Below are 55894 nucleotides of genomic sequence, written 5' to 3' on the forward strand. Positions count from 1 at the left end.
CTCGATGCCGTGCTCGCCGAGGCGCAGGAGGCACGGCAGCAGGCCGACCGCGCGAGGCAGCGGCTCGACCAGGACCTCACCGCCGCCGAAGCCCAGGTGAGCGCGGCAGCGGACTTCATCTCCACCCGACGCGGTGCCGTCGGCGCCGAGGCCCGCACCCGCCTCTCGGAGGCACAGCGGCACCTACAGGCCGCGAAGCAACTCGCCGGCTCGGATCCGTCTCAGGCGCTGCGGCACGCACAGTCCGCCACCGAACTGGCATCCCGGGCACTGTGGTCGGCGCAGGCGGACGTCAACCGCTACCAGGACGACCAGCGCAACCAGCGACCGCCGAGCGGTGGTGTGGCAGGCGGCGGCGGAAACGCGGCCGGCGCGATCCTCGGCGGCATCCTGATCGACAGCATGCTGCGCGGCAGTCGGGGCGGCGGCAACTGGGGCGGCCGCGGCGGGGGCGGATGGGGCGGGCCCGGACCCGGATCGTTCGGGGGTCCGAGCAGTTCGGGTCGCATCGGCCGCGGCGGCGGCGGCCGTTTCTGAACCTCACCAGAAAGGCCGAATGTCACATGCGTTCAGTTGAACTGAACGCATGTGACATTCGGCCGGGAACTCAGGCGCCGATCAGGCGCTGCGCGAGGTAGCCCTCGACCTGGTCGAGGGAGACGCGCTCCTGCGCCATGGTGTCGCGCTCACGCACGGTGACCGCGTGGTCCTCGAGCGTGTCGAAGTCGACCGTGATGCAGAACGGCGTACCGATCTCGTCCTGGCGACGGTAGCGGCGGCCGATGGCGCCGGCGTCGTCGAACTCGACGTTCCAGTGCTGACGCAGCGTGGTCGCGAGGTCCTTGGCCTTCGGGGTGAGGTCGGCGTTGCGGCTGAGCGGCAGCACCGCGGCCTTGACCGGGGCCAGGCGACGATCCAGGCGCAGCACGGTCCGGGTGTCGACGCCGCCCTTCGCGTTGGGCGCCTCGTCCTCGGTGTACGCGTCGACGAGGAACGCCATCAGTGAACGGGTCAGGCCCGCCGCCGGCTCGATGACATACGGCGTGTAGCGCTCACCGCTGGTCTGATCGAAGTAGTTCAGATCCGTGCCCGACGCCTTGGAGTGCGTCGCCAGGTCGTAGTCGGTGCGGTTGGCGATGCCCTCGAGCTCGCCCCACTCGCTGCCCTGGAAATGGAAGCGGTACTCGATGTCGACGGTCCGCTTGGAGTAGTGCGACAGCTTCTCCTGCGCGTGCTCGTACAGACGCAGGTTGTCCTTGTTGATGCCCAGGCCGGTGTACCAGTCCATGCGGTAGTCGATCCAGTACTGGTGCCACTCCTCGTCCTCACCCGGCTTGACGAAGAACTCCATCTCCATCTGCTCGAACTCTCGGGTGCGGAAGATGAAGTTGCCGGGGGTGATCTCGTTACGGAAGCTCTTGCCGATCTGGCCGATGCCGAACGGCGGCTTCTTGCGCGACGTGGTGAGCACGTTCGCGAAGTTCACGAAGATGCCCTGCGCGGTCTCGGGACGCAGGTAGTGCAGGCCCGTCTCGCTGTCGACCGGGCCGAGGTAGGTCTTGAGCAGACCGGAGAAGGCCTTGGGCTCGGTCCACTGCCCCTTGGTGCCGCAGTCCGGGCACACGATGTCGGTCATCGGCACGGCGTCCGGGTCGTCGAGCTTGTTCTTCTCCGCGTACGCCTCCTGCAGGTGGTCCTGACGGTGACGCTTGTGGCAGTTGAGGCACTCGACGAGCGGGTCGGTGAACACGTCGACGTGGCCGGAGGCCTCCCACACCTGGCGGGGCAGGATCACCGACGAGTCGAGGCCGACGACGTCCTCGCGGCTGGTGACCATGTTCCGCCACCACTGCTTCTTGATGTTCTCCTTGAGTTCGACGCCGAGCGGACCGTAGTCCCAGGCCGACTTGGTGCCGCCGTAGATCTCACCACACGGGTAGACGAGCCCACGGCGCTTGGCGAGGTTGGCGACGGTATCGATCTTGGACTTGGGTGCCACTTGGGTGCTCTCCATCTGGGTAATAGATGCGTGGTTCACGTGCGGTTTTCGCCTGTCCAGCCTATCGGTACCCGCGCCGACGTCCACGCACCCCGGTTGACATGCACATTCGTGCATATCAAAATGGATATGATTTGCAATAAGGTGTCGAGTTCGACCCTGCCCGACCGAGACGAGGAGCTGCACCGTGAGCGTTGCCGACGCGGGCGACCTGCGAGCCGACGCGCACGACCATGGACCCTGCGCCGAGACCCCGGCAGCCCCGATGCCGTCCAAGGAGGTACTCGTCTCGGCGGGCGAGATCCTGCGAGCTCTCGCGGCCCCGGTCCGCATCGCGATCGTGCTCCAACTGCGCGAATCGCAGCGATGCGTCCACGAACTGGTCGGCGCACTGGGCGTCACGCAACCCCTGATCAGCCAGCACCTCCGAGTCCTCAAGGCGGCCGGCGTCGTGCACGGCGAACGCAACGGACGTGAAGTTATGTACCGATTGGTGGACGACCACCTCGCCCACATCGTCGTCGACGCCGTGGCCCACGCAGAGGAAGAAGGATGACCGACAACGTGACGGACGGAACCGACCGACGCCGACAGCCCGCCGTCGGCGTGCGCTCGACCAAGCAGCGCAGCGCGATCTCCGCACTGCTCGACGAGATCACCGAGTTCCGCTCCGCCCAGGAACTGCACGACGAACTCCGCAAGCGCGGCGAGGGCATCGGCCTCACCACGGTCTACCGGACACTGCAGACCCTCGCCGAGGCCGGCACCGTCGACGTCCTCCGCACCGATTCCGGCGAGTCGGTGTACCGCCGGTGCTCGAGTGGCCATCACCACCACCTCGTCTGCCGCGGGTGCGGATTCACCGTCGAGGTCGACGGACCCGCCGTCGAGCAGTGGTCGCAGACCATCGCCGACAGCAACGGTTTCACCGACGTCAGTCACACCGTCGAGATCTTCGGGACCTGCCGGGACTGCGCCCGCGCCTCGTAGCGCCACCCGGTTACGCCAGCAGCCCCTTCCGGGCATCCTCGACCCCGGACAACACGAGCAGCAGCATCGTGGTGAGGGGTGCGTCCGCCAAGCCCGTCGCCGGGAACGTGTAGCGCAGCACGACATCCGCGAGACGGCCGCGGGTGATCACGTTGATCGACCCGAACTGCAGCTGCGCGTTCCGCTCGGCCACCCGCTTGTGGAGTGCCGGCTTCAGGGTCCGGTCCCACGCCAGCACCCCCGTCAACGACAATACGTCGAGCCCGTCCGCGAGCGTGACCGCGCGCAGCGAACACAGCGCGCCGCCGTACTCGAACCGCAACGAGCCGTCGTCGTCCGCGTCGACGGCAACGAAGCCGCCGAGCGCCTCGCGCACCCGGGCCTGCAGAGCGTCCGCGGAATCCATCGACGTCACTGGTACTTCACGCCCCCACTGTGCTGGATCATTTGACTCCGCCGAAGCGGCGGTCGCGGGAGGCGTACTCGACGCACGCTGCCCACAGGTCGCGGCGGTCGAAATCGGGAAACAGCTTCTCCTGGAACACCATTTCCGCGTAGGCGGCCTGCCAGATCAGGAAGTTCGATGTCCGCTGCTCGCCCGACGGCCGCAGGAACAGGTCGACATCGGGCATGTCCGGCTCGTCGAGGTACTTCGCGAACGTGGCCTCGGTGATCTTCTCCGGGTCGATATCACCGGCAGCGGCCCGGCGGGCGATTTCCCGTGCAGCGTCGGCGATCTCGGCGCGGCCACCGTAGTTGACGCACATCGTCAGCGTCATGACGGTGTTGTCCCTGGTGAGTTCCTCGGCTATCTCGAGTTCCTTGATCACGCTGCGCCACAGGCGCGGTCGACGGCCGGCCCAACGCACGCGCACACCCAAATCGTGCATCTCGTCGCGGCGGCGCCGGATGACGTCCCGGTTGAAACCCATGAGGAACTTCACCTCGTCCGGGCTGCGCTTCCAGTTCTCGGTGGAGAACGCGTACGCGGACAGCCACTTCACACCGATCTCGATGCATCCCTCGAGCGTGTCCATCAGGACCGCCTCGCCACGCTCGTGACCCGCGGTCCGCGGCAGGCCGCGATCCTGCGCCCAGCGGCCGTTGCCGTCCATCACGAGCGCCACATGATTGGGGATCAGCTCGGGCTGCAGAATCGGCGGACGAGCACCCGAGGGGTGCGGGGAGGGAGGGCGGATCACCCGGTCACGCTGAGCTTGCGGTTCGCGTCGTCGAATCACGCTCCCCATCCTGCCTGACCGCCTCCGGGTCACCGACCGCCGCATGCGGACGCGACCGTTCGATCAGGGGCAGTGTGCGCAACTGTCGTTCCAGATGCCACTGGAGGTGCGCGGCGACGAGCCCGCTGGCCTGGCTGCGCATCGACGACGTCGCGGTCTCGGTGTCCTGCCACTGTCCGTGCACCAGCGCGTCCATGAAGTCGAGGACCCCCGGAGACGGTGTGGCCGCACCGGGCGGACGACAGTGCACACACACCGCGCCACCGGCCGCGACATGGAAGGCACGGTGCGGACCCGGGGCCGCACACCGCGCGCACTCGTTCAGGGCCGGCGCCCACCCTGCGTAGCCCATCGCACGCAGCAGATAGGCGTCGAGGATCAGCTCGACGGGCCGCGCCTGCTCCCCGATCGCCCGCAACGCACCGACGGTGAGACTGTGCAGTCGCGGGGCCGGCGCCCGCTCCTCACCGGCCAGTCGTTCAGCGGTCTCGAGAATCGCGCAGGCCGTGGTGTAGCGGCCGTAGTCGTCGACGATGTCCGCGCCGAACGCGTCGACCGTGTGGACCTGGGTGACGACGTCCAGACTGCGGCCCGGATACAGCTGCACGTCGATGTGCGCGAACGGCTCGAGCCGGGCGCCGAACTTGGACTTGGTGCGACGCACGCCCTTGGCGACCGCGCGGACCAGTCCGTGCTGCCGGGTCAGCAGGGTCACGATACGGTCGGCCTCGCCCAGCTTGTGCTGGCGCAACACCACCGCATAGTCCCGGTACAACCTCACGCTGCCAGTCTCCCACGCCGCACCGACGAGTCTCGACAGGCGCGGGCGGCAAAACCCCACGCCGAAAACTGCAACGCGTTACTGTTCGTTCGAACGAACGGACGGTACGACGGGGCGGGAATGAGTACTGAAGTGCACGAACACGACGTCGAACAGCACGCTCCGGGGCTCGGCGAGCAGTCCGCGGCACTGGCCGCCGGACGCACCTCGTCCGTCGCGGCCGTCACCGCCGCCCTCGATCGGATCGCGGCCACCCAGCCCACGCTCAACGCGTTCCGCATCGTGCGCCGGGCCGCCGCGCTGGTGGAGGCTGCCGACGCCGACCGTCGCCTCGCCGCCGGGGAGCGACTGCCGCTGCTCGGTGTCCCGATCGCGGTCAAGGACGACGTCGACGTCACCGGCGAACCCACCGCGTTCGGCTGTCCGGGCCGGTTCCCCGCCAAGACCGCCGATTCCGAGGTGGTCCGCCGACTGCGCGCTGCCGGGGCCGTGATCGTCGGCAAGACCAACAGCCCCGAACTCGGCCAGTGGCCGTTCACCGGGGGCAGCGCGTTCGGCTACACACGCAACCCGTGGTCCCGCGGACACACGCCCGGCGGGTCCTCGGGCGGCAGCGCCGCGGCGGTCGCGGCGGGCCTGGTGCCCGCCGCGATCGGCTCCGACGGCGCCGGCTCCGTCCGCATCCCGGCCGCGTGGACCCACCTGGTCGGGATAAAGCCGCAACGCGGGCGGATCTCGACGTGGCCCGAACCCGAGGCGTTCCACGGCATCACCGTCAACGGGCCGCTCGCCCGCACCGTCGCCGACGCCGCGCTGCTGTTCGACGTCGTCGCAGGCAACCACGACGGCGATCTGCACAAGCCGCCGCCTGTGACGGTCCGCGATGCCGTAGGCCGCGATCCGGGACGCCTGAAGATCGCACTGTCGCTGCGCATTCCGTTCACCGCGACGCCCTCCGCGCTCCACCCCGAGATCCGGGCCGCGGTCGGTCGCACCGCGCATGCGCTGCGCCGACTCGGGCACGACGTCACCGTCGACGACCCGGAGTACGGAATCCTGCTGGGCCTCAACTTCCTTCCACGGTCTCTCGCGGGAGTCGACGCGTGGCTGGGCCAGCTCCCGGATCCGTCGCTGGTCGACCCGCGCACCCGTACCAACGCCCGCACCGGGCGCCTGCTGTCCGGGCTGCCGCTGCGTGCGGCCCGGGCCGCCGAACCCCGGATGCGGCGTCGGATCGGCGAGATCTTCGACGACTACGACGTGATTCTCGCGCCCACCACCGCCACCCCACCGCCGAGGGTGGAGGGGCTGGACGCGATCGGCGGCGTCGAGACCGACAAGGTGATCACCGCGGCGTGCCCGTACACGTGGCCGTGGAACATCCTGGGCTGGCCCAGCGTGAACGTCCCCGCCGGCTTCACCACCGCCGGGCTCCCGATCGGCGTCCAGCTGATGGGACACGACAACACCGAGTCGCTGTTGGTTTCGCTTGCCGCGCAACTCGAGTCGGTCCAGCGCTGGCAGGACCACCGACCCGTCCGGTGGTGGTGAGAGGTGAGCTCGACGGAGGTTCGTGACCGGATCCTCGCGGCGGCGCTGCGCATCGTCGGCACCGACGGCGTGCCCGCCGTCACGAACCGGCGGATCGCCGCCGAGGCCGGCGTCTCACTCGGATCGATCACCTACCACTTCCCCACGCAGTCCGACCTGCTGCGGGCGGCACTGACCGGGTTCGTGGCCGAGGAGACCACTCGACTGCGCGACCTCGCCGAAACCTACCGCGACAAGGGACTGAGCCTCGAGGACGCCGCAGCACTCGCCGAGCAGGTCGCGCGGGATCTGGACTTCTCGGCCGAGCGGATCGCCCCGTTCGAGATCTACATCCAGGCCGGCCGGGATCCCGAACTCCGCGAGGCGTCGGCCGAGTGCTTCGCGGCATACGACGACCTGACGGAGACGATCCTGACCGCGCTCGGCGTCCCACAGCCGGAGTTGCTGGCCCCCACCCTGGTGGCGACCATCGCCGGCCTGCAGCTGCGACGGCTCGCCACCGGCGATGCGGGGCAGGACATCTCGACGGCCGTGATCCAGCTCGTCCGCCGGGCATCACTGCCGCGCCCTGACTGCGGGGCAATCCCCAGCGTCATTCGACTCGTCGAAGCGCCTCGATGACGGCCTCGACATCGGATTCACTGTTGAAGTAGTGAAAGCCGACACGCAATCGATTGTCGGTAACCGTAGCGACCACGCGATGCCTGCGCAGCGCCTCCGCGACCCGGATCCCATTGGGTGTCTCCACCACGACGACGTGTGACGGTGCACCGCTGTTGACGTCGACGCAACCGAGCGCGGACGCATCGTGTGCAAACTGCTGCGCCAGGCGAAGGCAGTGCGTCTGGGTTCGGCGGCGGTCGAGGCCGGACAGAACCGAGAGTGCAGCTCTGGCACCGATCCAAGACATCCAGGCAGGGGAGGTATCGCAGCGGGAAGCGTCGGTGGCCTCACGGTAGTCGCCGCCGAAGTATCCCTGCGGGGACCCTGTGGTCTTCCAGCTCGCAGCGAGCGGACGCAGCTCTGCGACCCTGTCCGGCCGGACCGCGAGCCAGGCCGTCCCGCGGGGACAGAGCATCCACTTGTAGCCGTGTACCGCAACATAGTCGGCGTCGAGCAACTCGAGCCCACTGTCGAGAACCCCCAGCGTCTGAGTGAGATTGACGAACAGCCGGGCACCGACGACGTCGGTCGCCCGTCTCAGTTCCGCAAGGTCGACTCTTTCACCGTCAAGGGTGATGACCTCACTTGCGACGACAAGCGCGGTGTCCGCGCCGATCGCTTCGAGGAGAGACTCCGTGCGGGATCGCCCGGGGATGCGCGGCACCACGTCAACTCGTACCCGACTGTCGGCGCGCCGCATCCAGGGGAAGAGGGTACTGCGGAACTCGTCCTCGGAAACCACGATGGTGCCCTCGGTGATCGACTGAGCAACCGTCGCGGCTGCCTCGGACAACGAGCCCAGGGTTGCCACGGTTGCGGACGGAACCCCCAGGTACAACGCGAATTCTTCACGGGCATGATGGGCCGCGCGATCCCACTCGAGCCAATCGAACGATCCAGCGGACCAGTCCGACAGTGCCCGCGACAGGACCTCGGTGACCGGGAGCGCCGCCGGCGGCGCTCCCGGTGTGTCGAGCCATACCCGATCGTTCAACGCGGGGAAGAGCGACCGGAACTGTTCGTGGTTCATTCCGGGATCGCCACCACTGCTTCGATTTCGACCGCCAGCTCCGGGGCAGCGAGCCCGGCGACGATGGCCGCCGAGTGCGCCGGGTACTCCCGGTCCGGATACCACCGGTCGAACACCTCGTCACGGGCGATTGCGAACTCTCGGAACGAGCCCTCCCCGACGAGCACCGTGAGCATCTTCACGATCTTGTCGGGGCCGACCCCTAGCTCGTCGAGGATCGCTTCGATGTTTGCGAACGTCTGTGCCGTCTGGTTGCGACAACCGCCGGGCACGATTGCACCGGTGGAATCCGCGCCGACCTGACCGGAGACGAACGCCAACCGGTGGCCGGCGGGGGCGATCGCGACGTGGCTGAACTTGCCCATGGGGGCCGCTATGGCTCCCGGGTTGATGTACCTCACAACTGGTGGTTCCTTTCGATGGAGAAGACGATCTTGCCGAATCCACCGGCTCGCGCCATGTCGGCGAACACCGTCGGCGCTCCGCTGAGGGGATGGACCGAATCGACCACGGGTCGTATTCCGTGGCATGTCACGAAGTCGAGCATCGCCGAGAACTCCTCTTCACTGCCCATCGACGTACCGACAACCTCGATCTGGCGGAAGAAGATCTGCCGCAATGACATCGACACGTCGGGGCCCGTGGTTGCTCCGAAGGCGACGAGACGACCGCCCGGCCGCAGAGCTCGCACCGCCGCCGGAAAAGCGGCCTGCCCGACGCTGTCCAGGACCACGTCGGCCGGTCGCGTCAGCGCCGAATCGAAGTCGTCAGTGCCGACGACGGCATGAGAGGCTCCCAGCGCAATCGCATGGTCCGCAGAAGACCGGCTGCGACTGGTGACGGTCACCTCGGCACCGGCTGCCACGGCCATCGCCAGTGCAATGGGCGCGACTCCCCCACTGATGCCGGTGATCACTACGTGTTCACCCGCCCGGAGTCGGGCCCGGGTGAACAGGGCCCGATACGCGGTGAGACCGGCGAGGCCGAGAGCGGCCGCTTCGTACGTGGACAAGTGAGCGGGAACGGGGTGGATGTTTCGCTCGGGCACACAGACGAACTCAGCGAAGGTACCCGGGCGCGGTCCGCCGAGGATCTCCGGGAGTTCGGGGATATCGGCGGTGGTGGGCCAGCCGAAGCACGGGTTGATCAAAACCTCGCGGCCACGGAGTTCGCCGTCGACTCCGGCGCCGACGGCATCGACAATCCCCACGCCGTCGGCACCGATGACGAGGGGTGGCGCTCCGTGATCGCGCCCGTCGATCAGGAACAGCTCGTGTCGGTTCAGCCCAGCGGCGGTCAGCGACACCCGCACCTCGCCGGGAGCAGGCGTCGGGTCGGGTAGCACGGTGATGGAAACTCCCGCAGCCCCGGGCGTTTCGGAGTGTGTTGCCGCGATCATGACGACGTCTCCTCGGGAGCCTTGCCGGTGCGCAGCGAGACACCGAGCGTCTCTGGTGTGAACGTCGCCGCGAGAAGGCTGATGAGGGCGCCTGCTGCGAGATAGGCGGCCGGCGCATAGGAGGATTCGGTGTAGCGGACCAGGGCGGTCGCGACCAGCGGACCGGCGCCGCCGAAGAGAACGACGCCGAGGTTGTAGCCGATGGCCAAGCCGCTGTATCGACGCGAGGTCGGGAACAGCTCGGAGAACAGGGCCGGCTGTGGAGCGAGCATCATGGCATCACCGATCAGGATGATCACGATGCCCACGAGCACGGTCAGGAACGATCGCTGGTGGATCAGCAAGAAGCCGATCGGGGTAGTGACGACGACCCACGCCGCGCCCCAGATCAGGAACGGCTTGCGCCCGACTCGGTCACAGATGCGCGCGAAGGCAACGACCATCACGACGAGGAACAGCATGGCAACCAGACCCGCGCCGCGCGCCGCGGAAGGTTCGATGTCGAGCTCGGCGATGAAGAACGTGGGGCCGTAGACCAGCAACACATAGGTGCACATGGTCGGTGCGCAGACGAGTCCGACGACCAACAGGATCGATCGCCAGTTCTCTCGGACGGCGTTCAGGAGCGGGGACTTCTCCCGCTTGCCTCCCGCCGCCATCTCGGCGAACTCTTCGGACTCTTCGAGCTTGAGCCGCATGTAGAGACCGATCATGCCGAGCGGCAGCGCGAGCAGGAACGGGATCCGCCAGCCCCAGGATTGGAGGGCGTCTGCGCTGAGGGTCGAGGTGAGGATCAACGAGCTCAGGGCGGCGGTGAACATGCCCAGCGAGATGGTGATGGTCTGCCAGCTCCCGTAATAGGCACGCCGGTGCGCGGGAGCCGATTCGACGACGTACGCCGCGGCCCCCATCCATTCGCCGCCCGCCGAGATTCCTTGCACACATCGCAGGATGAGGATGAGCAGCGGCGCCGCTATCCCGATGCTCGCGTACGACGGGACCGCTGCCATCAGTGCGGTCGCTACCGAGATCATCAGAATGATCGCGGACAGAGTCACCTTGCGGCCGTACCGGTCTCCGATGTATCCGAAGAAGATTCCGCCGAGGGGGCGCACGACGAAACTGATCCCGAAGACGAGGAATGTCAGCATCAGGGAGACAGCCGGGTCGCCCTTGTCGAAGAACAGGACGGAGAACGTCGCGGCGAAGTAGCCGTAGAGGACGAACTCGTACCACTCGAGGAAGTTACCGATGCAGGCGGCGATGATGGCCTTGCGCTTGGCCGGGCTCAGGACGTCGGAACCGGGCGGTGCGACGGAGGGGGCGAGTTGGGACATAGGTCACTCCTGGGTCGGGGAAGACACGGGGTGGGAACGGGGTTTGGGTGCGCCCCGCGTGTGCATGGGGCAGGACGACTCTGCGCAGGCGCGACACGGCGAGAGATCCGCCACCCTGTCACCAGGTGGGAGATCCGAAGGTCGGGATGTCGGTGACGTCGTCGAGGTAGGTGCCGTACGCGATGTCGAGCCGTCCGACGCCGTAGTGGGCGCGGACGTCGCTGGTGACGGCAAGTAGGTGCAGTGGGTCGCTGACGGAGACTTGGTGACGGAGGGTGGCGGAGCCTGTTCGCGGCCGGCGATCGGCCTCGAATGCGAAAGGTATTCGGACCAGGCGACTGATGTCGAAGCCGTTTCCTTCCGCACTCGGAATGAGCTTGAGCGTGTAGTGGGAGGAGAACCAGGGCGGTGCGAGTTCGGTTGCCGTGCCACAGGGGTCGAGGGTGACAGCGCCCGAGACCAGGTCGACGCCGGCGGCGCTGGTGATCGCGTACGTGAGTCCACTGGGGGTTTCGTCGAGTCGCACGCTTCGGGCTTGCTTCTTGGGAAGCCCGAACAGTTCGCGGCCGAGCATGCCGTGATTGAGCCCTTCGACGTATGTTCCGATGGCATAGGCACCCTCGTCGCTACCGCGCCGACAGCGGACAGAGATGCCGCCCTGCATGTATGCGGGCCGGATCTCCGTCGTGCCGTCAGCGCCGGAGAACTCGGCGTCGATGAACTCGGCTATCCACACCGCGACCTGCGACCGTGCCCCAGCTTCGAGCGGCGCGGGCAGGATCGCGTCGACGATATCGCCGTCCGTTTCGTAGACCAGAGACAGCCAACGAACCTGCACCGATTCCGTGCCCGCCGCGAACAGCGGCGCGAAGGCCGGCATCGCCGTCGCGGCGGTCACGCGGTGTGGTGGCCGCGCGCGCTCCCGCGAGGTCATGCCGGCACCCCCGCAGTATCGGCCACGAGGGCAGCCTCGATCTCGGCCACGATACGTTCCGTGCTCGGAATCAGTGCCTCGGCGAGGCTGGGAGCGGCGGGAATTCGTGCAGGCGGTGTGCCGATTCGCAGTGGTGGTCGTCGGAGGTCGACACCGGAGCAGACCACGTCGGCCACGACCTCGGCGCCGAGGCCGGCGAAGGTGTGTGCCTCGTGAACGACGGCGAGACGGCCGGTCCGTTGCGCCGACCTGCGGATCGCCGTCGTATCCAGAGGGCGGAGCCACCTGGCGTCGATCACCTCGAGATCAATCCCCTTGGCCGCCAGCACTTCCGCAGCATCGAGGACCCGGAACTGCATAGAACCCCAGGTGACCACCGTCATCGTCGATCCCTTTCGTCTGGTGACAGCGCCACCGACGGGCAGAATCGGCCCGCCCAGAGCGACCGGGACCTTCGGCCCGTGGTAGAGGGTGCGGTTCTCGATGACGATCGTCGGATCGTCGGACCTGATCGAGGTGAGTAGAAGATCGTGGGCATCCTGCACAGTGGCCGGCATACACACCTGGAGGCCGGGAACGTGCGCGAACAGAGCCTCCAGGCTTTGCGAGTGCTGCGCGCACGCACCGGGCGCACTGCCTTGCTGGGTCCGCACGGTGATGGGAGCAGTCAGGGCGCCCCGAGAGACGTACCGGACGTTTGCAGCTTGGTTGACGAGTTGATCGAGGGCGACCAGCGAGAAGTCCGCCCACATGATTTCGACGATCGGTCGCCGGCCGAACATCGCGGAGCCGATCGCCCCGCCGAGGATGGCCGACTCGGAGATCGGCGTGTCGAAAACCCTGTCTCCAAATGCCTTCCGTAGCCCCTTGGTCACCCCGAAGACGCCACCGGGTGCCGCCACATCCTCTCCGAAGACCAGTGTGGCGGGATCCTCGGTTAGTGCTCGACGCAGGGCTTCGTTCACTGCACCGGCGTAGGTCAAGTTCTTGATGTCAGGCATAGAGGTGCTCCAGAGCTGTGTCGGGGTCGGCAATCGGGTCGCGGAGCGCTTGGTCGGAGGCAGCGGCGACCTCACGGTCGACGTCGACGATCAGGGCGTCGAGTTCGGTCTGCGGCACTCCGTCCGCGAGCAGGGTCCGAGCGGCCCGGACCAGTGGTTCGTCGGGTGCGATCGCGTCCAGTTCGCCGTCGGGTCGGTACTGCTGCGCATCTCCGATGTAGTGGCCGACCAGACGATGGGTCATCGCTTCGAGGAGAATCGGGCCCTTGCCCTCACGTGCGAAGGCAGCCGATTGGGTGACCGCCTCCGCAACCTTGACCGGGTCGTTGCCGTCGATCCGCGCGCCGGTGAACCCGTAGATCGCGGCCCGTTTGAACAGAACCTCGTTCTTGACCATGTCACCGATCGGCGTCATCTCCGAGTAGTGGTTGTTCTCCACGATGAAGATCACCGGAAGATTGCGGATGGCAGCGAAGTTCATCGCTTCGTGGACTGCACCCTGGTTCAGGGCGCCATCACCGAAGGACGCGACTGCGACCCGGCCCGATCCGTCGAATGTCGCCGCAAGCGCGGCGCCCGCAGCGATCGGCGCTCCAGCGCCGACGATGGAATTCTCGCCGTACATTGCGTGCTCCGGAGTGGAGAAGTAGGCGGAGCCGCCACGTCCACCGTTTGCGCCGGTGCTGCGGCCGAGTAGCTCCGCCAGCACCTCGTGGGCCGAGGCTCCGAGTGCGAGCGCCCATCCATGCCCCCGGTAGGTTGGGAACACGGCGTCTCGCGAAAGATCCAGTCCTGCAGCACCTCCGACGTATATCGCCTCTTGGCCGTTGCACAGGTGGACCGAGCCCACGATGTCGCCGGCCTTGCGTAGGCGGAGGATCTCGTTCTCTACCGCGCGGATTCTGTGCATCTCGCGGAAGTGCCGAAGCAGAAGTTGTGACATGTGTCCTCCACAGTCAGGTGAGAGTGAGTCGAGAATGCGACGCCGCGAAGCGGCGTCTATCGTGCGATCTGTTGGCTGTCGACCGCGTACACCGTTGCCGACGAGGCAATCTCGGTACGAACGTAGGCCGTGGCACGGTGAGCGACATCGCGGACGTGCGTACTGAGGGATCCCAGATCTCGGGTGAACCGGCTCGTGGGAGCTGATACGGCATAGGCCCCCAAGGGCCTTCCGTCGGCGCCGAAGAACGGTGCAGCCACACAGGACACACCCAGTTCGTATTCCTCGGCGTCGAGCGCGTACCCCCGCTGCAGAACCAGCCGCAGATCCGTCGCCAGTGTCTCGTGATCGGGAACGGTGTTCGGAGTGAGTCTGGTGAAACTGCTCTCGGGGAGCATCGCCTCGACCTGATGCTCGGGCAAATGCGCGAGTATGGCTTTGCAGGACGCTCGAGCATGCATGTTGCCCGTGTATCCGACATCCAGGTTGCCCACATTCAGCATGTGCAGTCCGGCGATCCACTCCTGGAGGGTGACGGTACCGTGGTACCAGCCGGAGATGTACACGGTCTCACGAGTCAGCCGGTGCAGCCGGGAGAGCAACGCCGACAGCGTCGGATCGGGACGGGTGTGGTCGGCGACTGTCTTGCTCAGTCGCGCTGCCCGACTGCCCACGACGTAGGTCCCTTTGGGCAGCCGGGTAATGAAGCCGTCGTCCTGCAGGGTGCGCAAGATGTGGTAGCACGTGCTGCGGTTGAGGTCGAGCAATCGTGCCAGACTCTTCGCGGACGCAGTGCCGTCGGCAGCTGCAATTGCCTCGAGTACCTCCAGCCCCCTCGACAGGGTACGAAGTGTCGTCCCCGAGCTCGGAGTGGTCACGCCGTCATCCGGCGCGCGAGCGACAGCACGGTCAACGCGAGAACCTGGGAAGAGGCGACGACGTCATCCTCGACGATCGACTCGTCCGGGCTGTGCGCCAGCGCGGTATCACCGGGACCGTAGATCACTGTGGGGATTCCACGAGGCCCGTACTGCGCCGCATCGGTGGCGGCCGTGAGACCTACCAGGGGAGTCGGTACGCCGGCGACGGCATCGACGCTGTCCCGGATGGCTTGGACGAGCGGATCGGCGGAGCCCGTCGCCCAGCCCGGGAGTTCGTGTTGCCACACGACCCGGGTCGGCCGCGAGCTCCAGCCGGCGTCCGCGTCGATCTTCGCGATGAGGGATTCGATCTGGCCGCGCATCGCGTCGAGGTCTTCACCGGCGGCGACGCCCCAGCGTCCCGCCATCTCGGCGGTGTCCGGGACCGCTGCCCGCCACGTCCCGGCTCGCACTGTTCCCATCACGAACGGAACTGCGGTCGGAACGTTCGAGAAGAACTCGTTCCGATGCTGTCCGGCCCGTACGTCGGCGAGATCGCTGAGCGCGTGGTGGATTCGCACCAGGTGCAGGAAGGCATCGTGACCGCGCCAGGGTGCCGAGGTGTGGGCCGAGACTCCGTCGATCTCCACACGGAAGAAGAGCAGGCCGGTTCCGGCGGGTGCCGCGATTCCTCCGGTGGGTTCGAGCACGATTGCCGCTGCCGGAGACTCGATGCGCTCGAAGGCTGCGCGAGTACCGATTCCGGTCGTCTCCTCGGCGACCACCAGCTGCATCGCGACGTCGAAAGGCAGTTCCACTGCCAGGTTCCGCAGGGCGTGCAGAGCGAAGACTCCGGATGCCACGGGGCCCTTGGTGTCGACCGACCCGCGCCCATAGATGCGACCGTCACGTCGCGCGCCGCTGAAGGGCGGCAGAGTCCATGCCTCGGGATCCCCCGGTGGAACGACATCGATGTGGCCGTTGAGCACCACTGTGGGGAAGCCCTCCCGAGGCGGCCGGGGCCACGCGACGATGTTGGACCGGTGCTCGAGACGCGGCTCCGTCGCGGGGTCGGCCGCACGCCCGGCCTCAGTCCGATCGAGCTGCTGCGTCTCGTACGTCCAGCCATTGGCGTCGAACCACGCGGTCAGAAACGTGTGGATCTCGTCCTCGTTGCCACTGACGCTGGGGCAACGCACGCTACCGGAGAGGAAATCGAGCATCGGCTCCCGCAGGTCCACGATCTCGCGCAGGAGATGGCGCTCGGTGGGGCCGGTCGTCTCGGTTGTGGGAGTCATCTCAATACCTCGTTCGGTCGTCCGCTCGTTCGGTGGACCCACGATGGACTCCGGGGGAAGGTTGAGCAACGACGAGGCCGGTCGAGTTTCACTATATGAACTTTCCGCTATCTGAACTACTCCGACACCCGGCTTTCGGCCGATACGCACTGCACCGGTCCCAGCCGGTGCCCGAACGGCCGGGGAACGGCAGGCTCAGAATTTCACATATCAGGACAAGCCGAGCGGGGGCTCGATCGCGGCGCGGTCGGGGACCTACAGTGGCCGCTCGACGCGACCCGAGCTTGTGGTGCGGGTGGGACGGAACCAATGACAGGAGCTTTCGATGAACGAGACGACACTCTTCGACCGGCACCGATCCGTCATGCCGGAGTGGATGGCGCTGTACTACGACGAACCGCTCGAACTGGTGTCGGGCGAGGGGCGCAGAGTGACCGGTGGAGACGGGCGTACGTATCTCGACTTCTTCGGCGGACTGCTGGCAACCATGATCGGCCACAACATCCCGGAAATCAGCGAAGCCGTGCGCGCACAGGCCGGCCGCATCATGCACTCGTCCACGCTGTATCTGATTCGTTCCCAGGTCGAACTCGCCGAAAAGATCGCGGCGCGTTCGCCGATCGACAATCCACGGGTGTTCTTCGTGAACTCGGGCTCGGAGGCCGTAGAGACCGCCTTCCTCCTCGCCAGCTGTGCCAGGGCATCGAACCAGGTCATTGCTCTGCGCGGCAGCTATCACGGGCGCTCGTTCGGCACCGTGGCCGCCACCGGGATTCGCGGATGGTCGGCGACCTCACTCAGCCCACTGCAAGTGACCTACGCTCACAACGGCTACAAGTATCGGAGTCCGTTCGGCCACCTCGACGACGCGGACTTCACGTCGGCATGTGCGGACGAGTTGCGCACCATCATCGAGACCTCCACGTCGGGGAACGTCGCGTGCTTCATCGCGGAACCGGTGCAGGGCGCCGGAGGCTTCGCGACTCCGCCGGACGGATTCTTCGCCGCAATGCAGGAGGTGTTGCGCGACTATGAGATTCCCTTCATCTCGGACGAGGTGCAGTCCGCGTGGGGACGAACCGGCAGATCATTCTTCGGTATCGAGCACTACGGCATCCGCCCTGACGCAATCACCTTCGCCAAGGGCCTGGCCAACGGAATGAGTATCGGTGGCGTGGTTGCCGAGGAATCGTTGATGAACTCCCTCACAGCGAACTCGATCTCCACGGCCGGCGGCAATCCGATGGCGATGGCGGCAGCGAACGCGGTCCTCGACTACATCGTCGACCACGACTTGCAGGACAATGCAGATCGCCTAGGAGCCCTACTCTCGAGTGGATTGAACAGGATCGCCGCGCAGTGTCCACTCGTCGGCGAGGTTCGCGGTGTCGGTCTGATGATCGGGGTCGAATTGGTGGTGCCCGGCACGAAGACACCTGGAACGTCCGCCACGACTGTGGTTCTCGAGGAGGCACGGGCGGCCGGACTTCTCATCGGGCGCGGCGGTCTTCACGGCAACGTCCTGCGCGTGACTCCCCCGATGACGGTTACCGAAGCTGAAGTGAGCGAGGCACTCGGGATCCTCGAGTCGGTCCTGATGAAGGTATCGGCGTCGATGTCGCTCGCCATGACTGGATCGAGCCCTCAGTAGCGCCCGATCCAGTCATGATGTGCGGGTGAATGATCCGACGACAGGCTCTCCGAGCAGCGTTGTCATCTCAGCGGATCGAACGGAGCGAGCTCAGCGGGGGTTCGTCCAGTGGTGATCATCTCGGCGAGCAGACGCCCCGTCGCCGGCCCGAGGGTGATTCCCCACATGCCGTGGCCACCGGCAGCGAACACCCGCGGTGAACGGGTCGCGCCGATCACTGGCAGACCGTCCGGCGTGCACGGGCGCGAGCCGACCCATTCGTCGTGACGGTCGTCCAGATCGGCGCCGCGCAGCAGCGGCCGCGCAGCCTCCACGATCGCCGCGATCCGCCGCCGGTCCAGTGCGGCATCGGGCGCACGGAACTCCATCATTCCGGCGACCCGCAGACGGTCTCCGAGTGGGGTGCACGCTACCCGCTGTGCCGGGAAGTAGACCGGTCCCGCGGGAACGTGATCGATCTCGACGCTGAAGCTGTATCCACGACCCGCTTGCACCGGGATGCGGACGCCGAAGCTACGGGCGATGTCGCCGAGCCAGGTTCCGGTCGCGAGCACAACCGCATCGAACCGTCCCACGTCACCCTTCGGACTCGAGATCCGAACGGCATCAACCTCGTCGACGATGCCGGTCACCTCGACGTCCTCCCGGACCGTCCCGCCACGGTCACGCACGGCGTCCGCGAGACGGTGCACGAAATCTCCCGGGTTCACGAACCGTTGCCCGTGGAGCCGGAGTGCCGCACCGATCTCGTCGGACAGGGACGGCTCGACTCCCCGCGCGGCGTCACCGGAGAGAACGTCGAAGTCGATTCGCTGACCGGCCGCACGAATGTGCTCGATCTCTTCGAGCAGGACGGTCCGCTCCGCCGGCGTCCGGTACGCGACCAGAAAGGACTTCGCTTCATCGGTCCGCCCGGTCACGCCGCCGTCCGCGAGTTCGTCGAACGCAGGCAGCGCGCACCCGTTGATCCCCACCAGGGACTCCATCGCCGTCCGCCACCGAGCAGCCGTACTGTTCCGGGCGAACGATGCCAGGAACCTCATCAACCGCGGATTGATCGTCGGTGGCACGTACACCGGCGATGACGGGCTGAGCAGAGCACGAATGCCGTAGCGCAGTACCGCCGGCTCGGGCAGCGGAGTACTGATGCCGGGCGTGATCCAGCCGGCGTTCCCCCAGGACGCTCCGGCCGCAATCCCCTTGCGGTCGAGAACCGTAACTTCGACCCCACGATCCCGCAGGAACCATGCCGTCGACAACCCGACCATTCCCGCACCGACAACCGCGACTCGCTGCGGGACGCTGTGACGTAGATTCATGACGCACCTCTTCTCGATGTGTTCGTTGCCACTCGATCATCTCTGTGACCGAGACCCGCAGTCATCGTGCCGTCGCACCAATCCCACGCGCGAAGCCGGTGCGCACAGCACAATCGAAAGCCGAACGCACCGAACGAGAATCGGTCCGACCACATCGCACCGTCGCCGAGGAGAACCGATGATCAGCGTCAGCTCTCTGATCGACTCACTGGGCGGAGCGCTGCTCCACCCGGTTGTTCCAGGTCGCCGCGATCGAATCAGCGATGTCACGCTCGCCGAAGCCGACGACCCGTTCCTCGAGTACCCCGACAATCTCGTCCTCGGCTTCGGAATCGACAGCACCGAAGCGGCTCTCGACCTTGTTCGCCGCTCCGCCACCACCGGTGCCTGCGCTGTTGTCCTCAAAGCACCGTTCACCGCGGACTCCACCGTCGCCGAGCTCGCCGCCGAGATTGGTATGGGGCTGATCGAACTACAGCCGCAAGCATCGTGGACGCACTTGGTGTGGCTGACACGCAGCATCCTCGATCACTCCGCGATGCTCTCCGGCACGGAGGTGAATCACGAACCCAGCGACTACGGCGAACTGTTCGCCTTCGCGGACGCCGCCGCGGCCATCGTCGGCGCGCCGGTCACAATCGAGGACGCACAATCGCGGGTGCTCGCCTACTCCGAACTCCAGGACACAGCCGACTCCGCCCGTATCTCCACCATCGTCGGTCGACGCGTCCCGGAAACGATCGTGCGACGCTTTCGCTCCCGCGGCACCTTCCGACGACTGCACAGATCCGACGAGCCGATCTGGGTCGAGGCAGGACCCGACGGCGTACTGCCACGTCTGATCATCCCGATCCGCGCAGGCGGAGAGCTGCTCGGTTCGATCTGGGCCGTGGACCCCGGTCCACTCCCCGACGACCACCTCCGCGAACTGACCCGAACTGCGTCGGTCGTCGCCCTGCATCTGCTGCGACTGCGTTCGCAATCCGGGGCAGCCCGGCGCATGACGATCGAACGCGTGCGCGCAACTCTCCTCTCGGCCTCCGCGCCCACGCCGGACGGGTGGTTGCCGGCCGGACCGTGGCGAGTCGTCGCTCTCGGCGGCGTGTCTGCAGGGGACGGAGCGAGTCACGGCCTCGAGCTCTGGGAATCGATCATGCGACGCCATGGGTGGCCGCGACCGCTGCTGACCGAGATCGACGACGTTCCCGTTGCCATTGTCACGATCGACGGGTCTGCGCGCACCGCCGGCAGTTGGCGATGGTTGCGGGCGGTGTCGGCGGAAGCACACGCCCACGGCGAGGGAGTCGTCGTGGTGACGGGCGGCCCAGCACAGGTTGCGAGCGAGCTTCCCCGATCGCGCTCAGAGGCAATGGAACTGATCCGCCTCACACGTACCGGCCGTGTCCCCGCACTCTCGGCGACATTCGAGGACTTCTGGCACGAAATTGTCATCGCACGTGCCCGGACTGCGCTACTGGAAGGATCACAGCTCGGCGGTGGGCCTGTCCCGGTTCTGGTCGGCCACGACGCAGATCGCGGAACCGAGTACGTCACCACTCTGGCATCGTTCCTCACCCACTACGGCGAACCGAAACGGGCCGCCGAGTCGCTGTACATTCATGCGAACACGTTGCGGTACAGGATGAAACAGATCGTCGACCTCACGGGAATCGATCTGGCGGACGGTCGCATTCGACTTGCGATCATGCTCCAGCTGACCGCCGTCATGGACATCCGTGCCGGCTCACGGGCGACCTGAGGCACAGCGACGGCAGGCAACGCCGCTCCGAAAACACTCGTGCCGCTCCCCCGATCGGTGGAGCGGCACGACGAGCACCGGAGCGGCAGCTCGTTAGAAGCCGAGGCGGCCCAGCTGCTTGGGGTCGCGCTGCCAGTCCTTGGCGACCTTCACGTGCAGTTCCAGGAAGATCTTGGTGCCGAGCAACTTCTCGATCTGCTTGCGGGCGGTGGTACCGACCTCGCGCAGGCGGGCGCCGCCCTTGCCGATCACGATGCCCTTCTGGCTGGGCCGCTCGACGTACAGCAGCGCGTGCACGTCCAGCAGTTCGCCCTGCTTCTCGGTGCGACCCTCGCGCGGGATGACCTCTTCGATGACGACCGCCAGCGAGTGGGGCAGTTCGTCGCCGAGGCCCTCGAGCGCCGCCTCGCGGATCAGCTCCGCCATGAGGGTTTCCTCGGGCTCGTCGGTGATCTCGCCGTCCGGGTAGAACGCGGGGCCCGGCTCCATCTGCTCGGCGAGGACCTTGACGAGCAGTTCCACCTGCTCACCGGACTGCGCCGACACCGGGATCACCTCGGTCTGCGGTCCGAGAAGCTTCGACAGCGCCATCAACTGCTCGGCGACGGCGTCCTTGCTGACCTTGTCGATCTTGGTGACGATGCCGACCAGCTTGGTCTTGGGCGCCATCTGCCGGACCTGGTCGAGGATCCACCGGTCACCGGGGCCGATCTTCTCGTCCGCCGGGATGCACAGGCAGATGACGTCGACCTCGGAGTACGTGTCACGCACCAGGTCGTTGAGGCGCTGGCCCAGCAGCGTGCGCGGACGGTGCAGACCCGGCGTGTCGACCAGGATCAACTGGGCGAAGTCGCGGTGCACGATGCCGCGGATCGTGTGCCGGGTGGTCTGCGGCCGCGACGACGTGATCGCGATCTTGCTGCCCACCAGCGCATTCGTCAGCGTCGACTTGCCCGTGTTGGGCCGTCCGACGAAACAGACGAAGCCGGAACGGAATTCGTTATCGGTCATGGTCACTCCTGGCTCACGTTTCCGTCTTCGTCCACATGGTCGTTCTCGGTATGTTCTTCGGTCGCGACGCGCTCGACGTAGACGGTGCTGATCCGTACCCGTCCGCGCACGTCGGCGCCGCCCTCGCCGCGCAGTCGCAGGCCCGCAGTCTCGACCTGGGAACTCGGCAGGGGCACCCGGCCGAGTTCGTAGCCGAGCAGTCCGCCGACCGTCTCGACCTCGTCGTTGTCGATCTCGATGTCGAACAGCTCACCCAGGTCCTCGACGGGCAGCCGCGCCGACACCCGGTAGGTGCCATCGCCGAGGTCCTCGACGGGCGGGGTCTCGTCGGTGTCGTACTCGTCGGCGATCTCACCGACGATCTCCTCGATCACGTCCTCGATGGTGACAAGGCCCGCGATGCCGCCGTACTCGTCGACCAGGACCGCCATATGGTTGCGGTCGCGCTGCATCTCGGCGAGCAGACTGTCCAGCGGCTTCGAATCGGGCACGAACACGGCGGGACGCATCACCTGCGCCACCGTGACACTGCGGCCACCGTCCGACGAGTAGTAGGTCTGCTGCACCAGGTCCTTGAGGTAGACCACGCCCAGCACGTCGTCGACGTTCTCGCCGATGACGGGGATCCGCGAGTGGCCGGAGCGCACCGCGAGTGACGTGGCCTGGCCGGCACTCTTGTCCGCCTCGATCCACACCATCTCGGTCCTCGGCACCATCACCTCGCGGGCAGAGGTGTCGCCGAGTTCGAACACCGACTGGATCATCCGGCGTTCCTCGTCTGCCACCACACCGCGTTCCTGAGCCAGGTCGACCAGCTCGCGCAGTTCGATCTCCGACGCGAAGGGACCCGCGCGGAATCCCTTACCGGGGGTGAGCGCGTTGCCGACCAGGATCAGCAACCTGCTGACCGGGCTGAGCAGTGCCCCCAGGGCGACCAACGGAACCGCCGACGCCAGGGCCAGCGGATACGCGCGCTGCCGGCCCAGGGTGCGGGGACCGACACCGATCGCCACGTAGTCGACGAGCACCATCACCACGATCGTGACGACCATGCCCCACACCGCGCCGAGGATATCGATCAGCGCGCCCGCGAGCAGGACCGCGGCCGCGATCTCGCACAGGATCCGCAGCAGGACCATGAGATTGACGTAGCGGGGGCGGTCGGCGACGATTCGCACCAGCCGCGCCGCGCCCGGGCGGTCGTCCTTGGCCAACTCGTCGACCCGTGCCGGGGAGAGCGTGTTCAGCGCCGAATCGACGGCCGCGAACAGACCACCGAGCGGGACCAGGACGACTGCGAGAACGATAAGGACGACGGCGTCACTCACCGGCAGATCACCATCCGCCGACTATCACTGCTCGGGACCATCGAAGAACCCGGCCTTGCCCAGCAACCGCTGGTCGCGGGCGGCGAGTTCGGCCTCACGTTCGGCCCGGCGCAGATCCTCGTACCATTCGGCCAGCAGCTGGTTCTGCAGCCCGAACATCTCCTTCTCCTCCTCCGGCTCGGCATGGTCGTAACCGAGGAGGTGGAGGACTCCGTGGACGGTGAGCAGCGCCAGCTCGTGATCGAGCGAATGGCCCGCCTTCTGTGCCTGGTCCGCGGCGAACGACGGACACAGCACGATGTCACCGAGCATCGACGGACCAGGCTCCGGCGCGTCGGGGCGACCGCCGGGCTCGAGCTCGTCCATCGGGAACGACATGACGTCGGTGGGGCCGGGCAGGTCCATCCAGCGCATGTGCAGATCGGCCATCGTGTCCGAGTCCACGAGCACCATCGACAACTCCGCCGCGGGATGCACGTCCATCCGGGCGATCACGAAGCGTGCGACGCTGATCAGGTCCTCGTCGGAGACTTCCATCCCCGATTCGTTGGAGATCTCGATACTCATTTACGTCGCTCTTTCGTCGTCCGCGGGCGCGCGGTAGCCGTGCTGGGGCGGAAACAACCCTACCGCCGCTGCGAGCGCGACTGGACCGCTCGTCGGTGCGCGCGGTTACCCAGTGGCACGTCTTCCGCACGAGTCGACTCGAATCGGTCGTACGCGTCGACGATGTCGGAGACCAGGCGGTGCCGGACCACGTCGCTGCTGTCGAGGATCGCGAAATGGATGCCGTCGATGTCGTCGAGGATCTCGGTGGCTGCCCGCAGACCCGAACGCGCCCCACCGGGCAGGTCGACCTGCGTGACGTCGCCGGTGACGACGATCTTGGAGCCGAATCCGAGCCGGGTGAGGAACATCTTCATCTGCTCGGCGGTGGTGTTCTGCGCCTCGTCGAGGATGATGAACGCGTCGTTGAGGGTGCGGCCACGCATGTACGCGAGCGGGGCCACCTCGATGACCCCGGCCTGCATCAGCTTCGGGATCGCCTCGGGATCCATCATGTCGTGCAGTGCGTCGTGCAACGGACGCAGGTACGGGTCGATCTTCTCGTGCAGTGTGCCCGGCAGGAAGCCCAGCCGCTCGCCGGCCTCGACGGCCGGACGGGTCAGGATGATCCGCGTCACCTGCTTGCTCTGCAGCGCCTGCACGGCCTTCGCCATCGCGAGGTACGTCTTGCCGGTACCGGCCGGGCCGACACCGAACACGATGGTGTTCTCGTCGATCGCATCGACGTAGCGCTTCTGGTTGAGCGTCTTGGGCCGGATCGTCTTGCCGCGCCGCGACAGGATGTCCAGGCTCAGCACGTCGGCCGGCGACTCCGACAGCCCCTGCGTGAGCATGCCGACGGTCCGGCGGACCGCGTCGGGCGTGATGGGCTGCTTGCGACGGACCAGGGCCGCGAGCTGCTCGAGCACCCGCTCCGCGAGGGCGACGTCGGCAGGGCTGCCGGTGAGGGTGACCGCATTGCCGCGGACGTGGATATCGGCGTCGAGGACCTGCTCGAGAGCGGTCAGATTCTCGTCGGAAGACCCGAGCAGAGGCGGCACCACCTCGGGCGGGAGTTCCATGCTCGAGCGCACGGTGCGCTCGGCCGGCTGCGTGGGATCCTGCGGGGAGTCGCTGTAACGCGACCTGCCGTTCTCGACTTGTTCACTCACGTGAGGGCTATGGCCTACTTCCAGGTCCGATCCGTCCACGACGGGCTGTCTTGTGTGCCCAAAGTCTAGCGCCCGACGGTGGTCACGCCCACCGAGTTACCCCTCCGCCGTACCGCCCGGTTCGCCGGGATCCCGCAACCAGCGCGCCGCCTCCTCGACGACACCGGCCGCGCGCTCGGGCGGCAGACCCAGCAGCACCAGGGTCGCCGTCGCGAACGTCTCGCCCCGATCGTTGATCACACCCTGATTGGCGCGCTCGAGCAGGGTCAACGTCATGCCTTCGTCCATGGACACCAACAGCTCCGCAGGCAGATAGGACGAGAACACCCCGTCACGCTGGCCACGCTCGACCGCACCGACCGTGGTTGCGCGCAGCGGCTCGAGAAGATCGTGGATCCGCTCCTCACCCAGTTCTCGACGAGCGAACGAGAGCAGCACCCGGAAGCGGTCGCCGATCGGCCACGTCCGCAGCGCCAGCACCGAGAGCGCCAGGTCGGGTCGTTCGGGCAGGGGCGGGCCGGAGACGAGGCTGACCGCGATCGCGGCGGACGCCTCGGCGACCAGCCCCTCGATCAGCGCTTCCCGATTCGGGAAGTGGGAGTACACGGTCCTGCGGACCACACCTGCCGCGCGGGCCACGTCGTCCATGCTGGAGTCCGGATCCGCAGCGAACGCCGTGATCGCCGCCTCGAGAATGCGGGCGCGGTTCGCCCGCGCCTGCGGCCGCTGCCGCAAGGGGGGCGTCGGGAAAGTCGGGGGCTCGGAACTCACGTCGCCATCCTCCCCCACTCTCCCCGCCTGACGATCGAACGCCGGATACCGGCAGGCGTTTCGCCTCGACTGGCAGTGCATGCCCACACCCTCAGGGTGCGTGTCCTCCGTCACACCCTTCTTGCACACCGGTGTGCAGATAACTAACTTGCACATCAGTGTGCAATATTCTCGGCGCAGAGGGCGCCCGGGGTTGGGAGGGAACGACGATGACCGTGACACTGCCGCGTCTGCCGGGACTGGCCACCGTCCCGGTGGACCGCATGACGGAGCCTTATCGGCGACGGTGGGCGGCCCTCGCAGTTCTCTGTCTGAGCCTGCTGATCGTGGTGATGGCGAACACCGCGCTGATCGTGGCGGCACCGGACATGACCCGCGACCTGCAGCTGACGAGTTCGGACCTGCAGTGGGTCATCGACGGGTACACCGTCCCCTACGCGGCGCTGATGCTGCTGTTCGGCGTGATCGGCGACAAGTACAGCCGGCGCGGGGCACTGTTCGCCGGCCTGCTCGTCTTCGGCGGCGGCGCCGTGTTCGGCAGCCTGGCCGACAGCACCACCTCGGTGATCGCGGCCCGGATGATCATGGGCGTGGGTGCCGCGATCATCATGCCGGCCACCCTGTCCCTGCTGGTCGCAACCTTCCCGGCCGCGGAACGCGCCCGGGCGATCGCCGCGTGGGCGGCGACGTCGGGGCTGGCGATCGCGCTCGGCCCACTGCTCGCGGGCTGGCTGCTCGAAAGCCGATCGTGGCACTCGACCTTCCTGATCAACGTGCCGATCGCCGCCTTCGCGATCGTGGCCGCGCTCGTGCTGGTGCCGCCGTCGAAGGCCCACGGCCTGGGCCGCATCGACTGGATCGGCGGGCTGCTGTCGGTGGTGACCATCGGCACGCTCGTGTTCGCCATCATCGACGGTTTCCACTTCGGCTGGACGTCGCGCGCAGTCGCCGCCGCAGTCGCCTCCGCGGTCGGGCTCGCCGCGTTCGTGGCCTGGGAGCTACGGCACGAACAGCCACTCCTCAACGTGCGCAAGCTCACCGAACGCACGGTCGGTGGGGCGGCACTCGCCGTGATGCTGGTGTTCCTCGCCGCGTTCGGTGCGATGTTCTTCGTCGCCCAGCAGTTCCAGTTCGTCCTGGGCTTCGGTCCGCTCGCGACCGGCGTCCGGCTGCTGCCGCTCGCGGTAGCGGTCTCGGTCGGCGCCGCGGCCAGCGCCCGCCTGGTCCCCCGGATCGGTACCCGCACCGCTGTCGCCGGCGGGATGGCGGTGGCCGCGCTCGGCGTGCTCCTGCTCGTTCGCGTCGACGCCGCCTCCGGGTACGCCGACTTCGTCCCGACACTGGTGCTGCTCGGAATCGGCATCGGGCTGTCGGTCTCGCCCGCCACCGACGCGCTCATGGGCAGCTTCCCCGACAACGACCTCGGTGCGGCCGGCGGACTGAACGACACCGCGATCGAACTCGGCGGCTCACTCGGCATCGCTATCCTCGGCTCGGTTCTCGCGTCCGCCTACAAGGACGGCATCTCCGGATTCCTTTCGGCGCTGCCGATCCCGAAACTCACAGGGCCACAGGCGGATCTGGTGGCTCAAGGGTTGGCGGCATCCGGCGAATCGGTGGGCGGAGCCGCGATCGTCGCCGAGGAGATGTCGCAGAACATGCTCGCACAGGCACAGGCCCAACCGCTGATGGACGCCGCGACCGCGGCGTTCGCCGAGGCGATCTCCCGGGCCAGCCTCGTCGGCGGGCTCGCGCTCGCGGTCGGCGCGGTGGTGGTCGCGGCCGTCCTGCCCGGTCGACGCCCGGACGCTCAGGCCTGAGCGGCGGCCAGCAGCACGTCGCGGGACAGCTTCCAGCACCGCGTGTTCGGATCGAGGAACGCGAAGTGGTCCTCGCCCTCGATCAGGTGCAGTTCCACCGGATCACCGGCCGCGCGCGCCGCGTCGTGGTAGCGGGCGGCGATCTTCGCCGGCACCTGCGCGTCCTCGGTGCCGTGGATGCACACCACCGGCACCCCGGTCGGCACCCGGTGCTGCGGCGACGCCGATCGATACAGGTCGGGGTCGTCCTCGAACGGGACACCGAACAGGTCCTCGATGTAGCTGACCCGACGGCCCCGCTCCGCTGCGGACGCCAAATCGAGCGCTCCCGCCTGCGACACCACCAGTTCCGGACGGGCACGCGTATCACGTTGTCCGGCAAGCCATACCGCCAGCTGCCCGCCGGCCGAGTGCCCGACGATGCGAATCCGGTTCAGGTCCAGCGGCACCGGTGACGCCTCTGCGACCGGACCGGCGATCGCCTCGAGGGCCGCGACCACGTCGGCCGACATCTCCGGCCAGCGTCCACCGGCGCCGATCCGCCGGTACTCGATGTTCCAGACAGCGACGCCGCTGCGCGCCAACTCGACCGAGAACGACGTCCCCAGGTTGAGCTGGTACTTGGCGCTCCAGTAGCCGCCGTGAATCACCATGATCACCGGAACCGATTCTCCGGCAGCACCTTCCGGGGCGTAAAAGTGCCCGAACTGCTGCGACTCCGGGCCGTACGCGATGCGCGTCCTGGGCATGTCCGTCACTCCTGCGGGGCTGAGTCGGTGTGCTCGTCGAGCGGGGCGTCGCCCCAACGATCCGTCAGCACACCGATCGCGCCCAGCGCGACGGCCGCAGCCGTCGACGTCCGCAGCACCGTCGGCCCGAGCAGGACCGCGGTCGCGCCGGCCTCGGCAAGTGCGGCGACCTCGTCGTCGGACAGCCCACCCTCGGGGCCGACGACGAGCATCACCTCGGGGGCGTCGCGCAACGGGAGCGACGCGAGCGGCGACTGCGCCGACTCGTGCAGCACGGCGACGATGCCACCGCGGCCGACGACACCCCGCACCCGCTCGAGCACCTGCGGGGTGTGCTGGAGTTCGGCGACCTCGGGGACGAACGCGCGCCGCGCCTGCTTGGCCGCGGCCACCGCAGCGTTCCGCCAGCGTGTGACGCCCTTCTGCGTCTTCGCGCCCTCCCAGCGGGCCACGCAGCGCGACGACTGCCACGGCACCACCGCGTCGATCCCGGCCTCGGTGGCCAGCTCGACGGCCAGCTCGGAGCGCTCCGCCTTGGGCAGCGCCTGCACCAGCGTCACCGCCGGCGACGGCGGCCGCTGGTCGCGGCGCGCGGTCACCTCGAGGTCGAGCCGGTCCTTCGCGGCGGCCGTGACCGTCGCGTCGGCGATCCCCCCGCGACCGTCCGCGAGGAGCAGCCGCTCACCCGGCTTGATGCGCCGCACCGTCGCGGCGTGACGGCCCTCGGGGCCGTCGAGCACGGCCGGCTGCCCGACGTCGGGCAGCGGATCGAGATAGAAGACGGTGGCAGCCATCAGCGGACCCGGCGTCGGTCAGCGTCCACTGAACGCGTCACGCAGGCGGGAGAACAGGCCCCCGCTGTTCTGCGATCCGCTGGACACGACCTCGGCGTGGTCACGGTCGCGATGGTTCTTGAATTCCTGCAGCAGCTTGCTCTGCTTGCCGTCGAGGCGCGACGGGATCACCACCTCGAGGTGGGCGTGCACGTCGCCGCGGACACCCGAGCGCAGCTTCGGCATGCCGTGACCGCGCAGGACCGACACCGATCCGGGCTGCGTGCCGGGGTCGACGGTGATCTCGGTGGGTCCGTCGATGATGGTGTCGAGCGTGACCGTGGTGCCGAGGGCGGCGTCGACCATGGGGACGCGGATGGTGCAGTGCAGGTCGTCGCCGTCGCGGACGAACACGTCGTGCGGCTGCTCGATCACCTCGACGTAGAGGTCGCCGGGATGGCCGCCGCCGGGGCCCACCTCACCCTGCGCAGCGAGCCGGATGCGCATGCCGTTGCTGACACCCGCGGGCACCTTGACGGAGATGTCGCGGCGGGCGCGCACGCGGCCGTCGCCGCCGCACTTGTGGCAGGGGTCCGGGATGGTCTCGCCGGCGCCACGGCACGTCGGACACGGACGCGACGTCATGACCTGACCGAGGAACGAGCGCTGCACGGACTGGACCTCGCCCGCGCCGCCACACGTCTCGCAGCGGATCGGCTGCGAGTCGCCGTGCGTGCCCGAGCCGGTGCAGCTGTCGCACAGGATCGCGGTGTCGACGGTGATGTGCTTGGTGACACCGGTGGCGCACTCGTCGAGCGTCAGCTTGGTGCGCAGCAACGAATCGGCGCCCGGCTGCACGCGCCCCTTGGGCCCGCGACCGCCGCCGCCACCGCCGCCGAAGAACGCCTCGAAGACGTCACCGAGACCACCGAAGCCGGCTCCGCCGAAGCCACCGGCACCTGCACCACCGCCGGACTCCATCGGATCGCCGCCGAGATCGACGATGCGCCGCTTCTCCGGATCCGTGAGCACCTCGTATGCGGTGGAGACCTCACGGAACCGTGCCTGCGCCGACTCGTCGGGATTGACGTCCGGGTGCAGCTCGCGGGCGAGCTTGCGGTATGCGCGCTTGATCTCCTGGTCGGTCGCGTTCGGCCCGACGCCGAGCGTGCCGTAGTAATCCCGTGCCACTTTGGGTATCTCGTCCTTCTCTACTTCGTTCGCATCACGCGGTGGGCAGCTCCGGCGCCGGACGATCCGGCACCGACGCGGGCGCTCGGCCGCACTGCTATCGCTCGGCGAGTACCTCGCCGATGTACCTGGCAACGGCAGCCACCGAGGCAATTGTTCCCGGATAGTCCATCCGGGTGGGTCCGAGGACCCCCACACCGCCGAGGACGGTACCGGCGGCGCCGTAGCCGGTGGAGACCACCGACGTGCCGCGCATCTCCGCGACCTGGGTCTCCTCGCCGATCCGCACGGTCACGCGACCGGCGTCCTGGGTGGCGGCCAACAGCTTGAGAACCACCACCTGCTCTTCGAGTGCCTCGAGCACGGACCGCAGCGACCCCGGTAATCCTGCCTGCATCGTGAAATCGGCCGCATTGCGGGTGAGGTTCGCGGTGCCACCGAGCACCAGTCTGTCCTCGGGATGTTCGACCAGCGTCTCCACCAGCACCGTCGCCGACCGGACCACGGCGTCACGCAGATTCTCGGGTGCATCCTCCGCGAGTTCGGACACCGCGATGGACGCCGCCGCGAGCCGCTTGCCCTCGAGCGCCCCACCGAGCAGCGCCCGCAGCCGCGACAGATCCTCCTCGTCGATCACGTCGCCGAGTTCGACGATCCGCTGGTCGACGCGCCCGGAGTCGGTGATCAGCACCAACAGCAGGCGGGCCGGCGTGAGTGCCACCACCTCGAGGTGCCGCACCGACGACGCCGACAGGGTCGGGTACTGCACGACGGCGACCTGCCGGGTGAGCTGCGCGAGCAGGCGGACGCCGCGACGCAGGACGTCGTCGAGGTCCACGCCGGACTCGAGAAACTCGAGGATGGCGCGTCGCTCGGCCGACGACAGCGGCTTGACCTGGGAGATGCGGTCGACGAACTGCCGGTACCCCTTGTCGGTGGGCACCCGGCCCGAACTGGTGTGCGGCTGGGTGATGTAGCCCTCGGCCTCGAGCACCGCCATGTCGTTGCGGATCGTGGCGCTGGAAACGCCGAGGTTGTGGCGCTCCACCAGTGCCTTCGATCCGATCGGCTCCTGGGTGGCGACATAGTCGGCGACGATCGCCCGGAGTACCTCGAATCTCCGCTCATCCGTACTCGACACCGCTGTCCACCTCCATTTCGCCCATTTCGCCACGAGAACGGGGCCCGGCGTGGTGGCCCCCGATCTGCGGGCACCGCCTTGCTTCGTGCCCACCTCGATACCCAGTCTAATGGCCGGGTCGATTCCGAATGCCGCAGGCCGCGCCGGGCATTCGGTACGAACCGAACAGCCGGCGCAGGCCGTAGGGTGACCGTCGGGGTGACCGGCGCTGGTGATCCGGTCCACACGAGGAACTCAGGCGGCTAGAGCGATGATCTTCAAGGGTGTCAGGGACGGCAAGCCGTATCCGGAGCACGGGTTGACGCTGCGGGACTGGGCGCAGATCCCCCCACGCCAGGTGCGGTTGGACGAGATCGTCACCACCACGAGAGTCCTGGAACTGGATCGACTGCTGTCGGAGGATTCCACGTTCTACGGCGATCTGTTCCCGCACGCGGTGCTGTGGGAAGGCAACATCTACCTCGAGGACGGCGTCCACCACGCGGTCCGGTCCGCCCTGCGCAATCGCGTCGTCCTGCACGCCCGGGTGTACGACTACGACGCCGCGCTCGCCGACGACTGACCCGCACCGATCGCCCGGCCCGTCCGTTCAGTCGAGGATGTCGCGGACAACGGCGTCGGCGAGCAACCGGCCGCGGTCGGTGAGGATCAGGTGGTCGCGCTCGAGCGTCGCGAGTCCGTCCGCGACGACCCGCTCGGCCGCCACCCGCTCGCGCTCGGACAGGTCCGCCAACGGCAGCCCGGTCCGCAACCGCACCGTGAGCATCACCCGCTCGACGTGCACGTCCTCGGCGCTGAGCGCCTCGCTGCCGCCGACCGGCAACTCGCCCGCCGACAGGCGGTCCGCGTACCGCGCGGGATGCTTCACGTTCCACCACCGGACCCCGCCGATGTGACTGTGCGCTCCGGGCCCGGCGCCCCACCAGTCGCCGCCGTCCCAGTAGCCCACGTTGTGGAAACAGCGTGCGTCGTCGTCGGACGCCCAGTTCGACACCTCGTACCAGTGCAGACCCGCCTCGGCCAGCCGCGCATCGATGCGCTCGTAGCGGGATGCGAGGACGTCGTCGTCGGGGGCGGGCAGTTCGCCGCGCCGGATCTTGCGGGCCAGCGCGGTGCCGTCCTCGACGATCAGTGCGTACGCGGACACGTGATCGACGCCCGCACCGAGCACCGCGTCGAGCGAGGCGTCCAGGTCGGCATCCGTCTCGCCGGGGGTGCCGTAGATGAGGTCCAGATTGACGTGCCCGAATCCGGCCGCGCGCGCCTCGAGGGCGGCCGCGACGGCCCGGCCCGGTGTGTGGGTGCGGTCGAGGACCTTCAGCACGTGGGGGGCGGCGGACTGCATCCCGAGCGAGATCCGCGTGTAGCCCGCAGTGCGCAGCGCTCCGAAGAACTCGGGCGACGTGGACTCGGGATTCGACTCGGTGGTGACCTCGGCCCCCGGAGCCAGACCGAAGCTGCCGCGGACGGCACCCAGCACCTCCGTCAGCCCGTCCGCACCGAGCAGCGACGGGGTCCCCCCGCCCACGAAGACGGTGTCGACCACGGGCCCGCCGGTGATGTCGGCGGCCTGCTCCAACTCCCGCTTCAGCGCCTCGAGCCACGACTGCGGCGACGCGGACGTGCCCAACTCCCCCGCGGTGTAGGTGTTGAAATCGCAGTAGCCGCAGCGCGTGGCGCAGAACGGTACGTGGACGTAGATCCCGAACGGACGCGTCCCCACTCCCGCCAGGGCCGAGTCGGGAAGCTCGAAGGGTATCGAGTCGACGGCAGGGGTCGAGGCAGCAGATCCACTCACCTCTCCAGTGTCCCAGCCGCCTCCGTCGGTGCCACGTTCCCCCAGGAGATCGGGATATTTCCCGAGAAATCGGGGGAAATATGTCCCCAGTGGTCGGCAGACGGCAAATCCCATGGCAGAATGGCCGCCATGACAGATGCCGGGGTGCGATTGGTGGCCAGACGCCACGTCGACCTCAAGCGTGTCTGTAGCTGTTGTTGTCTGCTCTGCGGCGTGTAAAGCAGCCCGGCGTCCCCCTGCCCTGAGTGCAGTCGGCGCTCGCCTGCGTTCGTCTCCCCGTTTCAGCCCGCTAATCCCGGCCGGCCGAGGACGATCCCCGCGAGGAAACAGCCCTCCTCTCCTGTCTTCGACCGGTGCACCGTGAGATTCACGAAATTCAGGAGCACCCATGACGTCGACCACCGACGCCGAATCCGCTGCGCGCCCGCCCGCGCCGGATCGCACCGCGCGCACTGGTACCGCGCCCGCCGCCCGTCCGAAGAAGCGCGCCTCCGAGGGCCAGTGGGCCCTCGGCTACCGCGAGCCGCTCAACGCGAACGAGCAGATCAAGAAGGACGACAACCCGCTCAACGTCCGCGCCCGCATCGAGAACATCTACTCGAAGCAGGGGTTCGACAGCATCGACAAGGCCGACCTGCGGGGCCGTATGCGTTGGTGGGGCCTGTACACGCAGCGCGAAGAGGGCTACGACGGCACCTTCACCGGTGACGAGAACCTCGACCTGCTCGAGGCGAAGTACTTCATGATGCGGGTGCGCTGCGACGCCGGCGCGCTGACGGCCGAGCAGTTGCGCACGATCGGTGAACTCTCCACCGAGTTCGGCCGTGACACCGCCGACCTGTCCGACCGCGAGAACGTCCAGTACCACTGGATCGAGATCGAGAACGTCCCCGAGATCTGGAAGCGACTCGAGGCCGTCGGACTGAAGACGACCGAGGCGTGCGGCGACTGCCCCCGCGTCGTGCTCGGTTCTCCACTCGCCGGCGAATCGTTCGACGAGATCCTCGATCCCACCCCCGCGATCGACGAGATCGTGCGCCGCTACATCGGCGATCCGCAGTACTCGAACCTGCCGCGCAAGTTCAAGACTGCGATCTCCGGTCAGCAGGACGTGGTGCACGAGATCAACGACGTCGCCTTCGTGGGCGTCAACCACCCCGAGCACGGCCCGGGCCTGGACCTGTGGGTGGGCGGCGGCCTGTCGACGAATCCGATGCTGGCGCAGCGCGTCGGCGTGTGGGTGCCGCTCGACGAGGTCCCGGACGTGTGGGAGGCCGTGGTCTCGATCTTCCGTGACTACGGCTACCGCCGCCTGCGCGCGAAGGCGCGGCTGAAGTTCCTGATCAAGGACTGGGGTATCGAGAAGTTCCGCGAAGTTCTCGAAACCGAGTACCTGAAGCGGCCCTTGATCGACGGCCCCGCACCGGAGAAGCCGGAGCGCCCGATCGACCACATCGGGGTGCAGAAGCTGCGCAACGGCCTCAACGCGATCGGGTTCTCCCCCATCGCCGGTCGCGTGTCGGGCACCATCCTGACGAAGGTTGCCGCCGCCGCCGAGGCCGTCGGGTCCGATCGCATCCGCTTCACCCCATACCAGAAGCTGATCGTGCTCGACGTCGCCGACGACAAGGTCGAGGAGTTGATCGCCGGACTGCAGCCGCTGGGACTGCACGCGCGGCCGTCGCACTGGCGCCGGAACCTGCTGGCGTGCAGCGGTATCGAGTTCTGCAAGCTGTCGTTCGTCGAGACCCGCAAGCGGTCGCAGGTGCTGGCGCCCGAGCTCGAGGAGCGGCTCGCGGACATCAATGCGCAGCTCGACGTTCCGATCACGATCAACATCAACGGCTGCCCCAACTCGTGCGGCCGGTCCCAGATCGCCGACATCGGGTTCAAGGGCCAGCTGGTCGACGACGGCGAGGGCAACCAGATCGAGGGCTTCCAGGTGCACCTGGGCGGCAGCCTCGGTCTCGACAGCGCCTTCGGCCGGAAGCTGCGCCAGCACAAGGTGACCAGCGCCGAACTCGGTGACTACATCGACCGGGTCGTGCGCAACTTCGTGAAGCACCGCACCGAGGGCGAACGCTTCGCACAGTGGGCAGTTCGAGCAGACGAGGGGGATTTGCGATGACGGTTGATCTGACGACGGCGACCGAGGACGAGCTCCGCGCGCTCGCTGCACGGGGAGCTGCGGACCTGGACGGGGCCTCCGCCCGGGAACTGTTGCAGTGGACCGAGGACACCTTCGGAACCGGGGCGAGCGACGCGACGGGCAATCGCAACGGCTACATCGTGGCGTCGAACATGCAGGACGGCGTCCTGGTTCACCTTGCGGCGCAGGTCCGTCCCGGCGTAGATGTCCTCTTCCTGGAAACCGGCTACCACTTCCCGGAGACCATCGGCACCCGGGACGCGGTGGAGATGGTCTACGGCGTCAACGTCGTCAACGCGCAGGCCGAGGCCAGTGTCGTCGAACAGGATGCGGCCGAGGGCAAGGATCTGTTCGCCCGCGAGCCCAATCGCTGCTGCGCGCTGCGCAAGGTGGCCCCGCTGAAGGCCACGCTGAAGAACTACCGGGCATGGGTCACCGGCATCCGCCGGGTCGAGGCCCCCACCCGGGCGAATGCCCCGCTGATCTCGTTCGACGAGGCATTCGGACTGGTGAAGATCAACCCCATCGCCGCGTGGTCGGACGACGACATGCAGGCGTACATCGACGAGCACTCGATCCTGGTGAATCCGCTCGTCGACGAGGGATATCCGTCCATCGGGTGCGCTCCGTGCACCGTCAAACCTCTCCCCGGCGCCGATCCGCGCAGCGGTCGGTGGGCCGGTTCCGCCAAGACAGAATGCGGGTTGCACGCGTCATGACAATCGACATCTCACTCCCCGAGCCGCGGCTTCAGCTCGACGGCAACAAGTTCGACACCCTCGATGCCCTCGAGTCCGAGGCCATCCACATCTTCCGCGAGGTGGCCGGCGAGTTCGAACGCCCGGTGATCCTGTTCTCGGGCGGCAAGGACTCGACGGTGCTGCTGCACCTCGCGATCAAGGCCTTCTGGCCGGCACCGCTGCCGTTCGCGCTGCTGCACGTGGACACCGGCCACAACCTGCAGGAGGTGCTGGACTTCCGTGACCACGTGGTCGCGAAGTACAACCTGCGCCTGCACGTGGCCAAGGTCGAGGACTACCTCGCCGACGGCCGACTCACCGAGCGGCCCGACGGGATCCGCAACCCGCTGCAGACGGTGCCGCTGCTCGACGCGATCGCCGAGAACCGCTTCGACGCCGTCTTCGGTGGTGCCCGCCGCGACGAGGAGCGGGCCCGCGCCAAGGAGCGGATCTTCTCGCTGCGCAATGCCTTCGGCCAATGGGATCCCAAGAGGCAGCGCCCCGAGCTGTGGAACCTGTACAACGGTCGGCACTCCCCCGGCGAGCAGGTTCGGGTGTTCCCGCTCAGCAACTTCACCGAACTCGACATCTGGCGCTACATCGCCCGCGACAACGTGGAGCTCGCCAGCATCTACTACGCCCACCAGCGCCCGGTCTACCAGCGCGACGGCATGTGGATGACCCCCGGCGTGTGGGGTGGCCCGGCCGAGGGCGAAGAGCTGCAGACGCTCTCGGTGCGCTACCGCACCGTCGGCGACGGTTCCACCACCGGAGCGGTGCTGTCCGAGGCCGCCGACAACGAGGCGATCCTCGCCGAGGTCGCCGCGTCGCGTCTCACCGAGCGCGGCGCCACCCGAGGCGACGACCGAGTTTCCGAAGCGGCCATGGAAGACCGCAAGCGAGAGGGCTACTTCTGATCATGAGCGACTTGCTACGACTCGCTACGGCGGGCAGCGTCGACGACGGCAAGTCCACTCTCGTGGGCCGGCTACTGTACGACACCAAATCCGTTCTCGCCGATCAGATCGACGCCGTCACCCGGGCCTCGGTGGACCGCGGCCTGGACACCCCGGACCTGTCGCTGCTGGTCGACGGCCTGCGCGCCGAGCGTGAGCAGGGCATCACCATCGACGTCGCGTACCGCTACTTCGCGACGCCCAACCGCACGTTCGTCCTCGCGGACACCCCGGGCCACGTGCAGTACACCCGCAACACGGTCTCCGGCGCGTCCACCGCGCAGCTGGTGATCCTGCTGGTCGACGCGCGCAAGGGCGTCATCTCGCAGACCCGCAAGCACGCGGCCGTGCTCGCACTGCTGGGCGTCCCGCGACTGGTACTGGCGGTCAACAAGATCGACCTGGTCGGGGATCCGGCGCAGGTGTTCGCCGACATCTCGGCCGAGTTCCGGTCGCTCACCGGTTCGCTCGGCTGGTCCGACGCCGACGTCCACGCGATCCCGGTGTCGGCGCTGCACGGCGACAACGTCGCGGTGGCGTCGGAGAACACGCCGTACTACGACGGCCCGACGCTGATCGAGCACCTCGAGTCGGTGCCGGTGGACAGCGACAATGACGGCCGGCACGCGGTCGGCCTGCGCTTCCCGGTGCAGTACGTGATCCGCCCGCGCACCGCCGAGTTCCCGGACTACCGCGGCTACGCGGGTCAGGTCGCGGCCGGTTCGGTCGTCCCCGGCGACGAGGTGGTGGTCCTGCCGTCCGGCACCCGGACGACGGTGTCCCGCATCGACACCGCCGACGGCGAACTCGACGTCGCCCACGCCGGACGCAGCGTGACGCTGGTGCTCGCCGACGACGTGGACGTCTCCCGCGGTGACACGATCGCGGCGCCGTCGGGCGCTCCGGAGCCGATCGACACGTTCGACGCCACCGTGTGCTGGCTGGCCGAGAAGCCGCTGCGGCCCGGCGCCCGTCTGTTGCTCAAGCACGGCACCCGCACCACGCAGGCCATCGTCGGTGCGCTCGTCGAGCGCCTCGACGAGCAGGAGCTGACGTCCGAGCTGTCCCCGGAGACCCTCGAGCTCAACGAGATCGGCAAGATCTCGGTGCGCGTCGCGGAGCCGATCGTGGCCGACGACTACACCGTCAACCGGCACACCGGCTGCTTCCTGCTGATCGACCCGGCGGGTGGCAACACCCTCGCGGCCGGTCTCGTCGGCGATGCCATCGCCGCGGTCGAGCTCGGTGAGCGGGTCTGAGACCGTGACGCCCTTGATCGCTGTCGCGCACGGCAGCCGTGACCCCCGATCCGCTCGGGTGGTCGCGGCTGCCGTGGCGGCGGTCCGCACACGACGACCGGACCTCGACGTGCGACTGTGCTTCCTGGACCTGAACGCGCCGTCCGTGGACCAGGTGGTCGACGCTGTGGCTGCGGAGGGCCATTCCACGGCAATCGTGGTCCCACTGCTGCTCGGCAGTGCCTTCCACGCGCGGGTGGATCTGCCGGGCATTCTCGCCGGCGCCCGTGCGCGGCATCCTCGGCTGACGCTCGTCCAGTCGGACGTGCTGGGCCACGACCACCGGCTCGTCGGCGCCGTGCGGGACCGGATCGCGCAGACGGGTGTGGCTGTGGACGACACCCGCACCGGTGTCGTGCTCGCCGCGGTCGGCTCGTCCGATCCACGGGCGAACGATCGCACCCGCACTCTCGCGCCCGTCCTCGCCGCGGGCACCCGTTGGGCGGGAACGGCAGTCTGCTTCGCCACTTCTGCCGAACCGAATGTCGGACAATCAATTTCGCTGCTGCGCTCGCGCGGGGTCGAGCGCATCGTGATCGCCCCCTGGTTTCTCGCTCCCGGGCGCCTGACCGACCGACTCTCCGCCGCCGCCCTGGAGGCGGCCCCCGACGCGATCTTTGCCGACACCATCGGCGCACACCGCGGTCTCGTCGACGTCACACTCGACCGGTACCGGATCGCTCTGCCCGCCCTCGCGCGCGCAGAGCGATCCGCCTGACCCGGCGCCTTACAGCAGTTCTGCGCGCAACTGGTCCGGAGACTTCGGCGACAGCAACCCTGGGGCCACGTCGTAGACGGTGTGAGCGCCGATCCGGCCGTCCGCATTCAACCGATACACCGCCCGCGCGTACGCCACCAGGACGCTCGCGGTGAACTCGGGATTGCTGCCCAGCGCGAGGCTGTACTCGACGGTCTGCACGTTCCCGGTGCCGGTGGACCCACTGCGGATCACGAAGCCGCCGTGCGGCATCCCCGAGTGATCGCGCGCGAGGGTGTCCGCGTCGACGAAGTGGACGACGGTGTCGTACTGGTCGAAGTAGTCGGGCATCGTCACGATCGCCTCACGGACCGCATCGGCGTCGGTGCCTGTGTCGAGGACGACGAAGCACTCGCGGGTGTGCTTCTCACGGGTCGTCAGTTCGGGCCGACTGCCGCCACGCACCTTCGCCATCGCCACCTCCGACGGCAGCGTGTACTGCACAGCGGCCGCGACACCGGGCACCCGGCGCACCGCGTCGGAGTGGCCCTGGCTGACCCCACGCCCCCAGAAGGTATAGGTCTCACCCACCGGCAGGATCGCCTCGCCGTAGACACGGTTGATCGAGAACAGCCCCGGGTCCCAGCCGGTCGAGATCAGCGCCGTGCGGCCGGCGTTGCGTGCCGGGGCATCCACGGCGGCGAAGTACTCCGGGATGCGGGCATGCGTATCGAAGCTGTCGACGGTGTTGAAGCGCGCCGCCAACTCCGGGCCCTGCTGGGGCAGATCGGACTTCGAACCACCGCACAGGATCAGCACGTCGATCTCGTGCTCGTACCCGGCGAGTGCATCCCAACCGAACACCGCCGTGTCCGGCCGCTGCGGCAGGAGCGCCGCCGGGTCGCGTCGGGTGAACACCCCCACCAATGTCATGTCCGCGCTCGCCGCGACCGCGGACTCCACTCCTCGACCCAGATTTCCGTATCCGGCGATACCGATACGGATCCGACCGCTCACCACTACGCCTCCTAGCAAGGCAGACGTCCGTCGGCTGCCCAACCGCCCACCGTACCTGGACCGTGACGCCGTGGATCACTGTCGCGCACGGCAACGGTCCGCCGAGGTCGCGCTCGATCCGTACCGGACCGCCCTGGGCGCAGCAGCCGCGTGGCAACTCTCCGCCTGACCCATACAGTGGGTCCGTGACGAAGGAGAAGCGCACCACGGCGAGTGCCGCATCGCTGCGCGGCAGATGGAGCCCTGAGGACGCAGCCCTGCTCGCAAGTCAGTTCGTCGAACAGGCCCGGTTCGTCGGCCGCAGACACGAGCTCGCATCTCCACACGGGACCACCGACGAAGGTCGCGTCGACCTGCGTGGCGTGAAAGCGGCGCGCGGATACTCGCTCTCGATCAAGTACCTCACCCTGGAGCGACTCGACCTGAGCCACGCGCAGGGCGCGTTCCACATGTTCGAGACCGAGGTGAGCGACAGTCGGTTCGACAAGATCTCCGCGTCGGGCAGCATGCTCGACCGACTCTTCGTTCGGTGCAGCTTCAGATCGGCGCGCCTGACGCGGGCACGGATCGGACGGACATTGATCGACTGCGACTTCACGGATGCCTCGATGCGCAAACTGACGCTCGGAGAGAACTCCGTGTTCGAGCGGTGCACGTTCCACGGGACCGACCTGGCCGACGCAAAGCTCGTGGGTGGCCGTTTCGTCGAGTGCACATTCGTCGACACCACGTTCTCCGCGCTCACGACGTTCGACAAGTGCGACTTCAGCGGCACCCTGCCCGAGCTCGGACCCGCGCGCCGCATCCGCTGCACCCATGACGGCACTCCCCTGCCCGACAACTGGCCCGGACAGGCCGACGCCGAGGAACTCGAACGCGACTATCTCGACCGCTACGTGCGCGCGGTGCGGGCAGGGACCGCGGAGACCGCGGAGAAAATGCCACTCGACCCCGAGTCACCGCCCCGCTGAATCACCTCGACCGACTGACGTCGGATCGTTGCCCGAATCTCCCCGGAACGCGGAACCGCGCTCTGCGAGCACCTCCGCCAGCACCCGAATCGCCTTGGGGCCCACACCGTGGAGCGCGAGCAGGTCCTTCTCCGAGTGCCGGGCGACGGCGTCCAGAGTGGTGATCCCGGCCTGCTGCAGCGCCCGGGTGGCAGGCCTGCCGATCGCCGGCGGCAACTCCCCGGTGCCGGGTTCCGCGTTCTCCGCGGCCCTGGATGCGGCGACGAGGACCTTCGGTGCACGGAACAGCCACGCCCGCCGGACCAGGTCGTTGAGCCGACGACCGTCGATGTCGGCGAGTGGGACCTGGACCCCCGACGTCCGACCCTGCCGGGTGATCCGCTCGGCGGTGGGAAGTGCCCCTAGGATCTCGTCGACCGTGTCCTCGGGGAGGCGCAACTGCACGCCGGCGAGATCGGCGGTGACCGAGACGAAGACGTTCCCCCGCACCTTGTAGGCCTCGAGGCCGAGGTGAGTACCGGCGGCCACCTCCGACAGGGACGTCGCGGCCTTGCGCAACTGACGGATCGTCGTCATACGAGCGATCGTAGGTGCCCGAGGGGAGACCGTGGCGTTCGGCACAATCCCTTTACCTCGAGTTAACTTCAGGTTCTAGCGTCGTAGCCGACACCCCGACGCACCTGACGAAGGATCTCCCGTTGACGACCGCCACCCCGATCTCCCAGCTCAGCGGCGACTTTCGTCGAGCATTCCGCGGCCATCCCGCCGGTGTCGCCATCATCACCGCCGAGGGCAGCGAGGGCCCGGTCGGGCTGACGTCGTCTTCGGTGGTGTCGATCGCGGTGGACCCGCCGATCCTCGGGTTCTCACTGCAGTCCGATCGGGGCTCGGCCGCCGTCATCGGATCCGCCACCAGTTTCCTCGTACACCTCCTGACCGCCGAGAACGTCGCCCTGGCACGGCTGTTCGCCACGCCCGGGACCCGGCGCTTCGGACCCGACATGCCCTGGTCACGTCTGGAGACCGGCGAGCCCTTGATCCACGGGACCGGCCACGCGATGCGCTGCACGCCCCTGTCGAGTGTCCAGGCCGGGCCGGCGACCGTCGTGACCGCCGCCGTGGAGGACATCTACGACCCCGAGCACCTCGGGGCGCCGCTGGTCTACCAGGACCGCAGCTACCACTGCGTGAGCCCGTGGACAGCTCTCCCCTGATCACTCGTTCGTTCAGCCCACCGATAGTCGCGCGAAAACCTTTACCGCAGCCATATTCTCGTGGCCATGCAGCCACCTCTCCGCCGAGCCCGCCGACGGGCCGGCGCCACGGCGCTCACCCTCGCCGCGACGGCCTCACTCGCACTCACCGCCGCCACCGCGCCGGCATTCGCCGCAAGTCCGGTGCTCCCGAATCCGGGATCCGCGATCGGTGATCCCTGGGAACTCCGGACCGTCATCCGCGCCGCGGCCACGGTCGTCGGCCACAGCGCGCCGGGCATGTCCGTCGCGATCGTCAAGCCCGACCCGAACGAGCCGGGCGAGTCGATCACCACCACCTACCACTTCGGATCGGCGGACAAGGAGAACCAGCGCAAGGTCGGCCCGCAGACGCAGTTCGAGATCGCTTCGGAGACCAAGACTTTCACGGGCGCACTGCTCGCGAAGCGGATCCACCTCGGGCTCTCCACCCTCGACGATCCCGCCCAGGACTACGAGCAGGACGTCACGTTCCCGACGATGAGCGGATCCGTAATCACGCTCGGGGATCTCGTCACCCACCGGTCCGGACTCACTGGCGATCCGGGAAACCTGGATGCGGGCTGCCCGGGTGGCGGAACGCACGGGTGTTCGGACGCGAAGGCCCTGTACAACCGGACACTCCTGTGGGAGGGACTCGAGGCGCCGAGCGCACTCGCGAACGCCCCGGGATCGACCTGGCTCTACTCGGATTTCGGGTTCGGCACCCTCGGCACCCTCATGGCGGACGCCTTCACACCGGGTAGTCCCGAGCCGCGGTTCGCAGACGTCGTCGAACGTGAGCTGACCGGGCCCCTCGGCATGGCATCGACCGTCCTCGAGGCACGATCGCCGGACCTGGCCCAGCCGTACAGGAACGGAGCCACAGCAAACCTCTGGAACAACACCGGCGCCCTCGCGGGCGGCGGTGGACTGATCAGCACCGTGTCCGACATGGCGAAGTGGGTGGCAGCCACCCTCGGCTACGGCGACAGCCCGCTGGTGCCGGTGCTCCAGTCGATGCTCGACCCCATCGCGGGCGTGGCGCCGACGAACCAGCCGGACATGCAGATGGGCATGGCATGGCAGCTGTACCCCGCGCAGAACGGAATCAGCGGCCCCTACGCCTTCAAGAACGGCGCCTCGAACGGCAGCACCAGCGCCACCTACCTCCTCCCGTCGGAAGGGTGGGGCGTCACCGTCCTGACCAACGGCCTGCACACACTCCCCCACGACCACGACCAGGTCGATCCGGCGACCGATCAGGCAGCCTTCGCACTGATGCGGGAACTCGCTCCCCGGTTCCCGACTCCGGAAACGGGCAGCGGTTCTTCCTCCTTCGGTTCCCTCGGGTCCTGAACCGGTACCGGATATGCCGTGGCCCGGTCCCTGTGCGGGGACCGGGCCTCCGCCTGACGCGGTGTCAGGCGGTGATATCGCTCGGCCGCACGTACACGGTCTCGCCCTCACGCAGGCCGAGGGTCTCGGCGTCGCTGCGGGTGATCTGCGCCGAGAGTTCCTGCGCGCCGGTCTTGGGCTGCAGTTCCACCCGCACCTCGAACCCGAGGTGCACGACCCGGGAGACCGTCGCCGCGAACGACTGCGGGAGCTGGGTGCGTTCGAGGCGCAGATCGTGAGGGCGGACCAGCCGTCCGTTGAGCCGCGCCACGGGCCCGAGGAACGACATCACGAAGTCGTTGGCCGGGGTGTCGTAGAGCTCCTGCGGGGTGCCGACCTGCTCGATCCGCCCCTTGTTCAGCACCGCGATCCGGTCGGCGACATCGAGCGCCTCCTCTTGGTCGTGGGTGACCAGGACCGTGGTCACGTGCACCTCGTCGTGCAGGCGCCGCAGCCACGTGCGCAGGTCGTCACGCACCTTGGCGTCGAGAGCGCCGAACGGCTCGTCCAGCAGCAGCACCTGCGGATCCACGGCGAGGGCGCGGGCAAGCGCCATGCGCTGGCGCTGGCCGCCGGACAGCTGCGCCGGGTAGCGGTGCTGGAAGCCGTCGAGTCCGACGATCGCGAGCAGATCGTCTACCTTCCTGGCGATCTCGGCCTTGGGGCGCTTGCGGATCTTGAGTCCGAACGCGACGTTGTCGCGTACGGTCATGTGCTTGAACGCCGCGTAGTGCTGGAACACGAAACCGATGTCGCGCTTCTGCGGCGGCACCCCGGTGACGTCCTTCCCGGCGATCGTGATGGTGCCCGAATCCGGCTGCTCGAGGCCGGCGATCGAGCGCAACAGCGTCGACTTGCCCGAGCCACTGGGCCCGAGCAGCGCCGTGAGCGAGCCCGACGGGATGTCGAGGGTGACGTCGTCGAGCGCGGCGAAATCGCCGTAGTTCTTGCGTGCCCCGGTCACGGTGATCATGTCGTGCTCCTCTTACGGTCGAGCAGAGTCATCAGCAGGAGGGTCACCACGGCGATCGACATGAGAAGTGTCGCCGCGGCGTAGGCCCCGAAGGTGTTGTGGTCATCGATGTAGCGGGAGTGCACGAGCAGTGTCAGGGTCTGCGACTGGCCGGGAATGCCCGACGAGACCATGATGACCGCGCCGAACTCGCCGAGCGCGCGGGCGACGGTGAGCACGATGCCGTACGTCAGGCCCCAGCGGATCGCGGGAAGGGTGATCCGGGAGAACGTCTGCCACTTGGACGCCCCGAGCGTGGCCGCGGCCTGCTCCTGTTCGTCCCCGATCTCGTGCAGCACCGGTTCCACCTCGCGCACCACGAACGGCAGCGTCACGAAGATCGTGGCGATCACCATGCCGGGCAACCCGAAGATCACCTTGAAGCCCAACGATTCGACACCGCCGAACCACCCGTTGGCACCCCACAGCAGGATCAGCGAGACGCCGACGACGATGGGCGACACCGCGAACGGAAGATCCACGACCGACTGGAGCAGTCCGCGGCCGGGAAAGCGACCCCGCACCAGTGCCAGCGCGGTGACGATGCCGAAGATGACGTTGATCGGCACGACGATCGCGACGATCAGCAACGACAGGTTGAGCGCGGAGATCGCGGCCGGGGTACTGATCGCGTGATAGAACGCCACGAACCCGTGCTCGAAGGTGCGGTACAGGATCACGCCGATCGGCACGATCAGGAGCACGAACAGGTAGCCGAGGACGACGGTACGCAGGCTGATCCGCGCCCAGGGGGAGATCTTCACTGCGCCTGCTCCTCTCGACGCTGGTTCCGTGCGGCAAAGATGCGCAGCACGAACAACGTGGCGAACGCGATCGCCAGCAACGCCACCGACACCGCCGCCGCACTGACGGGGCGGTCGATCTCGATCTGCTGCTGGATGTACTGGGAGGCCACTTGCGTCTCGCGCGGGATGTTGCCACCGATCAGCACCACCGATCCGTACTCTCCGATCGCACGGGCGAAAGCGAGCCCGGCGCCACTGATGATCGCCGGCGTGAGGATGGGGAGCACCACTCGACGGAAGATCGTCCAGTTGTTCGCACCGAGCGACGCCGCAGCCTGCTCCACCTCGCGGTCGGCCTCCATCAGCACCGGCTGCACCGAACGGACGACGAACGGCAGGGTGACGAACGCGAGCGCGACGATCAGGCCCGGCTGAGTCGCATTGAGGTGCACGTCGATCGGGCTCTGCGGCCCGTACAGCGACAGCAGCACGATGCTGGCGACGATGGTCGGCAACGCGAACGGAAGATCGATGAGCGAGCCCACGATCCGCTTACCCGGGAACTCGTCCCGCACCAGCACCCACGCGATCATCGTGCCCATCGCCACGTTGACGAGCGCGACGATCACCGACACCACGATCGTCACGCGGAGCGCGGCCAGGGCGCCGGGCGCGGTGACCGCGTCCCAGAACCCGGACCATCCGTCCTCGAACGATGTCACAGTCAGCGCCGCCAGCGGCAGCAACACGATGATGCTCAGCCACAACGCTGCGACCCCGATCCCCAGCGGACCGACGGCGCCGGTGACCGAGAACCTGCGCCGGACGCGTCCTTTCGGTTTCCGTGGTGGTGGGGCCTGCACGGCGGGCTGCGGCGCCTGAGTCGTCACTGTCGTCATCACTTGGTCGCGTTCTCGTAGATAGCGGCGATCCGGCCCGAGTCCTGCTCGAACAGATCCTTGTCGACGGCGTCCCAGCCACCGAGATCGGCGACGGTCCACAGCTTCTGCGGCGTCGGGAAATCGGCCGCGTACTCGGCCATGACGGCCGGGTCGACGGGCCGGAAGCCCGCCTCGGCCCACTGCCGTTGCGCCGCCGGGGTGTACAGGAAATCACGGAACGTGACCGCGGTGGACGCGTTCCGACCGGTCGAGACCACCGCAACCGGATTCTCGACCTTGAAGGTCACCGGCGGGGTCACGTGCTCCACCGGATCACCCTTGCGTTCGGTGAACAGCGCCTCGTTCTCGTAGCTCAGCAGCACATCACCGGTGCCCTGCAGGAACATCTCGGTCGCCTCGCGCCCCGACTTCGGCTGCACCGTGACGTGTTCACCGATCAGCGCACCGAGATACTCGAGACCGGCCTGTGGATCGCGCCCGCCGTCGCTTGCGGCCGCATAGGGGGCCAACAGGTTCCACTTCGCCGACCCCGAGCTGAACGGGTTCGGGGTCACGACCTCGACGCCCGGCCGGAGCAGGTCGTCCCAGTCCCGGATGTCCTTCGGATTGCCCTCGCGGACGACGAGCGTCACGACCGAGCCGAACGGGACGCCACCGTAGGCGTTCTCGTTCCAGCTGTCGTCGACCAGACCCGCCTCGACCAGGCGTGTGATCTCCGGTTCGACGGAGAAGCTGACGAGGTCTGCCGGGACTCCGTCCCTCACCTTCCGGGACTGGTCGCCCGACGCCCCGTACGACGGGTTGAACCGCACTCCCGCGCCTTCGCCGGTCTGAGCGAACGCGGCCGTGACTTTGTCGTAGCCCGGCTTCGGAACTCCGTACGCGAACATGTCGATCGTGCCGCCGCTGCCGTCGGCCCCGACGTCGACTCCGCCCATGACATCGCTCGATCCGCCGCTACACCCGGCGAGAACGACGGCTCCGACCGCGACGAACGCGGCCAGGAACGGGCGGGACCGATACTTCATACGGATTTACCTTCCTACAATGCCTGCAGATGCAGAAGGGCTCGCGCGAAGAATGCCTGGGACCGGACGGTCGGTACGGTCGAGGCCTGAATGCGAGTGACCGGAATTCGGGAGATGTTCGCGGCGCACGTCACCGCGGAGCGGGACCCGGAGCCTACTGCGCGTTCGGACCGAACACGCGTGTCACGAGAGAGCGAACACCGAGACTGGAATCAGCAACAGTCGATGTCGGCGACTGCGAGTCGGCCGACAGCGATCAACGCCAGTTCATGGCGGACCCGGTGAGCGACGACTACAGACACGCGGCAGACTTTAGCAGAGCACGGAAGAGCACGGAACCGACGTCCGAACGGCGCGAGGCGCTGGTACGGACGGGTCAGCGGGTGAAGTACCAGGCGATGACGACCAGGACGATCAGCGCGATCAGCGCCAGGGTCACGCGTGAGCGTGGCATCAGGAACCCTCCACCTTCGTGTGTGCGTCCACGCGGACGTCGGAACCGGCCGGCTCGGCACGACCGACCGCCGCGAACAGCGCAGACAGCACGCGGTCGAGCGCCCAGGCGATCCCGAAACAGACAGGAATCATCACCGCGATCACCAGGACGACCTGGGGGATGAACGGCAGGCCGGCGACCCATAGTTCGGCGCCGTCCCACCAGTTCGCGAGTTGATCCACCCGACCACCCTAGCCGTTGGCGGAACGGTGACCGAACACGGCGCATAGGTCGCCGCATCCGGTCACCGGCGGCACGAGATTCCCGCGCGGGAGGTCCCTACTTCGTCGCGTTCTCGTAGATGACGGCGATGCTGCCCGTCCCCTGCTTGAACAGGTCCGCATCGACGGCTGACCAGCCACCGAGATCGGCGATCGTCCACAGCTGCCGAGGTGTCGGGAAGTCCGCCGCGAACTCCTTCGCAACGGCCGGATCCACCGGCCGGAAACCGGCCTCCGCCCACAGCTTCTGAGCCTCGGCGGTGTACAGGTAGTCGCGGAACGCGGTGGCCTGGGAGATGTTCGGGCTGTTCGAGATCACCGCCACCGGGTTCTCGATCTTGAAGGTGGTCGGCGGGGTCACGTGTTCGACCGGATCACCGTTCCGCTCGGTGAAGAGTGCCTCGTTCTCGTAGCTGAGCAGCACGTCGCCGGTGCCCTGCAGGAACGTCTCGGTGGCCTCGCGCCCCGACTTCGGCTGCACCTTGACGTGCTCGCCGACCAGCTTGCCGAGGTAGTCGAGACCGGCTTGCGGGTTCTTGCCGCCGTCGCTCTTCGCCGAGTAGGGAGCCAACAGGTTCCACTTCGCCGAGCCGGAACTGAACGGGTTCGGGGTCACGACCTCGATCCCGGGCGCGAGGAGGTCGTCCCAGTCCTGGATGTTCTTGGGGTTGCCCTCGCGGACGACGATCGTGACGACCGAGCCGAACGGAATCCCGTTGTAGGCGTCCTTGTTCCAGTCCTCGTCGACCAGGCCGGCATCGACGAGGCGGGTGATGTCGGGCTCGACCGAGAAGTTCACGAAGTCGGCCTGCGCACCGTCCTTGACCTTCCGCGACTGGTCGCCCGATGCCCCGTAGGACGCGTTGAACGCCACGCCCTCACCCTCCTCGGTCTCGGAGAAGGCGGCGGTGACCTTGTCGAATCCCGGCTTGGGGACCGCGTATGCGAACAGATTGATCGTGCCGCCGCTGCCGTCGGCGCCGGCAGTGGCGCCACCGGCGACATCACTCGAGCCGCCGCTGCACGCGGTCAGCGCGACTGCGCCGATCGCGGCGAGTGCGGTCAGGAACGAACGGGAACGATGCCTCATGAATTGCCTTCCTACCAGGCTCACACGTGCTGTGGATGCCGTACCAAATAGACCCGGCGCATGCCGGGCTGAGAAGAACGGAACAATGAAGTCGGAACGCGGACAGAAGTCCGGGGGTAGACGGCGTTCGGTACGAATCACGCACGGGCTGTTACCCGCGACGAGCGGGGAAACCGAAGTTACGACAGAGGTGCGGCCGAGACCGGATCCACGAGAATGCCTACGCCGGGACCCGCGTCAGCAACAGTGAATGTCCGCAACTGCGAGCCCGCCGACGGCAATCAACGCCAGTTCATGGCGGATGCGGTGAGCGGCGGCTGCAGACACGTCGCAGACGATAGCAGACGTCCGCCGATAGTCGAACAAGCCGAACGATTCCGAACAACCGAACAGCACCGCCGGAGAGGTCCGCCGAACGGTGGACGCTGGCGGACACACGGGTCGATGATGAGGGGATGACGTCGCAGGCCGAGCAGTCCGTGACCACGCAGATGGGCGATTCCGACGAGGTCGCACCGAAGCGTCGCAGCGCCTTCCCACCGATAGACGACTACGCGTTCCTCTCCGATTGCGAGACGAACTGCCTGGTTGCACGCAACGGCGCCGTCGAGTGGATGTGCGTCCCGCGACCGGACTCCCCCAGCGTGTTCGGCGCGATCCTCGACCGTAGCGCCGGGCACTTCCGGATCGGTCCGTACGGACAGAACGTGCCGTCGGCGCGTCGCTACCTGCCCGGTGGTCTGATTCTCGAGACCACGTGGCAGACGCAGACCGGCTGGCTGATCGTGCGCGACGCACTGGTGATGGGTCCGTGGCACGCCAACGAACAACGCTCGCCGACGCGCCGTCGAACCCCGTCGGACTGGGACGCCGAACACATCCTGCTGCGGACCGTCAAGTGTGTGAACGGCACCGTCGAGTTGGAGATGAGTTGCGAGCCGGCGTTCGACTACCATCGCGCCCCGGCGCACTGGGAGTACACCGGCAAGGTGTACGAAGAGGCCACCGCCACGTGTCGCACCGCCTCTCCGAGCGAGCAACCGACGCTGCGGCTGACATCGAATCTGCGACTCGGACTCGAGGGTCGCGAGGCCCGCGCCCGCACCCGCATGGTGGAGGGCGACAACGCGTTCGTGGCCTTGTCGTGGTCGGAGCAGTCGGCCCCGCAGAACTTCGACGAAGCCGCCGACAAGATGTGGCAGACCACCGAGTGCTGGAGACAATGGGTGACGATCGGGCGTTTCCCCGACCATCCGTGGCGGAGCCACCTGCAAAGCAGTGCGCTGACGCTCAAGGGCTTGACCTACGCGCCGACCGGCGCCCTGCTCGCCGCACCCACCACGTCACTGCCGGAAACCCCAGGTGGCGAGCGGAACTGGGACTATCGGTACGCCTGGGTGCGGGATTCGACATTCGCACTGTGGGGCCTCTACACCCTCGGGCTCGACCGTGAGGCCAACGACTTCTTCTCGTTCATCTTCGACTCTGCACAGTCGGACAACGGCGATCCCGCCGCACTCCAGGTGATGTACGGCGTCGGCGGCGAGCACACCCTGGTCGAAGAGGAACTCGGTCACCTGAAGGGATACGACGGGGCCCTGCCCGTGCGGATCGGCAACGATGCCTACAACCAGAACCAGCACGACATCTGGGGGACCCTGCTCGACTCGGTCTACCTGCACGTCCGGTCCCGCGACCAGGTGCCCGAGACGTTGTGGCCGCTACTCGAACGGCAGGTCCAGGAAGTCATCGAGCACTGGCGCGAGCCGGACCGCGGGATCTGGGAGGTGCGCGGCGAGCCGCAGCACTTCACGTCGTCGAAGATCATGTGCTGGGTCGCGCTCGACCGCGGTGTCAAGCTCGCCAATCTGCACGGCGAGAAGGCCTACGCGGCTCAATGGGCCGACATCGCCGACGAGGTCAAGGCTGACATCCTCGAGCACGGCGTCGACGAACGAGGGGTGTTCACGCAGCGCTACGGGCACCCGTCCCTCGACGCCTCGCTACTACTGGCTCCACTGCTGCGGTTCCTGCCCGCTGACGACCCACGGATCCGGGCGACGGTCCTGGCGATCGCCGACGAACTCACCGAGGACGGACTGGTGCTCCGCTACCGCGTCGAGTCCACCGACGACGGCCTGTCCGGCAAGGAGGGCACGTTCACGATCTGCTCGTTCCTGCTCGTATCCGCGCTCGTCGAGATCGGGGAGGTGGAGCGAGCCCGGGACCTGTGTGAACGGCTGCTCGCGTTCGCGAGTCCCCTCAAGCTCTACGGCGAGGAGATCGACCCCAAGTCCGGCCGACACCTGGGCAACTTCCCGCAGGCGTTCACCCACCTGGCGCTCATCAATGCCGTCGTGCACGTCATCCGCGCCGAGGAGTCCGGCCACACCGGGACGTTCCAGCCCGCGCACGGCCCCTCCTGACCTCGGGAAGCTCTGCGCCTGTCGGTGTCCTGTGTCACGATCTGCGCATGCTGGATCATCTGGGAATTCAATGCGCCGACATCGCGGCCGGTGCCGCGTTCTACGACGCCGTGCTCGCTCCGCTCGGCGGACAGCGGGTCATCGAACCCGCCCCCGGTGTCATCGGATACGGCGTGCCGCCGCATCCGGACTTCTGGATCAGCCCGCTGGTGCCCGCCGACGCCGGCTTCCGCGAGAACCACGTCGCGTTCGTCGCTGACACCCGCGCCGCGGTCGACTCCTTCTTCGCCGCTGCTGTCGAGATGGGCGCCGAGGTGCTGCACGCACCGCGCGAATGGCCGGAGTACCACCCCGGCTACTACGGCGCGTTCGTGCGCGATCCTGACGGCAACAACATCGAAGCGGTCTGTCACCGCCCCGAATGAGATCGGGTCAGAAGGCTCGGCGCAGCAGACGTTCGGCATCGGCGGCGATGGTACGGACGACCTCGCCCGCCGGCCGCTCCGACGTGACGAGACCCGCCACCTCGCCCGCGTAGACGACACCCTGGTTCGAATCCGCGGCATCGTATGCGGCGGAAAGTGTTTCGTTGTCGGCGCCCCGCCCGTGCCACTTGGAGGTGTAGTCGTTGGCGAGTGCCCGGCCGCCCCACCGCGCAGGCCACGGCTGGTCGCGGGCCTGATCGAAGATCGACGTGTAAACGGTGTCGGCGCTGCCGGCCTCGATCAGCTTCTGGCGCGCGTACTCCGGACCGATCGTCTCGGGGCTCGCGAGCAGGGCGGTGCCGATCATCGCGCCCTCCGCGCCGGCCGCGATCACCGCGGCCAGGCCACGGCCGGTGCCGATGCCACCGGCGGCGAGCACGGGCAGGCTCGTGGCGTCAAGCACCTCCTGCAGCAACGGCAGCGTCCCGATCCGTCCGGTGTGACCACCGGCCTCGCCGCCCTGCGCGATCACGAAGTCGACACCCGCCCGCTCCACCACACGGAGATCCTCGACGGTGTTGACCTGTGAGACCGCCAGCGCGCCGGCCGCGTGAACCCGCTCGATGTAGGGGGCCGGGTCGCCGAACGACAGCGACACCACGCGCGGCTTCTCGGCGAGCGCCGCGTCCAGCAGAGCGTCGTCGGCGTCGAGCGACCACGTCATCAGGCCGATCCCCAGGAGTCCGCCGCCGATCTCGCGGGCGATCGCGGACTCGGCGGCGATCCACTCCGGCGTCGCGTAACGCGCCGCGCCGAGCAGACCCAGGCCACCGGCCCGGGTGACCTCTCCCGCGAGACGGCCGCCCGCGCGTCCGCCCATCGGGGCGCCGAAGATCGGCACCTCCAGCCCGAGCTCACGGGTCAACCAGGTGCCGATCATCGAGTGGCCTCCTACTTGCCCTTGGGCTTGTCCGCCACCGACTCGTTCGACAGTGCCGCGACGAAGGCTTCCTGCGGGACCTCGACGCGACCGATGGTCTTCATCCGCTTCTTGCCCTCCTTCTGCTTCTCGAGCAGCTTGCGCTTACGGCTGATGTCGCCGCCGTAGCACTTGGCGAGCACGTCCTTGCGGATCGCGCGAATGTTCTCGCGCGCAATGATCTTCGATCCGATCGCGGCCTGGATCGGCACCTCGAACTGCTGACGCGGGATCAGCTCGCGCAGCTTGGTGGTCATCTTGTTGCCGTATGCGAACGCGGCGTCCTTGTGCACGATCGCGCTGAACGCATCGACGGTCTCGCCCTGCAGCAGGATGTCCACCTTCACCAGCGCGGCCTGCTGCTCACCCGACTCCTCGTAGTCGAGGCTCGCGTAGCCCTTGGTCCGCGACTTGAGGGCGTCGAAGAAGTCGAACATGATCTCGCCCATCGGCAGCGTGTAGCGCAGCTCGACGCGGGTCTCCGAGAGATAGTCCATGCCGCCGAGCTCACCGCGTCGGGACTGACACAGTTCCATGATCGCGCCGGTGTACTCGCTCGGTGCGATGACGGTGCACTTGGCCATCGGCTCGTACACCTCGCGCACCTTGCCCTCCGGCCAGTACGACGGGTTGGTCACCTCGTGCTCGGAGCCGTCCTCCATCACCACTCGGTACACCACGTTCGGCGCGGTGGAGATGAGGTCGAGGCCGAACTCGCGCTCGAGTCGGTCCCGGGTGATCTCCATGTGCAGCAGGCCGAGGAAGCCACAACGGAAGCCGAAACCGAGGGCCACCGAGGTTTCCGGCTCGTAGGCCAGCGCCGCGTCATTGAGCCGCAGCTTGTCCAGCGCGTCACGCAGCACCGGGTAGTCGGAGCCGTCCATCGGGTACAGGCCGGAGTAGACCATCGGCTTGGGGTCGCGGTAGCCGGTCAGCGGCTCGGACGCGCCGTTGCGGAAGGTGGTGACCGTGTCGCCGACCCTCGACTGCCGCACGTCCTTGACGCCGGTGATCAGATAGCCGACCTCCCCGACGCCCAGTCCGACGGTGGCCTTGGGCTCGGGCGAGATGATTCCCACCTCGAGCAGTTCGTGCGTGGTGCCGGTCGACATCATCGTGATCTTCTCGCGGGGCCGGATCTTGCCGTCCACCACGCGCACGTAGGTGACGACACCGCGGTACGCGTCGTACACGGAGTCGAAGATCATCGCGCGCGCCGGGCCGTCCGCGTCGCCGACCGGGGCGGGCACCTGCTTGACGACCTCGTCGAGCAGTTCCTTCACACCGACACCGGTCTTACCGGAGACCCGCAGCACGTCCTCGGGCTCGCAGCCGACGATGTGCGCGATCTCTGCGGCGTACCGCTCGGGGTCGGCGGCGGGCAGGTCGATCTTGTTGAGCACCGGAATGATGGTGAGGTCCTTCTCCATCGCCAGGTACAGGTTGGCCAAGGTCTGCGCCTCGATGCCCTGGGCGGCGTCGACGAGCAGCACCGCACCCTCGCAGGCCTCGAGCGCGCGGGAGACCTCGTAGGTGAAGTCGACGTGGCCGGGCGTGTCGATCAGGTGCAGGACGATCTCTTCGGTCGTGCCGTCCTCGTTCTCGACCGTCCACGGCAGCCGCACGTTCTGCGCCTTGATCGTGATGCCGCGCTCGCGCTCGATGTCCATGCGGTCCAGGTACTGCGCGCGCATGGCGCGTTCCTCGACGACACCGGTGAGCTGCAGCATCCGGTCCGCGAGCGTCGACTTGCCGTGGTCGATGTGCGCGATGATGCAGAAGTTCCGGATCTTCGACGGATCCGTGAACGTCTTCTCCGCAAAGTTGCTGCTCAAGCCCAATTCCCTCGTCTCACTCGCGCACTGACATCGGCCCGGTCCGGCATGTGCTGCCTCCCGCGCTCCTCCATCATCCCTTGGACCCGGGTCTGCATACACATCCAGGGTCCGACGGGGCCGACGCTATCGGGCGCCGATCGGGTCCGCGACGATGTCCGAGACCACCCGCTCGGCCACCGCGGACATCCCGGCGTGGGTGAAGTGCAGCCGCTGCGCGTCCGATTCCGAGAACATGCCCTCGAACCAGCGGTCCTCGGGGGCGGCGCACGCGTCGTGCCCGCCGGCGAGCGCCGGGGTCGCGATGTCGACGACACGGGCCCCGTGCCGGGCGGCCACTTCCGCGAACGCCCCGTTGTAGTCGCTGAAGTAGCTCGCGTACCAGGAGGCGTCGGCGTCCGAGAAGGGCACGTTGGGCCAGCATCCGCGGGGGCCGATGGTGCCGCCCTGCCCGATCAGGTAGATCCGCGCCTGCGGCGCACGCTCGGTCAGGGCCACGAGCACCCGGTCCAGGCCGTCGGCCGCCCGCTCGATACCCGAGCGGGCGACGTACTGGGTGAGCGGATCGTCGCGGCAGCCGCGATCGACGCCCGGCACCGGCGCCACACACAAGACTCCGAGCGGCAGGTTGTTCGAATCGTTGCCACCCACCGACAAGGTGATGAGGTCGGTATCGGGGCGCACCGAATCGAGCTGCACCGGCCAACGGGCAGGAATGATCTGTGGGGTCTCGATGATGTTCTCGACCCGGGCGGCGCTGCAGGACACGTCGGTGAACTCGGCCACCTCGAGCGCCGCGGCGATCTTGCCCGCATAGTTGACGTACGACCGCGAGCAGTCGTCCGGGTAGGACGGATGCAGCCTCGGCCCGGACGCGCGTGAGTCGCCGAGCGCGACGAACACGAGGCCCTCGCCGTGGGCCGGTGACGACACCGGCCCCGGCGTGCCCGCGTGCGCGGCGCCCCCACCGGCCAGGGAGACCGCGAGAACCGCCGCCGTCAGCCAGGCCGCCGTGCCGAATGCTGCCCCCACCGAATGTCCCCCCGAAGAGTTCGGGCCGACGCCGTCCGCCGATCCGTGCGCACGGATTATGCCCGACGACCGTTGTGCCGCAGACGCCGCTAGGTTTGTGCCATGGCTTCGAGATGGGCAGAGATCGGTCGGCGACTCGGCGACATCGCGCTTCGCGAGGGCCCGAGACTGCTCGGGAAGTTGCAGGA

General features: G+C 67.9%; 57 protein-coding genes (2 of these 57 running past the window's edge). 20 read left to right on the forward strand and 37 right to left on the reverse strand.

The genetic code is table 11. From position 1 onward, the window contains the following. On the forward strand, positions 1–537 hold the final stretch of the coding sequence (locus tag AC1RIF_RS14355) for a TPM domain-containing protein (protein ID WP_492602038.1). 1524 nt of this gene lie to the left of the window's left edge; only the last 537 of its 2061 coding nucleotides appear in the window; its start codon lies beyond the left edge, outside the window; its stop codon occupies positions 535–537. A gap of 70 nt (positions 538–607) precedes the next feature. On the opposite strand, the gene AC1RIF_RS14360 is transcribed toward AC1RIF_RS14355, so the two are convergent. Further along, positions 608–1999, reverse strand: coding sequence for a glycine--tRNA ligase (locus AC1RIF_RS14360; RefSeq protein ID WP_492602360.1), 1392 nt, complete (start codon positions 1997–1999; stop codon positions 608–610). Between the two features lie 187 nt (positions 2000–2186). Between AC1RIF_RS14360 and AC1RIF_RS14365 the strand changes: the two genes are divergently transcribed. Next, a complete protein-coding gene (locus AC1RIF_RS14365) occupies positions 2187–2555 on the forward strand; it encodes an ArsR/SmtB family transcription factor (RefSeq protein WP_492602039.1) in 369 nt (122 codons plus the stop codon). Beyond that, positions 2552–2989 carry a Fur family transcriptional regulator gene (locus AC1RIF_RS14370; RefSeq protein WP_492602040.1) on the forward strand — a complete coding sequence of 146 codons (438 nt, stop codon included), beginning with the start codon at positions 2552–2554 and terminating at the stop codon, positions 2987–2989. Before AC1RIF_RS14365 ends, AC1RIF_RS14370 begins: the two co-directional genes overlap by 4 nt. A gap of 10 nt (positions 2990–2999) precedes the next feature. Here the strand turns inward: AC1RIF_RS14370 and AC1RIF_RS14375 are convergent, their stop codons facing one another. Genes AC1RIF_RS14375 through recO form a run of 3 tightly spaced genes read right to left on the reverse strand, consistent with a single transcriptional unit; the run spans position 3000 to position 5011 of the window. Next, positions 3000–3395: a hypothetical protein gene (locus AC1RIF_RS14375; RefSeq protein ID WP_492602041.1), complete on the reverse strand. Its 396-nt coding sequence runs from the start codon at positions 3393–3395 to the stop codon at positions 3000–3002. A 37-nt stretch (positions 3396–3432) separates the two neighbouring features. Continuing rightward, positions 3433–4239, reverse strand: a complete 807-nt coding sequence (locus AC1RIF_RS14380) for an isoprenyl transferase (protein ID WP_492602042.1) — start codon at positions 4237–4239, stop codon at positions 3433–3435. Next, on the reverse strand, positions 4196–5011 hold the full coding sequence (gene recO, locus AC1RIF_RS14385; protein ID WP_492602043.1) for a DNA repair protein RecO: 816 nt from the start codon (positions 5009–5011) through the stop codon (positions 4196–4198). The genes AC1RIF_RS14380 and recO overlap by 44 nt, the downstream gene beginning before the upstream one ends. 120 nt (positions 5012–5131) lie before the next feature. On the opposite strand from recO, the gene AC1RIF_RS14390 reads away from it, so the two are divergent. Continuing rightward, complete coding sequence (locus AC1RIF_RS14390; RefSeq protein ID WP_492602044.1) at positions 5132–6562, forward strand: amidase; 1431 nt, start codon at positions 5132–5134, stop codon at positions 6560–6562. A 3-nt stretch (positions 6563–6565) separates the two neighbouring features. Continuing rightward, the gene (locus AC1RIF_RS14395) at positions 6566–7183 is read left to right on the forward strand and encodes a TetR/AcrR family transcriptional regulator (RefSeq protein ID WP_492602045.1); all 618 of its coding nucleotides are present in this window, start codon (positions 6566–6568) and stop codon (positions 7181–7183) included. On the opposite strand, the gene AC1RIF_RS14400 is transcribed toward AC1RIF_RS14395, so the two are convergent. From AC1RIF_RS14400 to AC1RIF_RS14440, 9 genes are all read right to left on the reverse strand, one after another. Beyond that, positions 7155–8255 carry an aminotransferase class V-fold PLP-dependent enzyme gene (locus tag AC1RIF_RS14400; protein WP_492602046.1) on the reverse strand — a complete coding sequence of 367 codons (1101 nt, stop codon included), beginning with the start codon at positions 8253–8255 and terminating at the stop codon, positions 7155–7157. The genes AC1RIF_RS14395 and AC1RIF_RS14400 overlap by 29 nt on opposite strands. Continuing rightward, on the reverse strand, positions 8252–8656 hold the full coding sequence (locus AC1RIF_RS14405; protein WP_492602047.1) for a RidA family protein: 405 nt from the start codon (positions 8654–8656) through the stop codon (positions 8252–8254). The genes AC1RIF_RS14400 and AC1RIF_RS14405 overlap by 4 nt, the downstream gene beginning before the upstream one ends. After that, a complete protein-coding gene (locus tag AC1RIF_RS14410; RefSeq protein ID WP_492602048.1) occupies positions 8653–9654 on the reverse strand; it encodes a zinc-binding dehydrogenase in 1002 nt (333 codons plus the stop codon). The genes AC1RIF_RS14405 and AC1RIF_RS14410 overlap by 4 nt, the downstream gene beginning before the upstream one ends. Continuing rightward, positions 9651–10991, reverse strand: a complete 1341-nt coding sequence (locus tag AC1RIF_RS14415) for an MFS transporter (protein WP_492602049.1) — start codon at positions 10989–10991, stop codon at positions 9651–9653. Before AC1RIF_RS14415 ends, AC1RIF_RS14410 begins: the two co-directional genes overlap by 4 nt. A gap of 118 nt (positions 10992–11109) precedes the next feature. Further along, entirely contained in the window at positions 11110–11925 is an 816-nt protein-coding gene (locus tag AC1RIF_RS14420; protein ID WP_492602050.1) for an acetoacetate decarboxylase family protein, read from the reverse strand. Next, a complete protein-coding gene (locus tag AC1RIF_RS14425) occupies positions 11922–12926 on the reverse strand; it encodes an alpha-ketoacid dehydrogenase subunit beta (RefSeq protein WP_492602051.1) in 1005 nt (334 codons plus the stop codon). The genes AC1RIF_RS14420 and AC1RIF_RS14425 overlap by 4 nt, the downstream gene beginning before the upstream one ends. Continuing rightward, positions 12919–13869, reverse strand: a complete 951-nt coding sequence (locus AC1RIF_RS14430) for a thiamine pyrophosphate-dependent dehydrogenase E1 component subunit alpha (protein ID WP_492602052.1) — start codon at positions 13867–13869, stop codon at positions 12919–12921. The genes AC1RIF_RS14425 and AC1RIF_RS14430 overlap by 8 nt, the downstream gene beginning before the upstream one ends. A gap of 56 nt (positions 13870–13925) precedes the next feature. Then, positions 13926–14747 (reverse strand): IclR family transcriptional regulator, encoded by an 822-nt coding sequence (locus AC1RIF_RS14435; protein ID WP_492602053.1) that lies wholly within the window; start codon positions 14745–14747, stop codon positions 13926–13928. Continuing rightward, positions 14744–16027, reverse strand: a complete 1284-nt coding sequence (locus AC1RIF_RS14440) for a M20 family metallopeptidase (RefSeq protein WP_492602054.1) — start codon at positions 16025–16027, stop codon at positions 14744–14746. The genes AC1RIF_RS14435 and AC1RIF_RS14440 overlap by 4 nt, the downstream gene beginning before the upstream one ends. Positions 16028–16352: 325 nt before the next feature. On the opposite strand from AC1RIF_RS14440, the gene AC1RIF_RS14445 reads away from it, so the two are divergent. After that, on the forward strand, positions 16353–17678 hold the full coding sequence (locus AC1RIF_RS14445) for an aspartate aminotransferase family protein (RefSeq protein WP_492602055.1): 1326 nt from the start codon (positions 16353–16355) through the stop codon (positions 17676–17678). 62 nt (positions 17679–17740) lie between these two features. Here AC1RIF_RS14445 and AC1RIF_RS14450 read toward each other — a convergent pair whose 3' ends face one another. Then, positions 17741–18997, reverse strand: a complete 1257-nt coding sequence (locus AC1RIF_RS14450) for an NAD(P)/FAD-dependent oxidoreductase (protein WP_492602056.1) — start codon at positions 18995–18997, stop codon at positions 17741–17743. Positions 18998–19175: 178 nt separating this feature from the next. Between AC1RIF_RS14450 and AC1RIF_RS14455 the strand changes: the two genes are divergently transcribed. After that, the gene (locus AC1RIF_RS14455; RefSeq protein ID WP_492602057.1) at positions 19176–20756 is read left to right on the forward strand and encodes a PucR family transcriptional regulator; all 1581 of its coding nucleotides are present in this window, start codon (positions 19176–19178) and stop codon (positions 20754–20756) included. A gap of 93 nt (positions 20757–20849) precedes the next feature. Here AC1RIF_RS14455 and era read toward each other — a convergent pair whose 3' ends face one another. The 5 genes from era to AC1RIF_RS14480 all read right to left on the reverse strand — a co-directional run bounded on the left by era (position 20850) and on the right by AC1RIF_RS14480 (position 25584). Beyond that, complete coding sequence (gene era, locus AC1RIF_RS14460; RefSeq protein ID WP_492602058.1) at positions 20850–21767, reverse strand: GTPase Era; 918 nt, start codon at positions 21765–21767, stop codon at positions 20850–20852. 2 nt (positions 21768–21769) lie between these two features. Then, a complete protein-coding gene (locus AC1RIF_RS14465; RefSeq protein ID WP_492602059.1) occupies positions 21770–23095 on the reverse strand; it encodes a hemolysin family protein in 1326 nt (441 codons plus the stop codon). Between the two features lie 24 nt (positions 23096–23119). Then, entirely contained in the window at positions 23120–23662 is a 543-nt protein-coding gene (gene ybeY, locus AC1RIF_RS14470; protein ID WP_492602060.1) for an rRNA maturation RNase YbeY, read from the reverse strand. Between the two features lie 59 nt (positions 23663–23721). After that, the gene (locus AC1RIF_RS14475) at positions 23722–24813 is read right to left on the reverse strand and encodes a PhoH family protein (protein WP_492602061.1); all 1092 of its coding nucleotides are present in this window, start codon (positions 24811–24813) and stop codon (positions 23722–23724) included. Positions 24814–24909: 96 nt separating this feature from the next. Further along, positions 24910–25584: a TetR/AcrR family transcriptional regulator gene (locus AC1RIF_RS14480; RefSeq protein ID WP_492602062.1), complete on the reverse strand. Its 675-nt coding sequence runs from the start codon at positions 25582–25584 to the stop codon at positions 24910–24912. Positions 25585–25793: 209 nt separating this feature from the next. On the opposite strand from AC1RIF_RS14480, the gene AC1RIF_RS14485 reads away from it, so the two are divergent. Continuing rightward, positions 25794–27404 (forward strand): MFS transporter, encoded by a 1611-nt coding sequence (locus AC1RIF_RS14485; protein ID WP_492602063.1) that lies wholly within the window; start codon positions 25794–25796, stop codon positions 27402–27404. Here the strand turns inward: AC1RIF_RS14485 and AC1RIF_RS14490 are convergent. From AC1RIF_RS14490 to hrcA, 4 genes are all read right to left on the reverse strand, one after another. Beyond that, entirely contained in the window at positions 27395–28153 is a 759-nt protein-coding gene (locus tag AC1RIF_RS14490; protein WP_492602064.1) for an alpha/beta hydrolase family protein, read from the reverse strand. The two genes, AC1RIF_RS14485 and AC1RIF_RS14490, sit on opposite strands and share 10 nt — an antisense overlap. Before the next feature lie 5 nt (positions 28154–28158). Next, positions 28159–28947: a 16S rRNA (uracil(1498)-N(3))-methyltransferase gene (locus AC1RIF_RS14495; protein WP_492602065.1), complete on the reverse strand. Its 789-nt coding sequence runs from the start codon at positions 28945–28947 to the stop codon at positions 28159–28161. A gap of 18 nt (positions 28948–28965) precedes the next feature. Continuing rightward, complete coding sequence (dnaJ, locus tag AC1RIF_RS14500; RefSeq protein WP_492602066.1) at positions 28966–30117, reverse strand: molecular chaperone DnaJ; 1152 nt, start codon at positions 30115–30117, stop codon at positions 28966–28968. A 97-nt stretch (positions 30118–30214) separates the two neighbouring features. Continuing rightward, the gene (gene hrcA / locus AC1RIF_RS14505) at positions 30215–31258 is read right to left on the reverse strand and encodes a heat-inducible transcriptional repressor HrcA (RefSeq protein WP_492602067.1); all 1044 of its coding nucleotides are present in this window, start codon (positions 31256–31258) and stop codon (positions 30215–30217) included. A 250-nt stretch (positions 31259–31508) separates the two neighbouring features. Between hrcA and AC1RIF_RS14510 the strand changes: the two genes are divergently transcribed. Beyond that, on the forward strand, positions 31509–31820 hold the full coding sequence (locus AC1RIF_RS14510; protein WP_031938276.1) for a type II toxin-antitoxin system VapB family antitoxin: 312 nt from the start codon (positions 31509–31511) through the stop codon (positions 31818–31820). A 27-nt stretch (positions 31821–31847) separates the two neighbouring features. Here AC1RIF_RS14510 and hemW read toward each other — a convergent pair whose 3' ends face one another. Continuing rightward, on the reverse strand, positions 31848–33056 hold the full coding sequence (gene hemW, locus AC1RIF_RS14515; protein WP_492602068.1) for a radical SAM family heme chaperone HemW: 1209 nt from the start codon (positions 33054–33056) through the stop codon (positions 31848–31850). Positions 33057–33444: 388 nt separating this feature from the next. On the opposite strand from hemW, the gene AC1RIF_RS14520 reads away from it, so the two are divergent. From AC1RIF_RS14520 to AC1RIF_RS14540, 5 genes are read left to right on the forward strand one after another with little or no spacing between them, the layout of a single operon-like run. Further along, a complete protein-coding gene (locus tag AC1RIF_RS14520; protein WP_492602069.1) occupies positions 33445–35184 on the forward strand; it encodes a nitrite/sulfite reductase in 1740 nt (579 codons plus the stop codon). Next, positions 35181–35924 (forward strand): phosphoadenylyl-sulfate reductase, encoded by a 744-nt coding sequence (locus AC1RIF_RS14525; protein WP_492602070.1) that lies wholly within the window; start codon positions 35181–35183, stop codon positions 35922–35924. The genes AC1RIF_RS14520 and AC1RIF_RS14525 overlap by 4 nt, the downstream gene beginning before the upstream one ends. Further along, on the forward strand, positions 35921–36862 hold the full coding sequence (cysD, locus tag AC1RIF_RS14530) for a sulfate adenylyltransferase subunit CysD (RefSeq protein ID WP_492602071.1): 942 nt from the start codon (positions 35921–35923) through the stop codon (positions 36860–36862). The genes AC1RIF_RS14525 and cysD overlap by 4 nt, the downstream gene beginning before the upstream one ends. A 2-nt stretch (positions 36863–36864) precedes the next feature. After that, the gene (locus tag AC1RIF_RS14535; protein ID WP_492602072.1) at positions 36865–38160 is read left to right on the forward strand and encodes a sulfate adenylyltransferase subunit 1; all 1296 of its coding nucleotides are present in this window, start codon (positions 36865–36867) and stop codon (positions 38158–38160) included. 4 nt (positions 38161–38164) lie between these two features. Continuing rightward, complete coding sequence (locus AC1RIF_RS14540) at positions 38165–38917, forward strand: sirohydrochlorin chelatase (RefSeq protein WP_492602361.1); 753 nt, start codon at positions 38165–38167, stop codon at positions 38915–38917. Between the two features lie 9 nt (positions 38918–38926). Here AC1RIF_RS14540 and AC1RIF_RS14545 read toward each other — a convergent pair whose 3' ends face one another. Then, on the reverse strand, positions 38927–39913 hold the full coding sequence (locus AC1RIF_RS14545; RefSeq protein WP_492602073.1) for a diaminopimelate dehydrogenase: 987 nt from the start codon (positions 39911–39913) through the stop codon (positions 38927–38929). A gap of 185 nt (positions 39914–40098) precedes the next feature. Here AC1RIF_RS14545 and AC1RIF_RS14550 point away from each other — a divergent pair, with 185 nt between their 5' ends. Next, positions 40099–40884: a pentapeptide repeat-containing protein gene (locus AC1RIF_RS14550; RefSeq protein WP_492602074.1), complete on the forward strand. Its 786-nt coding sequence runs from the start codon at positions 40099–40101 to the stop codon at positions 40882–40884. Here AC1RIF_RS14550 and AC1RIF_RS14555 read toward each other — a convergent pair. Next, positions 40870–41460, reverse strand: coding sequence for a hypothetical protein (locus AC1RIF_RS14555; protein ID WP_492602075.1), 591 nt, complete (start codon positions 41458–41460; stop codon positions 40870–40872). The genes AC1RIF_RS14550 and AC1RIF_RS14555 overlap by 15 nt on opposite strands. 122 nt (positions 41461–41582) lie before the next feature. Between AC1RIF_RS14555 and AC1RIF_RS14560 the strand changes: the two genes are divergently transcribed. Together AC1RIF_RS14560 and AC1RIF_RS14565 are read left to right on the forward strand one after the other, a co-directional pair. Then, entirely contained in the window at positions 41583–42098 is a 516-nt protein-coding gene (locus tag AC1RIF_RS14560) for a flavin reductase family protein (RefSeq protein WP_492602076.1), read from the forward strand. Between the two features lie 66 nt (positions 42099–42164). After that, complete coding sequence (locus AC1RIF_RS14565; protein WP_492602077.1) at positions 42165–43475, forward strand: serine hydrolase domain-containing protein; 1311 nt, start codon at positions 42165–42167, stop codon at positions 43473–43475. A 64-nt stretch (positions 43476–43539) separates the two neighbouring features. Here the strand turns inward: AC1RIF_RS14565 and AC1RIF_RS14570 are convergent, their stop codons facing one another. The 8 genes from AC1RIF_RS14570 to AC1RIF_RS14605 form a co-directional block, all read right to left on the reverse strand. After that, positions 43540–44487: a sulfate/molybdate ABC transporter ATP-binding protein gene (locus AC1RIF_RS14570; protein WP_492602078.1), complete on the reverse strand. Its 948-nt coding sequence runs from the start codon at positions 44485–44487 to the stop codon at positions 43540–43542. Continuing rightward, the gene (gene cysW, locus AC1RIF_RS14575; protein WP_492602079.1) at positions 44484–45290 is read right to left on the reverse strand and encodes a sulfate ABC transporter permease subunit CysW; all 807 of its coding nucleotides are present in this window, start codon (positions 45288–45290) and stop codon (positions 44484–44486) included. Before cysW ends, AC1RIF_RS14570 begins: the two co-directional genes overlap by 4 nt. After that, positions 45287–46171, reverse strand: a complete 885-nt coding sequence (cysT, locus tag AC1RIF_RS14580; protein ID WP_492602080.1) for a sulfate ABC transporter permease subunit CysT — start codon at positions 46169–46171, stop codon at positions 45287–45289. The genes cysW and cysT overlap by 4 nt, the downstream gene beginning before the upstream one ends. Beyond that, positions 46171–47202 carry a sulfate ABC transporter substrate-binding protein gene (locus tag AC1RIF_RS14585; RefSeq protein WP_492602081.1) on the reverse strand — a complete coding sequence of 344 codons (1032 nt, stop codon included), beginning with the start codon at positions 47200–47202 and terminating at the stop codon, positions 46171–46173. The genes cysT and AC1RIF_RS14585 overlap by 1 nt, the downstream gene beginning before the upstream one ends. 212 nt (positions 47203–47414) lie before the next feature. Continuing rightward, positions 47415–47717, reverse strand: a complete 303-nt coding sequence (locus AC1RIF_RS14590) for an Ms4533A family Cys-rich leader peptide (RefSeq protein ID WP_492602082.1) — start codon at positions 47715–47717, stop codon at positions 47415–47417. Then, a complete protein-coding gene (locus tag AC1RIF_RS14595) occupies positions 47656–47880 on the reverse strand; it encodes a hypothetical protein (RefSeq protein WP_492602083.1) in 225 nt (74 codons plus the stop codon). Before AC1RIF_RS14595 ends, AC1RIF_RS14590 begins: the two co-directional genes overlap by 62 nt. Positions 47881–47977: 97 nt before the next feature. Continuing rightward, positions 47978–49009 carry a sulfate ABC transporter substrate-binding protein gene (locus AC1RIF_RS14600; RefSeq protein ID WP_492602084.1) on the reverse strand — a complete coding sequence of 344 codons (1032 nt, stop codon included), beginning with the start codon at positions 49007–49009 and terminating at the stop codon, positions 47978–47980. Between the two features lie 237 nt (positions 49010–49246). Beyond that, a complete protein-coding gene (locus AC1RIF_RS14605) occupies positions 49247–49603 on the reverse strand; it encodes an Ms4533A family Cys-rich leader peptide (protein WP_492602085.1) in 357 nt (118 codons plus the stop codon). Between AC1RIF_RS14605 and AC1RIF_RS14610 the strand changes: the two genes are divergently transcribed. Together AC1RIF_RS14610 and AC1RIF_RS14615 are read left to right on the forward strand one after the other, a co-directional pair. Beyond that, on the forward strand, positions 49501–51435 hold the full coding sequence (locus tag AC1RIF_RS14610) for a glycoside hydrolase family 15 protein (protein ID WP_492602086.1): 1935 nt from the start codon (positions 49501–49503) through the stop codon (positions 51433–51435). The genes AC1RIF_RS14605 and AC1RIF_RS14610 overlap by 103 nt on opposite strands. Positions 51436–51482: 47 nt before the next feature. Next, positions 51483–51860: a VOC family protein gene (locus AC1RIF_RS14615; protein ID WP_492602087.1), complete on the forward strand. Its 378-nt coding sequence runs from the start codon at positions 51483–51485 to the stop codon at positions 51858–51860. Positions 51861–51867: 7 nt separating this feature from the next. Here AC1RIF_RS14615 and AC1RIF_RS14620 read toward each other — a convergent pair whose 3' ends face one another. From AC1RIF_RS14620 to AC1RIF_RS14630, 3 genes are all read right to left on the reverse strand, one after another. Further along, a complete protein-coding gene (locus AC1RIF_RS14620) occupies positions 51868–52800 on the reverse strand; it encodes an NAD(P)H-dependent flavin oxidoreductase (protein ID WP_492602088.1) in 933 nt (310 codons plus the stop codon). Positions 52801–52811: 11 nt separating this feature from the next. Further along, positions 52812–54680 carry a translation elongation factor 4 gene (lepA, locus tag AC1RIF_RS14625; RefSeq protein ID WP_492602089.1) on the reverse strand — a complete coding sequence of 623 codons (1869 nt, stop codon included), beginning with the start codon at positions 54678–54680 and terminating at the stop codon, positions 52812–52814. 120 nt (positions 54681–54800) lie between these two features. After that, complete coding sequence (locus AC1RIF_RS14630; protein ID WP_492602090.1) at positions 54801–55706, reverse strand: SGNH/GDSL hydrolase family protein; 906 nt, start codon at positions 55704–55706, stop codon at positions 54801–54803. A gap of 102 nt (positions 55707–55808) precedes the next feature. Between AC1RIF_RS14630 and AC1RIF_RS14635 the strand changes: the two genes are divergently transcribed. Next, positions 55809–55894 carry the 5' end (the start) of a type II toxin-antitoxin system PemK/MazF family toxin gene (locus tag AC1RIF_RS14635; RefSeq protein ID WP_492602091.1) on the forward strand. The gene runs 463 nt beyond the window's last position, so 86 of the gene's 549 nt are visible here — the first part of the coding sequence; its start codon is at positions 55809–55811; the stop codon falls past the right edge of the window.

The organism is Prescottella sp. GW823-FHT02E09, from assembly GCF_058797375.1.

What these genes read in the sequence shown, in the direction of transcription:
- AC1RIF_RS14370 (WP_492602040.1), top strand. Translation starts at nt 2,552, where the DNA reads ATGACCGACAACGTGACGGACGGAACCGACCGACGCCGACAGCCCGCC.
- AC1RIF_RS14375 (WP_492602041.1), bottom strand. Translation starts at nt 3,395, where the DNA reads ATGGATTCCGCGGACGCTCTGCAGGCCCGGGTGCGCGAGGCGCTCGGC.
- AC1RIF_RS14380 (WP_492602042.1), bottom strand. Translation starts at nt 4,239, where the DNA reads ATGGGGAGCGTGATTCGACGACGCGAACCGCAAGCTCAGCGTGACCGG.
- AC1RIF_RS14390 (WP_492602044.1), top strand. Translation starts at nt 5,132, where the DNA reads ATGAGTACTGAAGTGCACGAACACGACGTCGAACAGCACGCTCCGGGG.
- AC1RIF_RS14400 (WP_492602046.1), bottom strand. Translation starts at nt 8,255, where the DNA reads ATGAACCACGAACAGTTCCGGTCGCTCTTCCCCGCGTTGAACGATCGG.
- AC1RIF_RS14410 (WP_492602048.1), bottom strand. Translation starts at nt 9,654, where the DNA reads ATGATCGCGGCAACACACTCCGAAACGCCCGGGGCTGCGGGAGTTTCC.
- AC1RIF_RS14415 (WP_492602049.1), bottom strand. Translation starts at nt 10,991, where the DNA reads ATGTCCCAACTCGCCCCCTCCGTCGCACCGCCCGGTTCCGACGTCCTG.
- AC1RIF_RS14420 (WP_492602050.1), bottom strand. Translation starts at nt 11,925, where the DNA reads ATGACCTCGCGGGAGCGCGCGCGGCCACCACACCGCGTGACCGCCGCG.
- AC1RIF_RS14425 (WP_492602051.1), bottom strand. Translation starts at nt 12,926, where the DNA reads ATGCCTGACATCAAGAACTTGACCTACGCCGGTGCAGTGAACGAAGCC.
- AC1RIF_RS14430 (WP_492602052.1), bottom strand. Translation starts at nt 13,869, where the DNA reads ATGTCACAACTTCTGCTTCGGCACTTCCGCGAGATGCACAGAATCCGC.
- AC1RIF_RS14440 (WP_492602054.1), bottom strand. Translation starts at nt 16,027, where the DNA reads ATGACTCCCACAACCGAGACGACCGGCCCCACCGAGCGCCATCTCCTG.
- AC1RIF_RS14445 (WP_492602055.1), top strand. Translation starts at nt 16,353, where the DNA reads ATGAACGAGACGACACTCTTCGACCGGCACCGATCCGTCATGCCGGAG.
- AC1RIF_RS14450 (WP_492602056.1), bottom strand. Translation starts at nt 18,997, where the DNA reads ATGAATCTACGTCACAGCGTCCCGCAGCGAGTCGCGGTTGTCGGTGCG.
- AC1RIF_RS14455 (WP_492602057.1), top strand. Translation starts at nt 19,176, where the DNA reads ATGATCAGCGTCAGCTCTCTGATCGACTCACTGGGCGGAGCGCTGCTC.
- era (WP_492602058.1), bottom strand. Translation starts at nt 21,767, where the DNA reads ATGACCGATAACGAATTCCGTTCCGGCTTCGTCTGTTTCGTCGGACGG.
- ybeY (WP_492602060.1), bottom strand. Translation starts at nt 23,662, where the DNA reads ATGAGTATCGAGATCTCCAACGAATCGGGGATGGAAGTCTCCGACGAG.
- AC1RIF_RS14485 (WP_492602063.1), top strand. Translation starts at nt 25,794, where the DNA reads ATGACCGTGACACTGCCGCGTCTGCCGGGACTGGCCACCGTCCCGGTG.
- AC1RIF_RS14490 (WP_492602064.1), bottom strand. Translation starts at nt 28,153, where the DNA reads ATGCCCAGGACGCGCATCGCGTACGGCCCGGAGTCGCAGCAGTTCGGG.
- AC1RIF_RS14495 (WP_492602065.1), bottom strand. Translation starts at nt 28,947, where the DNA reads ATGGCTGCCACCGTCTTCTATCTCGATCCGCTGCCCGACGTCGGGCAG.
- AC1RIF_RS14510 (WP_031938276.1), top strand. Translation starts at nt 31,509, where the DNA reads ATGATCTTCAAGGGTGTCAGGGACGGCAAGCCGTATCCGGAGCACGGG.
- AC1RIF_RS14520 (WP_492602069.1), top strand. Translation starts at nt 33,445, where the DNA reads ATGACGTCGACCACCGACGCCGAATCCGCTGCGCGCCCGCCCGCGCCG.
- AC1RIF_RS14525 (WP_492602070.1), top strand. Translation starts at nt 35,181, where the DNA reads ATGACGGTTGATCTGACGACGGCGACCGAGGACGAGCTCCGCGCGCTC.
- cysD (WP_492602071.1), top strand. Translation starts at nt 35,921, where the DNA reads ATGACAATCGACATCTCACTCCCCGAGCCGCGGCTTCAGCTCGACGGC.
- AC1RIF_RS14535 (WP_492602072.1), top strand. Translation starts at nt 36,865, where the DNA reads ATGAGCGACTTGCTACGACTCGCTACGGCGGGCAGCGTCGACGACGGC.
- AC1RIF_RS14555 (WP_492602075.1), bottom strand. Translation starts at nt 41,460, where the DNA reads ATGACGACGATCCGTCAGTTGCGCAAGGCCGCGACGTCCCTGTCGGAG.
- AC1RIF_RS14565 (WP_492602077.1), top strand. Translation starts at nt 42,165, where the DNA reads ATGCAGCCACCTCTCCGCCGAGCCCGCCGACGGGCCGGCGCCACGGCG.
- AC1RIF_RS14570 (WP_492602078.1), bottom strand. Translation starts at nt 44,487, where the DNA reads ATGATCACCGTGACCGGGGCACGCAAGAACTACGGCGATTTCGCCGCG.
- cysT (WP_492602080.1), bottom strand. Translation starts at nt 46,171, where the DNA reads ATGACGACAGTGACGACTCAGGCGCCGCAGCCCGCCGTGCAGGCCCCA.
- AC1RIF_RS14585 (WP_492602081.1), bottom strand. Translation starts at nt 47,202, where the DNA reads ATGAAGTATCGGTCCCGCCCGTTCCTGGCCGCGTTCGTCGCGGTCGGA.
- AC1RIF_RS14600 (WP_492602084.1), bottom strand. Translation starts at nt 49,009, where the DNA reads ATGAGGCATCGTTCCCGTTCGTTCCTGACCGCACTCGCCGCGATCGGC.
- AC1RIF_RS14610 (WP_492602086.1), top strand. Translation starts at nt 49,501, where the DNA reads ATGGGCGATTCCGACGAGGTCGCACCGAAGCGTCGCAGCGCCTTCCCA.
- AC1RIF_RS14615 (WP_492602087.1), top strand. Translation starts at nt 51,483, where the DNA reads ATGCTGGATCATCTGGGAATTCAATGCGCCGACATCGCGGCCGGTGCC.
- AC1RIF_RS14620 (WP_492602088.1), bottom strand. Translation starts at nt 52,800, where the DNA reads ATGATCGGCACCTGGTTGACCCGTGAGCTCGGGCTGGAGGTGCCGATC.